Genomic DNA, 52741 nt, shown 5'->3' with positions numbered 1-52741 from the left:
TAAATTCTTCATCAAATCTGAACATAATAAGAATTATTTGTCGAATTTAGAGGTGTCCTAAAATAGGGAAGCCTACAATTTAACAATAAGAAATGCCCAAGTTAAATCTACATTAGACTTAATGAAGATTGTTTCGACTTATGGTGAATTTGTAACTTTAGACTTTTCTTAATATATAAACTATGGAAGAAACATTATTTAATGTTGATGGAACTCCGCAAGCATATATTGTCCACAATGATGATAAAACTATTTATCTTTGGAATGGAACTCCTGTTGCATACTTATCAGATAATTCCACTATTTATGGCTTCAATGGAAAACATTTAGGTTGGTATGAAGATGGTATTGTAAGAAATTTAAATGGTAAAAAAAATGGTTTTAATAAGAAGTCGTTACCAGTATATGCAAAATATGAACCTTTTAAATCTTACAAGAAATATAAACCTTACAAATCTTATAAACAATATTCCAAATATAAACCTTACTACAAAATAAGTAAAAGTGATATTAGCTTAGAATTCTTTTTAAATCAAGGTAAAAAATAATAAGCATCAGTTGACATGGTTTTTCAAAATGATTGAAGTTTAATTTTATACCTTACAAAAGCCAATTACACTGACTTCTGTCCTAAATTTCGCTTCAATCTCCATCACTAAATTCATCCCAACCTTAAAATGTTAGGTGTATTATTAACCAATTAAACACATAATATTAATGTCATTTACAAAAATTACTTTCAATCAAATTTTAGAAGCTCAGAATAAAATTCATACAAACACATTAGAGGAAAATGATTTAACTGATGTTTTAAATTTGATAAATTCAACATTATACATACAAGAAAAAATAATATTCGAGAATGAAGAATTGAAACCATTAATGAATGAAATTGTTTCAGATGTTATTTCTGTAATATCTACAGCTATGCAAGGGCATTATAGGCTTGCGGCTTCAGGTCTTCGAAATATTTTAGAAATTTCTTGTAGTACAATATTTTATAAAGATCATCCAATAGAATATAAATTATATAAAGATTTTGATTTTAAAGCTGATAAATATGTGTCTACACTTATTAACGAATATCATTTTTTTAAAACCAAGTACATTAAGACATTTTATCAAGAAATAACAACAAAAGAAAAAGAAACTGATTCATGTAGTATATATTTAAATAAAACTTATGCGAAATTATGTGATATTGTTCATGGTAGATATTTAACTTTAACAAGAATTAATGAGTTGAAAATTGAATACGACCACGCGTTATTTTCAAAATTTAAAACTATATTAGAATATACCTTAGGAGCTTTTTTTCTAATGTATGTATTAAGATTTAATGACTTTTCTAACTCGGAAATTATAAAAATTGTAAAAAAAACAAAAGCACTTAAAAATGACTGATTCATTAGGTAATTACATATTAGATAGAACTGAGAGTTTAGATGACACTTTAATTAATAAATATTTTGTAGACAGGGATAATTCAAAAATTGCAAGGCTTTTAGATACTGAACAATATTTACTTGAAGGAAGTAGAGGTGTAGGTAAAACTATGTTGATGAAAGCATCAATGATTAAATCACAAAATGATTTTGGAAAAAACTCAATTTTACCTGTATGGGTAAGTTTTGAAGAATCTATACGTATTGAAAGAATATCAATACTAACAAAGTCAATTGATCCTTTTTTACAATGGACAATGGGAAAAATATTGTATGAAACTTTAAATAAATTAATTCAAATAAAACCAAAAACAATTGATGAGTTGAATAGAAAACTCTCAGCAATTTTTGATATTCCTATTTCAGATAATTTTGATAAATATATTTCAATTCTGAACAATTATATTAATATTCTTGAAAAAGGAGATATAGAAAGTAATGTGTTATTAAGTAAGCATTCCCCATCAGAGGAACTTTCAAGAATTTTAGATAATCCACAATCATTTAAGGATTTTTTATTAGAAATAATTGATGATTATAATTTAACAAGAATCATTTTTTTATTTGATGAAGCAGCACATGTATTTTCTTATTCACAACAAGAAAAGTTTTTTACATTTTTCAAAACATTAAGAGATCCTAAAATTGCTTGTAAAGCTGCTGTTTATCCTGGTATAACTAATTATGGAAAATATTTTGAAAGAGGTCAAGATGCAAAAGAGTTAAAAGTTCAATGGTCTCCTTTAGATGACAACGATGTAAAATATATTGAGAATATTATAAAAATTCGTTTGAAAGAATATGATAATAATTACTGGAACAAATTGAATTCAAATCAAGATGTTTTAAGAACATTATGTGTTTGTAGTAATGGTAATCCTAGGTTCGCTTTTCACATTGTAGATGAATTAGAAAATAACAAGGCATTTAAAGGTAACTCTGTTTCTTCTCAAATTTTAATTAATTCTGTTCGAAGTGTTTTTAATACTAAATGGAAAGAATTTGAAACATTAAAACATAGATTAGTGAAATTCGAAAAATATATAGTAGAAGCAGAAACATTTATTAAACAAACAATATTACCAAATTTAAGATTGTGGAATGATAAACAAAGAAAAAATAAGTCTAAACTATCCATTGGATTTTATATAACAACAGATGCATTTGATAAATTAGAAAAAGTTTTTTCTGTCCTATCATATTCTAATATAATAAATATTGATTATAGCAAAAAAAGTGTTGGTCATCATAAGCATTCTTACTACGTGACAATTAATCCTAGTCTTCTGTTTACAGACCTAATTATTAAAGATATTAGTGAATTGAAAAACACCTCAATTGCAATTGAGAATAATCAATCATATTCAGAATCCACTTCTAGTATAAAAGAACTTATATCAAATATAAGTGATGTTATTTATATTGAATGCTCTAACACTAATTGCGATTTTAAAACAAAAGATGATACCTTCAAATTTTGTCCAAAATGTGGAAACAAGATAGAAATTAAAGAAGAGGAATCTTTATACAAGATTTTACGAAGTCACAGTATTGATAATCTAAAAATTTCAAAAAACATAGCTAATCGTTTAAAAACTAAATTTAAAAATATTGGTGAAATTTATGATGCTGGGTTAGATGATATAAGAATGACATATATACAAGATGTAAGAATTGTAATTATTAAAAACGCGGCTCTTGAATATATGGCGGGATAGTACTGTATAAAATATAAATTGTGTAGAAAATAAGTTTTCCTAAAAATAATTATATTAATATGCTATATAGGAAAATTATTTATTTTAAGAAGTAAAAAGTATTACCTTTAAAAAGAATCTAAAAAACGACTCCAATCATAGTATAAAACTTTCCGAATAAGGTGCTCACCCCAATTCCAAAAAGTGAACATCCCTATTTATAAAGCATACGGCATAAAAGAGGCTAACCCTCTTTCTCCCCAAAGAAAACCGATAACTTTCGTTATCGGTTTTTTTTATCTCCCCTAGTTGGAAATTGAAATCCCTAAACTACTTTGGCAAAGAAAAACTTCCTAAAGAAGTTCCCCCCATAGGGTCTTACTCCCGCTACGACAAATAGGAAATAATATTTTATTATTAATTTTTAATATGTAAATTTAGGGTTAAATAATTGATTTTTTTATTGATTTGGATGCATTTACATCCTAATTCATATCTTCTATTATATAATCGAAACGAACCTTAAAACTAGCTACACTATGCGTAAACAATTCGTTATTTTTTCGACCTTACTTTTGATTGCACTGCTTCTACTCGCTGTATTTTTAAATAAAAACTGGAGTATTTTCTTCGTCATTACACTCTTTTTTGTAGGTATGGGGTATCAAGACATGTATCAAAAGAAGCATACACTGAGACGGATATACCCTCTTTTTGGTCGACTTCGCTATGTAATGGAAGAACTTCGTCCCAAAATGTATCAATACTTTATTGAATCAGACACGGACGGTAAGCCAATCAGCCGTATTGACCGCGCCACTATATATCAACGCGCAAAAAAAGAATTGGAAACGATTCCCTTTGGCACTCAATTAGACGTTTATGCTGAAGGATATGAATGGATGTGTCATTCGATCGCCCCCAAAGCATTTGATACCTTAGACCACAATCCTCGGGTACTCTTTGGCAACAAAGATTGTAAACAGCCCTATTCTGCTAGCATCCTCAATATTTCAGCCATGAGTTTTGGTTCCTTAAGTGCACAGGCGGTGGAAGCTATGAATGGCGGTGCAAAATTGGGGAATTTTGCCCATAATACAGGAGAAGGGGGAATAAGCCCCTATCACTTAAAAAATGGAGGGGATTTAATTTGGCAAATTGGTACGGGATACTTTGGTTGTAGAGATGAACACGGCGCTTTTGATCCTCAATTATTTGCGGAGAAAGCGAAATTGCCAAGCATTAAGATGATTGAATTGAAAATTTCACAAGGCGCCAAACCTGGGCACGGTGGAATACTTCCTGCCTCAAAAAACACCGTGGAAATCGCTCAAATCAGACACGTAAAACCACATACGATTGTTGCTTCTCCTCCATATCACTCTGCTTTTAATTCACCGTTGGAATTAGTCGAGTTTATTGGAAAATTAAGAGCGCTTTCGGAAGGTAAACCTATAGGATTTAAACTGTGTATCGGCCATAAAGCTGAATTTATATCCATTTGTAAGGCAATGGTTCACTTGGATACGTATCCTGATTTTATTACCGTAGATGGTGGTGAAGGCGGAACAGGGGCTGCTCCTCAGGAGTTTTCTAACTATATGGGTGCTCCTATGTTAGATGGATTGGCCTTTGTGCACAATATATTAACTGGAATGGGAATTCGTCAACACATCAAACTAATCGCCTCTGGAAAAGTAACTTCTTCTTTTCATATTGCCCGAGCCATGGCTTTGGGTGCTGATACTTGTAATGCCGCTCGAGCGATGATGATTGCCGTGGGTTGTATTCAAGCGCTTCTGTGTAATACCAACCGATGCCCAACGGGTATCGCAACCCAAGATCCTAAGCTTACTATAGGCTTGGATATTGCAGACAAAAAAATACGAATGGCTAATTACCATAAAGGAACAATTGAGAGCTTTGTGGAACTATTAGGTGCCTCTGGATTAGATGATATGAAAAACATTACGCGCAGCCATATTTATAGACGGGTGGCTTTGAACGATATGTTGACCTATGAAGAGATATTCCCTTCTGTAGAGGTTGGTGCTTTGCTGCTAGGAAAAATTCCCGATCGATACAAACAAGACTTTGATCGCGCCAATATGAATCAATGGGGGATTACTCATGCAAAGCAAGCGTAATTTCAAGCGTAATTTATTAATAGAACTACTTGAATTGGGGAGTTATCTTTACCTCCCCCATTCGCTACTTTATCCACTTGGAGTAGACAACGGAACAAGTATTCGTACATGGGATTGGAGCGCATCAACTCCATCCTCTACTCTTAACTTGTTGTCTACTGCATCATCCAATACACTTCTTCGTCTATAGATGAAAGCTGGGGGCTACTTTTTACAGGGGCTACCCTTGTCAATCGACAGGATTATTGTTTATTTTTTTTAAAAAAAACAAGCTGTTTTATTCCTTTTTATTTATATTTGACCCAGCAGTTTTAAGAAAAATACAACGTATCTCGATTTTTCTACAAAACCTTGTTGTATAGAGGCAAACCTTGTTTGATATCGCCTTTGGGGTGACTATACAAAATCAACGGCACGCCCTTACAAAGTCTCCAAAACAAAAATAATACCGTCTCCCTTAGCAGTTTTCTATACCAGAGAAGTCAAACTCATTTGGCTTTGGTCATAAGCAATTGTAGTAGATGTCTCTCCTACTAAAATGTTGGTGTATATGCAGCCTGCGCCTTTTCCGTTGACTGTTTTATTGCAATCAGCGCGATCTTATTGATCCATATACAACCTGATCGTGGTTGTATTGTATATTTTAATTTTTGTCTCCCCAACATAAAGCTAAAAAATACAACCAAATGAAAAACAATATTCAATTTATTACCTTGCTCTTTGCAAGCTTCTTTTCTTTCCTATCGTTTAGTCCGCTTAGTTATGGACAAGAAAACTTAGTCCTCAATCCGAGTTTTGAGGATGTAATTTTAGACAGTTTATCCTGTACCTTATATTCCTCGAGTGAGCGTTTTAATGCGGCTATAAAGCATTGGAGAAACCCGACAAACTCTACATCAGACATCCACCACATGAGTTTAAATCACAACTGTTCCATGTATCCGCTTGAGTCTTTTAACCCTGCGCAATTCCTACCGAGAACTGGAGATGCAATGGTGGGACTCGTTTTATACACCGAGGAAATGCCTGATAGAGACCCTCCCCTAGAATACAAAGAGTACGTGCAGGGTGAACTAAAGGAACCTATGATTCAAGGGGCCACCTATCTCGTTCAGTTTTATGCCGCAGTGGGTAATAGATGTAAATACTTCTCAAACAATATAGGAATTGCCTTTTTAGAACAACCCTATTATCAAGCTACACAAAGCAAGGTCAACCTATCTCCAGACTTCAACTTTAACGAAGTCTTGAGGGTTAATGAAGAGGAAAAGTGGACGCTATTGGAATTTGAATATACAGCTCCAACTTCTGGTATCAAATATTTTATTCTGGGTAACTTTTTTGGCACAAAGGATACCACCTACGAAACTCGAGATATTTCAACGCTTCATACTGATGCTTACTACGTCTTCGACGATTTCTCCATCATAAACTTAACGCCCTCTTTTGATCCCCTAGGTCCTTATTGTAGCAATACCGATTTCACACTACCCGACACCTCCAAAGAAGGATACACTGGTACGTGGTCTCCCCAAGTCAACAATCAACAAACAACGACCTATACTTTTACACCTCAAGATCCTAGATTTAAACCAACAACAATGACAGTTGAAATTATCCCTCCTACCGTAGAACTTCAATTTGATATGGAAACCTCTGTTTGCAAAGGATCTGACTTTTCTTTACCATCCATGTCCACAGACGGAGTGGAAGGCACGTGGACACCTGCGATCAATACACAAGAAACAACGACCTATACGTTTCATCCAACGATAGAAAACCCTTGTTTAAAGCCTTATTCGGTAGAAATAAAGGTGCTTCCATTAGTGGATATTGCCTTAGACTACTACTGTAAGGATAACCAATTGGTCATAGAGGCGTTTTCATTTTCTGAAGACCAACAGCTGACATACACCTGGTACATCAACGACCAGCTCATAGATGATAGCGCTGCTACCCTTGGACTTTCCTCCTATGCTAATTTACTGCATCCGAAGACTACGCATATTGAAGTGGTTGCATTAGATGAAAATGGTTGTTATTCGACCGCCAGTATTGAATTCGAAGATATTCAAGACTTTTGTTTTATTCCCAAGGGGATTTCTCCTAACGGTGATGGGAAAAATGACTTTTTTGATATTCACACCTTTGGTGAGGTTGACATTCAGATTTATAATCGACATGGGCGAAAAGTATACGAGAATAACCACTATACCAATCAGTGGGCGGGACAGTCAAATAGTGGAACTATACTGCCTTCGGCAACGTATTTTTATCAATTTATCACCTCACATGGGGAACACTATAGCGGATGGGTGGAGTTGACGCACTAAGCGCGCGTTTCACTCCTTCTTTTCAGCGGAGTTAACAGCGTTTTGGTTATTCCTTTTAGCATACATATTACCACCAAAAATTGTGGCATTTGTATCTCTAGTTAGGAATAGTCATTTCCATCTATATAAGGAATATATTCATCCGAAAGACAAAGGGGAAAGGCAAGTGATACGCTTTCCATGTATTGCTTATCTCCTATCCCCTCTCTTTTTTTATGTTCAACTAGGAGGCTATCCTTATTTATTCCTAATTTTGTAGTTCTATACTTCTAAATTCACCCCTAATGAGTAGAAATACCCCAGCGAATCGCAAAATAGTCAAAGATAAAATTGCCAAAAAGAAGCAAAAAGAACAAGAGGCAGTAGCCAAACGCAAGGCGCTTCTCAAGGAAATTAAACAGCAATTTGACGCTAAGAAAGCCTAGTCTTTCATCTCTCCCTGTTCGCAAGCCTCACCAACCACTAAAGGTTTTGGTCCGAACAACAACGCCATTTCCATTAATTGCGCTGATACCTCCCCCTAAGGGTAACCAACAACATACAGCGGGAATATTTAGTTCCTTTTTTTGACTGTTTTCCTACATAACTCCTTGTAAACATGCACATACCTAACAGTTTGATGCGGAATTACATTCAATTTACCTCCCTTTATCCTTAACCTATTGATAACATTAGAGTAACCTTTACATTAAAATAAACGATGTTTTTTGTGCCAATGAAACAGCTATACATTCAGACACAAAAAAGTCTACTTATACTAACGACTTTCCTGCTATTTTCTTGTGGTGATCAAAACCATTCCATCAAGATGAAAGGGTCCGATACAGAGGTAAACCTCGCGGTAAACTTAGCAGAAAAATACACCGATGTAGATGCTAATTTTAGTATTGCTATATCAGGTGGAGGATCTGGAATTGGGATTACCTCCTTATTAAACGGTCAAGCGGATATTGCCAACTCATCTCGTCCTTTATCGGAAAAGGAGATTGAGCAATTCGAACAACACAACATCAAAGTGAGAACGGTAATCTTTGCTGAAGATGCAACGGCATTTGTGGTACACAAAGACCTTCCTATAGACACGATTGATTTGGAAACCCTTGCCAAAATAATGGAAGGAGAAATCACCAACTGGAATCAGCTTACTTCGGTTGACTTACCAATTAATATTTATGGGCGTCAGAGTAGTTCGGGAACACATTCCTTCATCAAGAAGAAACTCAAAATTGAATTTTCAAACGCGGCAAAAGAAATGACGGGAAATGCCCAAATATTAGAGGGGATAAAAACCGACAAATCAGGAATTGGCTACGTTGGTGCGGGTTATATCTCCCATGAAACAGCAACCAATCCCACGGTAAAAATTCTGAGTATCAAAGAAACCCCTACTTCTCAGGCGTATTCTCCTATAGATGCACACGCGATCAACAACAGCTTATACTATTTTCAACGTCCGCTTTATCAGTTTATCCTAGAAGATTCGTGGGAGAAAGTAAAACCGTTTATTGATTTTGAAAACAGTGAGACGGGCAAACAGCTGATTAAAGAGCACGGGTATTACATCATAGAACAACCATAAAATGAAATATAAAGTTAGAATTAGTTTAGATATTGCTTTTAAATATATCTTCAAAGCGACGGGTCTATTGGTCCTTTGTTTATTGGGTGGAATTTTAGCCTTGTTAATTTACAATTCATTTTCCTTTTTCATGGATGTGAAACCCCTTGATTTCATCACGGGTATGGAGTGGAATCCGACAGCTAAAACCCCATTATACGGGATGTTACCTTTAATTTTAAGTACTACACTTGTGACCTTTGGCGCCATGCTGATAGCCATTCCGTTGGGTATAGGCACAGCGGCTTTTATCTCTGAATATGCGGGCACGCGATTAAAAAACATCCTCAAACCCGCCATTGAAATGCTAGCGGCAGTTCCGTCTGTGGTGATTGGTTTTTTGGGAATTGTAGTGGTTAGCCCTGGTTTAGCTGATATGGCAGGTTTACCCAATGGTTTAAATGCACTGAATGGGGCTATTTTATTGGCTATTATGGCCTTGCCAACCATTATTACCATTGCAGAAGACGCCATACATGCCGTGCCAAAAACATACAAAGAAGCTAGCTATGGCGTAGGTGCTACCAAATGGCAAACCTTGCGCAAAGTTATCCTTCCCGCTGCTGCTCCTGGTATTATATCCGCTATTATGCTTGGTGTCGGCCGAGCCATCGGTGAAACCATGACCGTATTAATGGCCACAGGAAATGCAGCGCTAATTCCCAAAGGCTTCTTCGACTCTGTAAAAACCATGACGGCAACAATTGCCATTGAAATGGGAGAAGTTCCCTATCAAACCACACACTACTACGGATTATACGCACTAGCCACTGTGTTATTCTTTATGACCCTAATTGCCAACCTAGTAGGTGAATATTTTATCAACCGATTAAGAAAATACCATGCAGCTTAATAAATTGAAATTATCCTCCCTTGTTGAATGGGGTACGCTAGTAGGAACTACACTGATTGTGTGCTTTTTCCTTATCGTTATCATCCTAGAGATCGTAACCAAAGGAGCCGGAAGTCTGTCGTGGGAGTTTATTTCGAGCGTTCCTAGTGAAGGGATGACCAAAGGCGGAATTCTAACCCCCATTATTGGAACCGTATTAATTACGCTTATCACTGCTTTATTCAGTATTCCCTTTGGCGTATGTTGTGCGATTTACTTAAATGAATACGCAGAAAACAACTGGCTAACCCGTACAATTCGCGCGGCAATTCGAAATTTATCAGGTGTTCCCTCGATTATCTATGGATTATTCGGTTTGGCTTTATTCGTACAAACCCTTCAATTAGGGACATCTTTATTAGCCGCCGGTTTAACTCTAGGTTTACTCTCTTTGCCCTATATCATTACAACTACAGAAGAAGCATTAATGCAAATTCCCAATAGTACGAGAGAAGCCGCTTTAGCTGTAGGCGCAACAAAATTTGAAACCATCAAAGACGTTGTGATTCCTTCTGCTGTTCCGGGAATTCTGACAGGTGTTGTACTAACCTTATCCAGAGCTGCAGGAGAAACTGCTCCTATCCTATTTACAGGAGCTGCCTTTTATATCAGTGATACCAATGGATACATCAACCAAGAGTTTATGGCACTCCCCTATCACTTATACATGTTATCCACACAGCATCAATCCATTGATGAAGTAAGACCCATCGCCTATGGAACGGCTTTAGTACTTATCATGGTGGTGTTTGTCTTAAACTTAAGCGCCTTTTATATCCGTTATAAATTCAGAAAAAATGAAAACTAAATTAGCTGCTGACAACCTAAATATTAGCTTTGGAAGCAAACAGGTTTTAAAAAATGTAAGTGTACAATTTGAAGAAAATAAAATTACAGCCTTAATCGGCCCCTCGGGTTGTGGAAAAAGTACGTTATTGCGAAGCTTTAACCGCATGCACGACTTGGTTCCCTATGCCAAAATTCAAGGTTCTATCAAATTAGAAGATCAAGATATCTATGCCAAAAATATTCCCGTAACCGAAATTAGAAAGCGCATTGGTATGGTTTTTCAAAAGGCAAATCCCTTTCCAAAAAGCATTTACGACAATATTGCTTATGGGTTAAAAATAAACAACCTACCCCATGACAAAAGCGTCATTGAAAAAGCGTTAACGGAAGCCTTCTTGTGGGATGAGGTGAAAGATGACTTGAAGATGCCTGCACACCGCTTATCTGGAGGACAACAACAACGCCTTTGTATCGCTAGAGCGGTTGCCCTTCGTCCAGAAGTGATCCTCATGGATGAACCTTGTTCTGCTTTGGATCCTGTCAGTACCATTAAAATTGAGGAACTAATCCTTCATTTAAAAGAAAAATACACCATTGCCATTGTAACACACAATATGCAACAAGCCCAACGTATTGCTGATCACACCTACTTTATGTATTTGGGAGAAGTAAAAGAAAGTGGCTTGACACAGGATATCTTTGAAAACCCTAAACACGAAATGACTAAGAATTACATCAACGGCGTGTTTGGATAAGATTTAATTCAAAAATAAACATACAAAAAAAGCTTCTCTTCGGGTTGTAAGAGAAGCTTTTTGTTCTTATTTCTTAATAAAGCGCTTAATTACTTTTTGATTGTTCTGGTTGAGTTCGAGCAAGTACATTCCCTTGCGCAAATGATTGACCTCAATTCGTTGATCTGTCAATGTCCCCGTTTGTATTTGTTGTCCAAAGAAATCAAAAATACGATAGGAAATAGGAAGATCTGAACTAGACGTAACATTCAACACATCAGTTGTTGGATTTGGATAAAGTATAAAAGATACTCGATCGCTATCCCCTGCTCCAACATCAGGTATAAAAATGGCTTTAATCTTAAAATTAGCATGTGGAGTTACGATCAGTTTTTGTTGCGTTGACCATCGATCACCTACCCAATGTAAAAACCTATAACCTGGTAAAGCAATGGCTTCTAATGTAATGGGAACTCCTTTAAAATACTGTCCTTTCCAACTTTCGTACTCTTCGCTAATACCGACAGTACTATTGTTGATTTCAATCGTATTTACTTTGACAAATCCTCTATTCTTATCGTTTGTTTGAGCCGTAAGTTGATAATTCCCACTCAAATTAAATTGGGTGCGTAATTGTTGATACTGAAACGCAGGACGCAATTGAGCGAATTCTTTCAATTGATTAAGGCGATTATCCCATTCATTCATGGACTGTAGTAAATGCCAACGCTCAATATAGCGCGGCATTTCTTCCCGTATATTTTCTTGCATCTCATCAATCAGATCAACCATATGTTGTGTTTTATAGGACGTATTCATTAAATCTGCAAATCGATTTAAAAAATAATGCTTGTAGGTCGTATTGGCTAAAAGTCCATTCAATATCTGATCGTCACTGGCAATCGCTGATGCCAGCGTATTGTGGTTATATGAATTAGCAATCCATTCATCAATACCATTGAACCCCGCATCTAAATCTTTCAACACCCAACGGAATCTTCCATCATGTCCATAGGGTGCTTGAGGCGTATAATTGACTCTTTTTCTGAAATACACATTGTTATTATGAGGCCAATCAAAATTAGCAGCAAATATCTCAGCGATCTGATAATCCGTAAAATTCACCTCATCAATATAGGTCAGTGCTTCCTTGTATTTCGTGCTATTACTTAAATCTTCTGTTTTAAAAAATGATACAACAGCCTTATATTTCACATCATCACCTACTTCTACAACAGCATCATTTTCTAAAAAATCAAGGTCACTCTCTTTGATGTTGTACACGCGTTCAAAATACTTTTCATCATAGCGCTCTCTAAGATTCATCAAGCCGTAGTATTCCCCATTTACGAAGGTAATGACAGGCTGGTACTTTTGTGTATTGACATGCAAATGCTCATTGAGTTTTTGAATAAAGGCATCGCGAAACATCGTTCGATAGGTATCATTGCCCGAATTCCTAACGATAATTCGCTTAAAAGAATCATAGGGGTAGTTTTGAAAGAAGGAATGCGCCATTTGTTTTTCTCCATAAGCATTCTTGGCATATAAACGATACGAGCGATTTTTAAAAAAACGCGATCCATTACCGTGGTTGCGTATTCCCACAGTTTGATTAATTTTTTCTATTCCACCTTCTAAATAAATAAAATTAACGGGCACTTCTGACTCAGATCCTTTGGCCCAATAATTCGCAGGCACTGTTGTTTCATAATCATCAACCGTAGGATGCGCTAAACGCCATTCATCAAATGTCTTTCCCGCTACCCATAATCCATTTTGATAGCCAAATAGCAAATCGTCATCCACATTGATATTGACCACAGGAAATGAATACTGCTTATCAACAAAATAAACCTTAGTAACCGTTTCAGAATAGTGATCTGCATCTAAATATGCCTTTGCCCGAACCACAAAACTCTTGTCTAGTCGTGTAGTTGGAAAATACTGATCATATTCATACGTAGTTGAAATATTGGCAATTCGATTAGAATCAATCGTTCGATCGTAAATCGAGATTGGCGATTGATAGACATAGGAATACAACGTATCCTGATGCAGTTCAAAAGGCAATTGACCGCCATATTGTGGATACCTTGTTTTATAATCATACACTTTACCTTGTATATTACCTATGGACGGTTCAGAGCCATCCAAGGTATAAACCACCGTGACATTGGGATTTTCATGATGAAGTTGCAAGGAAAATCCTTGGTCATAAAAGCCACTACCGTTTGAAAACGTAGGCGGTTTTACTTGTTGTCCATATAACACAGACACCAAGCAAAAAACAAAAAACAGATACAGTTTCTTCATTTTAAATAAGGGGTTTAAAAGTTAAACTAACTTATTAAAGTTATAAATTTAACTTAAAATAAACAATATATTCAATATACCTCATTTAAAACGAATGAAAAAAACCTTTACTTATCAAATAGTAAAATAATGCTATTTTTTTAAAACAACGTATTTTAATCTCGAAAATACAAGAAACACAATAGAAGTAAGACACTTAATTACAACTAGTTAAACACAAATTAACCAACATAAAAGAGCTATTGTCATTCCACAATAGCTCTTTTATATTTTAGTGTTGATGTTAGATAAAAACATCCGCTATCTTTTTTAAATCGTCATCTGCTTTAAACTGATGATTTTGAATCTCATCTTATAAAATTTTTCAATAAAAAGTTTAATGATATACATTACTTTCAATCGATTCTCATTCTGGAGGAGTAGTTCTTGAACCAAGCAATTGCTCAATTTCAATTTTTGATGCTGATATTGATTGATCATTACAGTTGACGATGAATTGCGATGTAATTCAATCATCTGATCTACTTTATCGATTTCCTCAATAAGATCTAAGATACTATAGAATCTAACCTCATCTATATTGTCAAATTTAATACCTGATTTCTAAAAAACCTTTAGCTAATCTATTTCCCTGAATACGTCTTGTTTTTGTGAATCGATCAATCCAGTATGCTTTATCACTTAAATACCTAAACCGCTCTTTATGGTCTTCTGGATAGACTTCAACAATATAAGCATCTAACACCGTAGATCCATTCAGAATTAGGGTAAGTAAAGGCGTTCAATGTAGTCCCTAAACGCGACTAATGTCCACATCTAAAAACGTCACTAAATCAAAATCTACTGGATTTTCTTTTTTAGGGACACAAGCCCCATCCATCCACTGATGCAATTCCTTTAATTTACAAACTTTTTTAAAGTCTTCATTATATTTAACAAACGAATGAAACAAAGCTCTTCTTTTTACGGTTGAGATATTTGAAACAAATTCCTGTTCAAATTCTTGTATTGTTGAAACAATAATATGGTCAGGCACCAATAATCCTGAAGGATTGAAAATTAACATAGGCGTACTGATTATATGATATAGTACAATTTAAAAAATATCCTGAGCGCTTTTTTCACAGCGTCCTCAAAATCATTTATTTCTTCATGCATTTCCTACTCAATATGTCAATCATTACATCATTTTTACCACTCTTGTGCTTCTTTCTTCTGTTTTTTTCGTTTATTCCAATAAAAACCACCACCAAGGAACAAAAACAGCAGAACAAAACTAGCGATAGTGATTCTACTACCTATTTGAATCACTTGAGGTTCAAACTTAAATTCAACTCTATGTTTTCCTGGGGGAATTGGCAATCCGCGCAACAAATAATTCACTTCATAATGGGGAACGAGTTGATTGTCAATATAAGCATTCCACCCCTTGTTGTAAAACACCTCTGAAAACACGGCAAATCCATCTTGATTATTTTGTGTGGTATACTCTAAGTAATTAGGTTGATAGTTCTCTAGTACAATCGTTGCCATAGCATCTACGGCAAAAGAAGATTTTGCTGCTAATTCTGGGAATTTAACCGCGTTGACTATAGCTTCTTTTTTCGCTTGCAAAGAAGCCAACGCTTTCATTTCTTCATTTGGGGAATGAACCATTTGCATTGACTCCACAAACCAAGCAGGTCCGTTCGCACTGGTATTTAAAAGGGGAATATCCTGATTATCTTGGGTTTGAAGTAAAAGGTATTTGACGTTCAACATATCCAATACGGGCAGACTTTTTTCTAAGGTCATTGCTGTTTGGTTGATGTGGTCGATTAATGTATTGAGCTGAGGTTCTACCTGATAAATAAAAACTTCATCTGCTTTTTGTGGTCGAACCGCACTGTATCCTCCTACAGACTTGTGAAAATAATTGGTTTTGGCTTGTAAACGTCCTTGTGGATGATACACGCGATAATGGCTCTTATCTTGTAGGATATACTCATCTGCAGGACTTTTTTGAAAAGGCACCTCCATCATATAAGCCGCAACAAAATTATCGTTGTTGACGTACCTCTTATCAATCAGCACTAGATCTGCAACCATGAGTCCACCAACGAGTACTGTAGCCATAATGGTCGACACATACTTTTTATGCGCTAAAAACAACGCGCCAATTACGAGTCCTACAAATAGAGAAGAACGCAGTAAATCTGCAGTATACACCTCTTGTCTTTGCTTGATCAATACGCTCAAAAAGACACGTCCTTGGTCTGTTTGGGCATAAAATTGATCGCGATAAGACGTAAAACTGAAGGCATCTTTCCCCAACCAAAGTAAACCAACCATACCAAAAAAGAGAAGGCCTGTTTGAAACAGGTATTTCTTTTGATCATTTGCTTCCAGTTTAAAAAACGTTTGCAGTCCCATAATCGCCAAAATTGGCATGCACAGCTCTACAATCACTTGTATGGAGGATACCGCTCTAAATTTATCGTATAAAGGGATGTAGTGGATAAAGAAGCTCGTTAATCCAGTCAAATTTTTACCCCAAGATAACAACAACGTTAAAACTATACCCGCCAAAAAAACATACTTTATCTTTCGACGATCCGCAAAGAGGCAAAAAACGGCCAAGAAAAATACAATAGCACCGAGGTAAGCAGGAGCTTCAACAATGGGTTGATCTCCCCAATATAACGGTACATTAGATGCAAATTTCTGAGCTTCTTCCGTAGAGGCTCCTTGGTTAATTACATATTGATATACAGGAGAATCGATTCCTACATTCTCAGACATTCCTCCGCCAAACAAACGCGGAAAAATAAGATTTAAACTTTCGGCAATCCCGTAGCTATATTCTGTAATATAGTCGTAATCCATTGCCGAAGTTGTTTGCTTTGCTGATCCATCAGGTTGCATGGTTAACTCACTTTTATGGCGAATACTAAAGGTTGAAAATTCCGCAGTTGCTAGTAAACTCGTTGCATTGACCCCCAGCGCTACTATTGCAGATCCCAAGAGAATTCCCCAAGACAAGAACAAGTGGTTGTACGTTTTTGCACGTATCGCTTTTATGGAGTAATAGACCCCAAAAAAAGCAAGCAAAAACAAGAGGTAATACGTCATTTGAAAGTGGTTGGCTTGTATTTCCAAAGCCACTGCTAATGTGGTTACTAACGCCCCTATGACATAGCGCTTTCGAAACACCAAGAGCACTCCAGCCACAACCAAAGGCATATAGGCAATCGCATGGGCTTTTGCATTGTGTCCTGCGCCAAAAATAATAATCAAATACGTAGAGAATCCAAAGGCCAAAGCACCAAAAAAGGCTTTTAATGGATGAATTCTCAACGTGATCAACAAAATGTAAAAAGAGAGAAAATACAAAAATAAATAATCTGCTGGTCGCGGTAAAAAGCGTATCGCCTGATCTAACTTTTTGATGTAATTATACGGATAATGAGCGCCCAACTGATAGGTTGGCATTCCCAAAAAAGCATGATCCGTCCAGTATAGCTCCTCACCTGTTTCAGCTTTAAAATCCGTTTGAGCTTTTGCCATTCCCATATATTGGACAATGTCCGATTGATACAATTTCTTTCCTTGTAGCACTGGAGAAAAATACAGTAGGGCAATCAGAATAAAACCGAGAAATGCCAAAATATGAGGGTAATACTGGTATACTTTTTTCATAATTTTATATAAAGTAAACGTCAAATATAAAACAATCAACACGATTCCCTTTCAATCCCTTAGATTTATTATTTTCTACTCCTATCAAACTTTTCCCTATATTTATCCTAGTGTTTTTTCGGCCCTAACACGAAAGCACATAGATCCAAACAAATAGTTGAATCAAGGATGAAGACCAACGCAGCATTTAATCGAGAAGAAAAAAGAGTAAAAGCGAAGAAAATGCAGGATTCTGCTACAGAAAAAACAGATGCAACCGATGAAAAAAACGAAAACCACCTTAGTTAACCCTTATACACTATGACAAAATACGACGACGCTTCTTGGCATTACGAAGGTGATTTCCCAGCGGATTTACCTCCAGAACATGGGGCTACCCATATAGGTATGCTTCTCACTTGGTGTATTCAAAACGACTTTTTTGCACAAGAATTAAGCGAAGAGTTAGCAGATGAAGTACAAGCAGTAAAGAACCGTTCCTTAACTGGGACATCTTTTTTATTGACTCATTGTGATGGAAAATTAATGGAAGAAGACCTTAACGAAAAAGGCAATGCTTTTATTCGCGATTATTACGATGACGAGACTGTGTTTGCTACAAAATTCCAAGATTATTTTAGCGATTATGCACAGGTATTCGATATTAGTATAAACGAGGAATACTTAGATCACAACCAACTGTATCGCGTAGAAAACACTTGGTCTAATTACGATTTGCTTTTTCCCATTATACAAGAGCGTTTCGCCCAATGGCAATCCCTATACTCACAAGAGTAATACTACTTTTACATTGTCGCCTACCCTAAATTGTGTCTTTCATAGGAATGGGTATAAATTTCGATCATATTGCCAAAGGGATCTTTGACATACACCATCTTATACGGTTTATTTCCTGGATCTAATTCAATAATACTACACATGCGTTGCCCGCCATGGGCTTCTATGCGTTCTACTAAATCCTCTATATTAGGATTTTGTACACAAAAGTGAAAGATGCCCGTGCGAAACGGTGTATTGACAGATTGTGAATCGGTATTGGTTGCAAACTCAAAAAGCTCACAACCAATGCCATCGGCAGAGCTCAAATGGGCAAATCGAAATTCTTTCCATCCTTCGCCATACAACAATTTTCCGATTTCTGTTAACCTACTGTGACCGTCTTCTTTCACTACAATAGGACCTGATACGTGATACCATCCCATGACTTCCAGATAAAAAACTAGTGCTTTTTCCAAATTAGGTACGGTAATCCCCACATGCGAAAAATTGACAGGATACTGTGGTTGTTTTACTCTTTCCATTATTCCATCGTATTAACAATTAAGCCCACATGGGTAAAATAATTCAATGCTCCAAACAGCAACCAAACCCAGCCCACGAGTACAAAAAGAAAATAACCGAATTTAACCATGCTCGTTTTGTATTTTCCCTGTATTAGATGTTCTAAAATAGTTGGGGTAAGAATAGCTGCTACCCCAATACCCGCATAAACTAGGGAAACGCAAACTGCTTCAAACATAGGATAATCAGCAAACATACCCGAAATTGGTTCTTCTTTTGGTGCTGCAAACAACTGGTAAATAACCCCTGCAAATGCAATTCCAATCATCCCCAATCCAATTCCAATCATCAAGTATTTAAAATGCCTGAAATTGGCGGCAATCAATTGTACACGGTGGTCACTTTCAATAATATCTTTTTCATTTTGCCACAGGTAAAAAGCAATAGGCAATAACATGGCACCTAGTACTAAGCACGGTTCGCCAAATATAATATTGTCAAAGGGGAAATACTTTGCCAGTGGCCAAGTAACGGTCATATGCAAACCCGTAGTGATTAAAATCAACGCCAAGGCGAATAAATTCATCGCCCAACCTTTGGGGTTTACGGTAGTATTGTGAAGTAAACTCTTTCCCATCGCAGCTAAAGACAGCAAAGCAGCACCTGTTGCAACTGCCATAACGGTATTATAGGTCGGCATTTGTTGCCAATCAATAAGTAATCCTTCCATAATAACTCTAATTTATTTTTATTAAATTTAATAAAAAACAATCATTATGTCATACAATTAATTGACTTTAACTTGCATTTTCCTAAAAACACCCTATACTATTCTTTTTCTATTTGTTTATCTACAATTTTATCAAAACGACTATCCATACAGACGCTGATATCGGTTGTGATAAATTTCCCTTTGTAATACAAGCTAAAAATTGTAGCAGGGCAAGGGGCTTGTTGTGCTTGTTCTCTACTTTCTAATTTGATTATTTCCAAGGGAATATTTCGCTTTCGAGTGGTTTCAATTAATGAATGTTGAACGTGAAATTCAGAAAAAGGGCATCGGTTGGAATAGTATACAGTTATGCCCGTTTTATTCCCCTCGGGGACGTGGTGAACACTTGCATTAAACTGAGGTAATTCCCCTTGATCATCCCAGGTCAACGCAAGTAAACTAAACCCATCTTTGGTTTGCTCTACCTCTTTAAATCCTTGTTTAAGCAACCATTTCGAATCACTCATAAAGTGAAACTTCTTTGTTCCAACAATAGTAACCAATCCCTGCCGATGGTCTTTTTTTGCATCGTCAATCGCCAGTTGGAGTAACTGTTTACCATAGCCCTTTCCCTTGTACTGACCCGAAACCCAAAAACAATTAATTAACAAATAGTTAGGCGCTACGATGGGCGCCCAGCCATATTCAGCAGGTCCATATTCAATAAACACTTTTGCTCTGGCGTCTATCCTGCGAAATACATAACCATTGTCCATCTCTCGTCTCAACCAATCTTTTTTCAATTCATATCCTTCCGCACATTTCTTATCTGAAATTGCACAACAAATATGTTCATGCGCTAGATTTTCTTGATCTAAAAGGATGAAATTTTCCATAGTCCTAAATTTATGAGAGACGATACATAGGTGTAATAACTACCTAAAGTACGTCAATTTAAGTGTTTTATCCAAGTATTTAATCCCAGATTCAAAAAAAAGCGCAGTGATATTCACTGCGCTTTTACCATGATTTATATACTTAAATACTCTTTACTATCTTTTTCGCAAAGACTTTTCCTGTTTTTGCAAATCCTTCAGCAATTCGCAATTCATTGTTATAATTTGATCCAAACTGATTACCTGGCATATTTTCAAATGATTCTTGTGCTAGAACTACGGTTGGATTATCTCTGTGAACTAGTCGCAAGGTTGAAGTTACCTTAGCCCCTTGTTTCATGATTCCAGCATCCCATCCTGGGTATATCCACAGTACATCAACAAACAAAATGTAGATTGAGCTTGGTGCTTTGTCCTTAAACTTAACCTTTTTATCCGTGTACTTATTAGCCAATTGTATAAACTTAGGATTCCAAAGGTCTTCTTTGCTTCTATTCCATGATCTAACCCACACTGCTGATGATCCTTCATCTTTTTTTTCTAAATTTTGGCTGTGATTTATTACATACTGTTCTTCAGTCAAGTTGTCCTTCATCATGCGAAGATTCTCGTAATTAAACACAACCTCTACTTCTGTTTGCCCTTTTAGCAATTTAAAATCTTTGATTGTTTGAGCAAATGATGGTAAACTCCCTAGTATGACAAGAACCAAAAGCGCTATTCCTTTCTTCATTTTATTAAAATTTCGCACAAATTTAAGATACTATTTCAGCATAGCAAATCTTTTTTACCTCAACTTTTTAATAAAAAAGTAAGAAGAAAATAAAAACAGCTCAACCTAGTCAAATACCGCTATCACCCAGAACAAAAGCTTTTATAGTTGAAACAAAACTACTACATCCTACCGTTAATTTGCGGATGAGAAATGGAGCAAAAAACAGCCATGAAAATAAAAAAGAGGACGGTCCAAGGTCCTCTTTTTGTCAACAAACAGTCAAACTATACAAAGTACCTGCATAGTCATTGGTAATTAAGTAATAATATGATCGATGTACTTCCGTTCAAACCTTTGATTTTTCCTGTAAACCGAAGGAGAGAGACCTACTATCTTTTTAAATTGTTTACTCATATGGCTCACCTCTTTGTAGTGAAGTTGTTGGGCGATTTGCTCAAGGGATAACTCTCCATATGAAATCAGCTCTTTTACTTTTTCGATACGATATAAGATATAATACTTTTCAATAGTGAGTTGGGTGTGCTTGGTGAATAACCTAGCCATACGCGCATACCCTAAGGTAGTTGCTGAACTTACATAATCCGATAGATTCATCGCTTGCGCATCCTTCGCCTCTACATATTCAATAATTTTTCGCTTGATTTGCTCCACCATAATACCAGAGGCATCGTCGAGCAACTCAAATCCTAACTCCAAGAATCGTACCTTTATTTGGTTTATTTCCACATCTAACAAAGGAGTAAACAACGTCACCTCACCTAGACGCACGTCTTTAACAGCTATCCCAAAATTATCCAACTCCTTTCGAATCAAATCAATACAACGAGGACAAACCATATTTTTTATATGCAAAATACACAACTGATTCATACCTAAAAAATAGAGGGAAGTAGGTGGCTACTTCCCTACTTCTACATTAATTAATTGGTGCTTCGGCTACAAACTGTTGGTAATTTTCCTCATTTTTAAAATAAGCGACCTCACCATTGTTTCCTATGATTACAATATAAGCTTCTGCTTTATCCACCTGTTCTAAAGAAAAGGGATCTAAAGCAACGCGTACGCTTTCGTCTTCAGGAATGCGCGATTTACACATGGCACAACAGCCATAATACATTTTACCTTGGTGCATAACCTCCAATTGCTGCTTGCCCATATAGGCATCGTTTACCATACAAACCAATTCTTTGGGGACTGCATCTCCTTTTTTGTGCTGTTGTGTTGAAGCAGTAGCAGATGCCCCTGTAGCCATATGCTGTAGTTCTTGCTGCGTCTGCTCTAATGCTTCTTTAGCCTGTGTATCTGAAGTTGTCTTCTTTTCTCCACATGCGATGGCTAGTACACTTAAAGCAAGTACGCCCATTGTTTTCATCCCTTTTGTTCTCATTTTATTTTTTTATTTTTTGTTCATGCATTATTTCTTCTGTGGCCATTTTCAAGAGGGTTGATCCCATGGTTAATTCTCCAAAAACTTCAACCATCATCGGCATTACTCTTCCTTTTGCAACTGGGATATGATACGCCACTCCATCTTTTATCTCGATAACATAAACGCCTAAATTACTTTCTACTACGGCCGTTTTGGGCACGAAGAAACTCGGTTCATTGCGCTGTAATCGCAGGGTGGCATCAGCAATCATATTGGGTTTTAATTGCTGATTTTTATTGTTAATATCCGCCTGAAGCTGTTCGGTACGCAGCTTTAAATCTAAACTACCCGACTGACGGCTAATCACGCCAGAAAAAACGTGTTGAGGGATGGTTTTCACCTTAAAGGTCACCGTATCTCCTACTTGTACATAAGGCGTATGCGCTTCGGCAACAGCGATGTTTAACCTCAACCGATGAATATCTTCCACAACCAACAAAGGCAATTTATTCATCGGTCCAACATAAGCGCCTTTATCCACTTGTCTATCGGTAACTACTCCGTCAAAAGGGGCTCTAATCACCAGGTATTGGTCGATATTCTTCATTTCTTGGTAAGCAGATAATGCGGCGTTCACCTGTGCTTTATCAGCTAACATCTTTGCGGTAACTTGTTCCAGGTAATCAGGTGCAATGGCGCCAACCGTTTCGTTTGCTTTTAGGGTGCGGTCATAGGTTGCTTTTGTAGCAACATACAGTGCTTCTTGTGCTTTCCACTTGGCCTGAGCACTTGCGACCTGAGCTTGTATTTCAGGGGCATCCAAAACTAACAACACTTGTCCTTTCTTAACTATATCGCCGATGTCTACGCGTAAATCGGTGACATAACTATTGACTTTTGCTACTAATTCAGTGCGCTGATCCGCTCTCAGTTCAGCAGGTAGTTGAAGGGAAACAACCGGATTGGTCTTTTCAAGTACAAAAGTTTCCATCTTGTTCATCATTCCTTCCATACCTTCTTTTTCCATTGCTGGTTTTTCAGGAGTAGTTTCGGCTGTTTTCTTATCTGTACATGCGGTTAGTACTGCTAAACTAACCAAGGCTATATATATTCTTTTCATTGTTTTATTTATTTTCAGTCGGTAAATAGTGAATGCTCGCTGTATCTTCTGGATCTAGAGAGGGGGATTGACGGCTTACTTTGTCCATAACCCAAGCAAAGACCATCGGTAAAACAACTAGTACAGAGACAGTTGAAGCAAGTAATCCTCCAATTACGGCTCTTCCTAGTGGTGCTACTTGTTCACTACCTTCTCCATGTCCTATAGCCATAGGAAGCATTCCCGCAATCATAGCTAGGGTTGTCATGGCAATTGGTCGGATGCGGAGCTTTGTGGCTTCAATAGCAGCAGCTGTAGCGGTCCACCCTGTTTTTCGCAAAGTTTCTGCGTTGTTGATTAAGAGCACCGCATTGGCAATCGACACCCCCACAGACATAATAATCCCCATATAGGATTGTAAGTTAACCGTTGATCCCGTGATCTTTAACAGCACTAACGCACCTAACATAACAAAGGGCACAGTTGTCAAAATAACAAACGACACTTTAAACGATTGGAAATTAGCTGTTAACATCAAAAATATTACAACAATAGCCACAACTAGTCCGCCTGCTAAACTCTTCATCGTTTCATCGAGAACGGGTGCCATTCCCTTTAGTTCAACATTCACTCCTTTTGGCAATTCGCCCAAAGAGGCAATGGCTTTTTCTACATCGACTTTCGCTCGATTCAAATCCGTTTGATGCACATTGGCAACCACCGTTACATATCCCATAGTTCCTTCGTTATAGCTCTCTGCTAGTGCTTTAGATTCTACAATCGTAGCGACATCACTTAGCACAGGGCGATCTGCATTCTTACTCAGCGGAATACTCTCGAGCTCTTCTTTGCTCGTCAGTTGATTTTGTGGCATTTGAACCTGAACATCATAGGCAATGCCCATCATTCCTCCTACCCACATATTGCGGTTTGTATAACGAGAAGAAGCCGTAGTTGCCACTAAGGATTTTGCAATATCCATCGCATCTAATCCCAATTGTGCTGCGCGTACGCGGTCAATGTTAATTTCATAAGCCGGGTAATTCATTGAAATTGGCATGCTTTGATCGCGCATATAGTCGATCTCGTTCAATTTTGCCAGTAATTTAGTTGCCGTCATCATGTTCATCTTGCGCATCATCCCTGAAATGCGAATTTCAATCGGCGTATTGGTCCCCTGACTCAAGATTTTCTCGGTTAATTCAATTGGTTCAAAGGTCACTTTCAACTCAGGTAATTTTTGTTGTATGCGCTGGCGTATTTGATCCTTTAGCTCATCAGTATTGCCGCTAAAATCGCGGAAAGCAACCTGCATAGAGGCTTCGTGAGGACCTGCATTATACAAGTAAATCGGACTCACAGCAAAGGAGGATGGATGTTGCCCAACAAAAGCAGAAGAAATGGCGATTTTCTCTTTGCCAAAGAGATCCTCTAGCTCTGCGAGTACTTGTTTTATCTTTCTTTCGGTATGTTCAATACGCGTGCCCTCTGGTGCAGTAATACGCATTTGTACTTGGCTAGAATTTACCACAGGCAATACGTCTTTTCCAATATTTTGATACATAAATGCTACAGCTAGCATTGCCAAAGTAATTGATCCAACAACTAAAATTTTCTTGATCGGCATGATCTTTTCAATTCCTACAACCACGCGATTTTTAAACCTGTCAAACCCTTTTGCTTCAGTAGGCATAGCGTGTTTTTCAGGGTTATATTTCATCAACCAGTTCGCCATAATCGGCACAAAGGTTTGAGAGAGCAAAAAAGAAACAGTCATTGCAAATCCAATCGCCATAGCCAACGGCATAAACAAAGCCCCTGGAATCCCCGTCATCATAAAAGCGGGTGCAAATACAGCTAAAATGCTAAAAAGAATCAATAATTTGGGGAATGCAATCTCTTTACACGCATCCCAAATGGCTTGCACCTTGCTCTTACCTAGCGCAAAATGCTGGTGTATATTTTCAATGGTTACCGTACTCTCATCAACCAAAATACCTATAGCTAACGCCAGTCCAGACAACGTCATAATGTTAATGGTCTGACCGAATAATTTGAGGAATAGCACAGCCGAAATAATGGCTATAGGAATGGTTGTAATTACAATTAATGCTCCTCTTGGATCGCGCAAGAACAACAACACCATCAATCCCGTTAACAAAGCCCCTAATACTCCTTCCAACAACAAACTCTTTACTGCGTTAATCACATTGACTGATTGGTCAAATTCATAGGATATTTTTACATCATCAGGTAGGTTGTTCTGGATGTGAGGAATTGATTTTTTCAGCTGTTGCACCACATCATAAGTCGATGCTTTTCCCGATTTGGCAATGTTGATATAAACGGAACGCTTTCCATCTACAAGGGCGTAGCCTGTTGTGATATCTGCTCCGTCTTTTACTGTGGCAACATCGCGTAAATACACGTTGTCCACTTGTCCTTTAAACAAGGGAATATCGCCAAATTCCTCTACGGTTTTTAGGGTGTTATTCGTTGGAGTTAAGTAGTTCTTCTCTCCGACATACACATTTCCTGAAGGCATAGTAACGTTTTGTCTGCTAATCACTTCCACAATTTGCTCTGGACTCATTTGATGGGCACGGAGCTTGTTGGGATCAATGTTGATTTCGATTGTACGCGGTGAACCTCCAAAAGGCGGTGCCGTAGTCATACCTGGTATCTTAATCAAAAAGGGACGAGCCACAAAATTGGCAATATCTTGTAATTCGTTATTGGTCTTCGTCTCAGATCGGAACACCAATTGTCCAACAGGTTGAGAAGAAGCATCAAATCGAATAATAAACGGAGGTGGTGCACCAGGGGGTAAAAAGATTACCGAGCGATTCGACAAAGCCGAAATGGAAGCAATTGCCTCGCCCATATCTGTCCCTTCGTAAAACTCCACCTTCATCAAGGTTAGCCCTTGGGTATTTTTGGTATCAATACTCTTAATGCCATTGGCAAAAAGCATCATATTGACATACATTTTCGTAAAGTACCCTTCCATTTGTTGGGGGGTATAGCCATTGAATGAATGGGCGATATACACCACGGGTAAATTCATTTCAGGTAAAATATCGACCTGAATTTCTTTGGATGACTTCACACCAAAGAACAGTAATCCTATCACCAATACCATAATAGATATCGGCTTGCGCAAGGCAAATCGAATTAAATTCATACTCTATTATTTTTGGGGAATGGCGTTGATTAAAATTTGAATATCTCCTTGTGCAGCGGCTTGCATTAACAGGGCTTGCCAGATGTTGTTCTGAGCCACTTCAAAAGAAATTTCCGCTCGTTGCAAGGTGTATAGTGCTTGAGTAAAAGCAACTAAATCACTTAGTCCATTTTCATACAAGGCTTTTTGTTGATCAAAAGCTACAGTAGCGGCTTGCACTTCAATCGCGCTTTGATTCCAAATATCCGTTGCGTGTTGATACTGCGCTTTGGTCAGTTCTACTTGATTGGACAATTCGCGATCCATAGCTGCGTAATCTGCTTGCAAGCTAGTAGAGTGTTGTTCTTGTTCTTTTACTTTAGACCCAGATCTGAAAAAGTGAGAAATATTCCACGTCAATTGTAAACCAACCAAATAATTGGTGCGATCAATCCCTACTCCTTTGCTGTAATTACGGCTAAAAGCCGAGTTGTCCTGCACGTAGTTCCAATCAAAACCTGATCCGCGCCCCTGTATAACACCAAAGGCATTGAGTTGAGGTAAACGACTGCGTTGTACCACTTTTTCCATCGTCTCACTTTGTGTTATTTTTTGGGCTTGTACTTGCAAAAAAGGATGGTTTTCCCTTGGGTATTCACCATCAAAAAGCAGGGGTTTAGTCGTTACAAATACAGGATCTAACGCATAGGATTGCGTGGGTTGATCCAATGCATCAGACAATTGTTTTTCCCATTCCAATACTTTGTCTTGGGCTTTGATATAGGTTGTTTGAGCAAAAGCTACCTCTGCTTGTGCTAAGCGTTCATCTACCTGAGCGATTAACCCACTTGATGCTTTGGCCTCTGTAAGCGCATAAAAAACTTGAGCGCGGTCTACATTTCGCTGTTGAACCTCAACAATGCGCTGGGCCGCTAAAGTATTTAGATAAATAGCAGTTGCTTTTACTTGTTGTTTAAAAATCTCTTGAGCTACATCATGCTGTTGCACTGCTTGCTGCGCTTTTGCCATCGCTACACTTTGACGCGTTTTACCAAAGGAAAACACATTCCAATTGACATTGGCAAAATAGAGAGATCCAAAGGCAGCATTCCAATTTTGTTCTGCTAATGGCATGGAAGTAGCTGCTGATCCCAAGCCACCATACGCATACAACGGACCATTTTGTGCATTAATCGTACCATAGCTCTGTTGAGCGCCAAAAGTTAAATCTGGGAAATAATGTCCCTTCTGATTTTGGGTATTATACATCGAAGCTTGTAGTTTAGCTTCTTTACTTTTTATAAGGGGATAGCGTTGAGTAACCTGTTCTATAGCTTGCGCTAAAGTAAGCGTTTGAGCCGATACAGCACTGGCTGTACTCCATAGAACAACGAACGCTATTGCATTGAATTTCATTTCAAATCACGCGTTTAATTATACAATAACTTTGCATTATCCACCCATGAGGAGGATATATTCAACGTTGTGTACTAATCAAATTCGGTATACGCAATGTTTGATGTACAAAGGAATCTCCTTTGTCTGATCAAGATAATATAGGTAGGGAATTAAAATCTCTTTTGGTGCAGCGACAAACTCGTATACTGCACCAAAATAGCGGTGTAAGATAACGTCAACAAAAAATGACACCTTTAAAACCTTAAAGCTAGATTGCTGTACTTCAGACTTTACTTTTACAACTTCAACTTTGTCTTGACAGCAATTCTTTTTCGGTTCATTTACCGTATTTCCTGTTTTGCTACAAAAAGAACAGCTATCTTCCGCAAGTTGAGCATAAGCCACACTCGTTTGCTGCACCAATCCTTTACAGAGGTGCTGGTATGTACTGAAGCCTGAGGCTAAAAACAAGTACAAAAAGCTAAAAAGTATGACTAATATTCTCTTCATATGTAGGGCGAAGGTATCAACTCTCCCTTAAAAGAATATTATATAACTTTTGGAATATATTGTATAATTTTACTACAAACGCCCAAGTCTACTAGTGATTGGTAGGAAAGGGTTCTCCTTCTTTTACTTCAGCTAAATTGCCTACTAAAACGCGGTTCCACGTTGCATTACCCTTGTGTACAAAGACTTTTCCTCCTTCTTTTTTCACCGGAACAACTGGAGTAGCTACGACGGTATTTGCTTCGTTTAGCGTCCAGATATAGGCGGTAGTTTCCCGCATGAAAATAGCTTTTTCATCGAGTACTTTTACGGGAATATTGGGAATGCGAAACGTCAATTGACGGATTGCTTCTCTATTGGCTATGGAAGAGGCATTTAATGTCATGATTATTTTTCCTTCTTCACTGATGGACTTTTGAGTCAAAGTAGACAAAACAGTATGGGGCAGCTCATAGGTAGATTGATCTTGAAACACTAGCGTCGCTTTAGTTTGCGCTAAGTGATCGCGCACCAATAAATAATCTTCACTTGTCGCTTCGATTTGAATCAATTGTGATTGTCCATTCAGGATGCTTAACAACGGTTGATTGTTTTCAATCTTGCGTCCTGCACCAACTAACACTTGTCTGACTACACCGGCTTCAGTTGCCTTAATAGCCGTTTCAACATAGGTTACATGGGAAGATGACGTAAGTTTTGCTACCTGTCCTTCGCAATGGGCTAAGGTATTTTTTGCCTCCGTATAGTGTGCATATTGCACTTCGTACTTTTCTTTTGCCTCTGTGCCATCTTCTCCACGATCAATGGCCAAGAGGAGATCAAGTTGTTGTTTGACGTGAATTTTTGCGTCTTTTACTTTTCGCATGGCTTTACCTAATCCGAGGGTATCCCCTTGGGCAACGCGCAACATAGCAATTTCTTGCCCGACTTCAATTCGATCATTAACATCCACTTTTAACAAGATTAACTCGCCGCTTTGGTTTGATCGAAGCAAGCGTAATGGCGTTGGAGCTAAAGCCGTAGTATAGGTTTGATTTACTTCGATAGTTTTTTCTACAATTTCTTGTATACGAACTTCGTCCTCAGCTGGAGGCAACAGTTTGGTCGTTGTTTCTTCCTTTATGATCATGCCTTGACGCTCATTCATCCCGCGAAATCCAACCCATACCAAGAAACCAATACAACCAACGGTCATAATAATCTGTTGCGCTCTAACTTTTTTATTCTTCATAACCTTGTACTAATTCGTACAAATATAACGAACAATCACGCCATTTTAAAGTTCTTTTGTATAGGAATCAAATTTTATTTCCAATCGATTAGCCATGACCTATAAACAAAAAACTGACGCCCTTGAACCAAGAGCGTCAGCTATTATTAACTTAACACAACACCTTTTTAATGTCCGCCTAAAGCGCGATACAAGTCGATTTTCGAAACCAAATAATCGCGTTTTAACGTTGCATAATTCAAATTCCCTTGCAACGCAAGTGCCTGTGCATTAACCACTTCCAAATAGGAGGCTTTATCCCATTCAAACATCAGTTGAGTGCTTTCTAAGGAGGTGTTTAAAAGCTCAACTCTTTGTTGTACCACGCGTTCGCGTTCTTGTGTTTTATCGATTTTCACCAAGGCATCATGAACATCTGCATAACCGACAATTACAGCATTTTTAAAGCTAATAGCTGCTTTTTCGCGTTCGATTACCGCAACGTCATAAGCCGCTTTTAATCTTTTCTTTTGGAAGATGGGTTGTACCAATCCGCCAACTACAGTTCCAAATAGGGATGCAGGGGTTTGAAACCACTGTGAGGTTTCCATTGCGTTCAATCCTCCTTGAGCCGAAATGGTCAAGCTAGGATAGAGTTCACCTTGTGCAGCACCTACTTTGGCATTGGCCTTTCTCAACTCTAATTCAGCTATTTGAATATCTGGACGCTGGCTCAGAAATGTTGCAGGCACTCCAGCCTGTAATGCAGTGGAAAACTGCAATGCGCTAATCGTAGAGGTGCGTTGGATTTTTTGTGGAAAGTGATTCAACAAAATTCCCATTGCACTTTCTTGTAATGCGATTTCCTGTTCGATTTGAGGCAGTAATTCTTGGGCTTCTAACCACTGTGCTTCTGCTTGTTGAACAGCTACAAAGGACTCATTGCCTATTTCATACATTTTTTGGGTTAACGCAAATGTTTTCTCGCGCAAGATCAACCCTTCATCTGCGATGCGCAATTGCTCGTCTAACATTAACAAGTTGACGTATGCGGTAGCTACTTCAGCAACGAGTCGATTCTCAACCGCACGTTTTACTTCTTGTGTTTGTAAATACGCAGCTAAAGAGGCTTCTTTTTCTCGTCTAATTTTACCCCAAATATCCAACTCCCAAGATAAGTCTAAACGAGCGTTATAGTCTTCACTGCTACGCGGCGCTCCACTGAGTACGGTCTGACTATTTTTAGATAAATCGGTATGTGAGCCGGTTACCTCAAGGGTTAAACTAGGCAACAAACCCATCTTGGACTGCTTGTACAAAACGTTGGCCTGGTCGATATTCTTAATCGCCAATTGCAAATCTGTATTTTGTTCCAATGCAATTTGTATATACGATGCCAATTCACCATGTGCAAAAAAATCTTGCCATGACACTTCTGCTAGCGTATTTACAGTAGAATCTACCTGCATACCCGAATAAAACTGACTTGGGTTTTCTAAGGCTGGACGCTCGTAGTCTTTGCCAACTTTACAACTGGCAAAAGCCAAAGCAAGCGGTAGTATATATAAATATCTTTTCATTTCTAATATAGTTTAAACTTCTGCAGTAGGTTCTTCAGCCTGAGGAGCTCCTGAAATTTTTTCTTGTAGGTATTGGAAAAACACATACAACACTGGAATAACAAATACCCCTAATACAACTCCAAAGAACATTCCCCCTGCCGTACCAATACTAATAGAGTGGTTTCCTTGTGCTGATGAACCTTGAACGAACATTAGCGGAATTAACCCTGCCACAAAGGCAAAGGACGTCATCAAGATAGGACGCAAGCGCAAGCGCGAAGCTTCTAAAGCGGCGTCGACTATAGACAATCCTGCAGTTCTGCGCTGTACTGCAAATTCTACAATCAAAATAGCATTCTTCGCCAAGAGTCCGACCAGCATGATGAGCCCCACCTGAACGTAAATATTATTGGCGATTCCAACGGCACCAATGGCTACAAACACACCAATAATCCCTACTGGCAGAGAGAACAACACCACTAAGGGCAAGATGTAACTTTCGTATTGTGCAGCCAAAATGAAGTAAACAAACAAGATGGACAAACCGAAAATAAATATCATTTGATTCCCCGATTGTTTTTCCTCTTTACTTAATCCCAACCATTCAATTCCGTAGCCGGTAGGTAATTTTTCTGCGGCAATTTGCTCAACTTTGGCCATGGCATCTCCCGTACTCACTCCTGGGCTTATGATTCCGTTTACGGTAATAGCGTTGAATAAGTTATGGCGACTAATCGCTTGTGGGCCATACACCTTTTCCAATTTAGCAAGTGAACTGATCGGAATCATCTCTCCTGTTTGGGTGTGAACGTAAAGGGTTTTAAATGAATCTTCATTGGCTCTAAATGGCGCATCTCCTTGCACAAACACCTTGAATTGTTTTCCAAATCGATTGAAGTCATTCACCTGTGCACTTCCGTAAAACAATTGAACAGCAGCCATCATATCACTCACTTCTACCCCGTGCATTTTTGCTTTTACGGGATCAACGATAATCTTGTACATCGGGAAGTCAGATTTAAACATTGTAAAGGCTTGTACCACTTCATCTGAAGCACTTAAATCTGCATTGAATTGAGTGACCACCTCGGCAAACTCATTAATTGTTCCCCCTTTTCGGTCTTGTACGACCATTTCCAATCCGTCAAAATCACCAAATCCTGGTACAGTTGGGTTGGCAAATACGAAGAAATCTCCCTCTTTAATGGTGGACAATTGACCGTTGATATCGGTTAAAATATCGTTGATATCTGATACTTCACCGCGTTCTGTTCGATCTTTAAAGGCAATGAATCCCATTCCGTAAGCTGGGCTGGCAGCATTTCCTAAAATATTAAATCCAGAAATCGTTGTTACGGATTTGATTGCAGGATGGTTGCGCATAATCTCATCCCCTTCTTTTAATACCTTCGTTGTACGGTCAATTGACGAACCCGGAGGCAAAGACAAAGCAAACATGGCAAAGCCTTGATCTTCATTCGGAATAAATCCTTTCGGCGTGCTATTCATCAGTAAAATCATGACAGCAAATGACCCTAAAATAAGAGAAGCTCCTATAATTTTGCGCTTCAACAAAAATCGAATTCCCCCAACATAGCGGTTGGTCAACGCGTTGAATCCGCTGTTAAAGCTAGAGAAAAAGCGCGCCAAAAATCCTTTTTTACTCGTTTCTCCGTGTTCATCAGTATAGTGATTTTTTAATAACAAGGCACATAAAGCTGGACTCAAAGTCAAGGCGTTTACGGCAGAAATTAAGATCGCAATAGCTAAGGTAAAGGCAAACTGTTGGTAAAATACCCCCACAGGTCCAGTCATGAATCCGACAGGTAAAAATACGGCAGACATCACTAAGGTAATGGAGATAATCGCCCCAGTAATTTCGCTCATTGCTTTACTCGTTGCTTCTTTGGCATTTAAACCATCAATCATCATGGTAGCGTGAACCGCTTCCACTACGACAATGGCGTCATCCACCACAATTCCAATAGCGAGAACTAAAGCAAATAGTGTCAACATATTAATAGAGAACCCCAGCATATTGAGGAAAAAGAAGGTTCCAATTAGAGAAACCGGTACCGCAATGGCGGGGATTAACGTAGATCTAAAATCCTGCAAGAACAAATAAACGATCAAGAACACCAATAAAAACGCTTCAATAAGCGTTGTTTTCACTTGGTTAATGGACTCGTCGAGTTGGGTTTTACTCGCAAAGGTTACGTTGTAATTCAACCCTTTAGGCAATTGAGGTTTCAACTCCTCTAAAACTCCGTAAATTTGGGTTTGAATTTCATTGGCATTGGATCCATTAGTTTGGAAAACAGCCATAGAAACAGCTTCTTTTCCATTGACTTTATTTTCTTCGTCATAAGCAACAGCGCCAAACTCAATACGTGCAATGTCTTTCAGATACAAAATATTTCCATTGCTATCTGCTTGAACGACAATTTGTTCAAATTGTTCAGGCGTATTGTATTTTCCAGGATACGTTAAGGTGTATTGAACAGCACCACCAGCATTTTGTCCTAAATTTCCTGCAGCAACTTCCAAACTTTGACTTTGGATTGCGCGTTCCACATCCGAAGGAGTTAAACCGCGATTGGCTAATTTGTGTGGATCTAACCACACGCGCATAGCGTAATCTTTTTCTCCAAAAAGCTGTACGTTTCCAACCCCTTTGATGCGCTTTAATGCACGTACTACATTAATTCTCGCGTAGTTTTGAACAAAGGTTTCATCGTATAACGCAGCATCGTCACTGATTAAATCAATAACCATAATCATTCCGCGTTGTTCTTTTTGTGTGGTAATACCGGCGCGAATTACTTCTTCAGGTAGAATTCCCTGAACTTGAGCCACTCTATTTTGTACGTTTACAGCGGCTTGATCAGGATCTGTTCCCAATTCAAAAAAGATGGTAATTGTAGCCGTACCGTCATTACTCGCCGTTGATTCGATGTGCGTCATGCGCTCCACCCCATTGATCACTTCCTCTAAAGGAGTCACCACCGATTTTAATACGGTTTCGGCATTTCCTCCAGGGTAAGAAGCGTGAACCGCAACACTAGGCGGTGCAATATCGGGAAACTGTTGGATTGGTAATTCTTTTAGTCCTACAAAACCAAGAATAACCAATATGACAGATATCACGGTAGCCAATACAGGCCTGTGAATTATTTTTTTTAGCATGGATGTAGCTTATTAAATTGAATCGTTTGTTGTTGTTTTAGTTTTATAGGACGCTTTCTTCTCTTTTGTCCTTCTGCTCCTTTTCAGCAGCGCTAATTTGTGCGTTTGGCGTAGCTTGTATAGGTGCTACCACATCTCCATCAGCAATTTTATCCAATCCCGTGGTAACGATGGTCTCGCCGTTTTCAATGCCACTTTGGACGAAATACGTATGCAAGTTTTTACCTACGATTTTCAATTGGCGTTGTTCCACCTGATTGTCTTTTCCAAGAACATAAGCAAACACCTTATCTTGTAAATCCAAGGTAGCGGCAATTGGTACTTGCAGTACACCTTCTTTCTTAGCGATCAAGCTTACAATACCCGTTCCACCATTTCTCAACAATTTATCAGGATTATCAAAAACCGCACGTACACTCAAGGCATTTGTAGCTTTGTCAAACTCCCCGTTAATCATATCTACTTTTCCTTTTAGCGGATAGATATCACCATTGCTCAACTGCAGTTCGAGGTCCATGGGTAAAACATCTGCTTGCCCGTTATTTCCTTTTACCAGGTCAAAATAGTCTGCCTCGGTAAGGGAAAAATAGGCGTAAATTTGAGAGATATCCGACATAGTCGTTAGGGGTTCAGGTTCACCTGCGGTTACTAAATTCCCTACTAGCTTAGGAATTCGACCTAAAAATCCATCAACTGGTGCAGTTACGGTACAATAGCTCAAGTTCAACTGCGCTTCTGCAACTGCTGCTTTGGCTTGTGCCACCATTGCTTTTGCGCTATCTAAGGCTGCATTTGCCGTTTGCAATTGGATTGGAGATACAAACTTATTATCCACCAGCGATTTTACCTTATCCAACTCTAGTTGTGCATCTACTAATGCCGATGAAGCTGCTTTTAATGTCGCTTCTGCATGTTGCAACTTAATTTGGTAAGGTTGACGATCAATCAGGAAAAGTGCCTGTCCTTTTTTGACATAGCTTCCTTCTTTCACCAATATTTTGTCGATATATCCTGTGGCTTGTGCTCTAACTTCTACGTTAACCTTCCCCTGTAAAGCAGCGGTATACTGACGGGTAATTTCAGCATCACCAAGCGCTATACGTTCGGTTTTCACTTCCACATGCCCTCCCATCTGTGCGGCATCATTGGTGTTTTGTTTACATCCTACTGCAAGAAGTAAGAGTAAAACTGCTCCTCCAACATAAGCAAATACGCTTAGGTTTCTATAAACTCTACTCATAAAATTTTATATTACGCAACAAAAATGAAAAAAAGGAAATTTCAAACTAGTATTATTGTTTTGAAGCGTAAAAAAAGGGGGCTGAAGCGTAAAATAAAACACCTAATCTGGGAATTAAACAGAAAAAGCTACCGAAGTAGCTTAAGAGTTCAACCAATTTTTAAACAAAGGAGCTTTGTCTCTACTGATAATTATTTCCCGCTGTGGATCGCGAATCAAGGTTACCTTTAATTTTCCGTTGTAGTAGTTTTGTATGTTGTGAATACTGTCTATCTCTAAAATGTGCTGTCTATTCGCTCTAAAAAAAGAGGCAGGATTCAACTCTTCTTCTACTTCTTCCATCGTTTGACTGAGAATCATTTCGCTTTTGTCTTTCAGGACCAAATGGGTGATTTTTAACTCCGAATAGAGATAATCGATTTCCTCTACTTTGACAGTTCGAAATCCATCTTTATACGGAATCAGAAAACGCGAGCGGTAAACAATTTCCTTTTTATTTAAACTGCCTAAAATATTTTGAATGGAATCAGTTAATCCTATAGTAGTGGTTAAACCTTTAAACTTGGTCAAGGCTTGTTGTAAATCCTCTTCCTGTACAGGTTTCATGATATAATCAATGCTGTTTACTTTAAATGCTTTCAAGGCATACTCATCGTAAGACGTTGTAAATATAACGGGGATTGTGATGTGTATTTGTTCAAATATTTCAAAACACAAGCCGTCCTCTAGGCGAATATCCATGAAAATCAAATCCGGTGATGCATGAGTTTGCAACCAACGAACACAAGACTGCACGCTTTCCACCACAGCTTGTATCTCCATATCGGGTTCTATCTGATGCAAGAGACGGGTTAGCCTATTTGCATTTCTTTCTTCATCTTCGACAATCAATACCTTCATACTCCGTGTTTATTTAATTTGTAATACTTTTTTCTCTCACTGCTAACAAAGGTAATTTCACTAGAAACTCCGCTTCATTGCGCACGATTTGAACCTCTAACTTACTCAATAAGCGATAGCGATCAACGACATTTTTTAATCCTACTTTGGATGAAGGTAGCTCGACCACCAACTTTTGTAGGTTATTGCGTACAACAACATACTGATTGACGACCTCGATATGAATAATTAAGGGGTGTTCTTTGGATGCACTATTGTGTTTTACTGCATTTTCCACCAATAACTGCAAGGCAATTGGTGCTACAGCATAGGTATTTTGACTTGCCTCGTCTATGCTAATTACAAGATCCACTTTGCGTCCCATGCGCTCCTTAATCAGATAAAAATAAGACTCGACAAAGCTTATTTCTTCTTTTAAGCTGATGGTGTTTTTTCTGACGTTGGAAAGCATATAGCGATAAACCAATGCCAAATGGTCGATAAACTTCACCGCAATTTGCTGATCTTCAATAACCAATTCCGACAAAGTACTAAAATTATTAAATAGAAAATGAGGATCCAATTGCATTTTCAGGGTTTCTAATTCTGCCTGACTCGCAATGCGTTCCAACTGTTCTGCTTTAAGTTTTAATTCTGCTGCATCCATCATTGAGTTCTTCCAATTTTTGATTAAAAAATATCCGGTGTGAATGACACTAATAAAAATACCTGTATTAATACTGATTAACAAGGATTGCCAAACATCTATTTTTGCTTCTAAGTCAAAGACTTCTCCAGACTCAAAAGGGATCAAAACCAAATATGCAATATTGAGTATACAATAAACAGTAAAGATGCAAAAAATTAAGAGCAACAGCTGTACGATCACCCGCCAAGCTGCGTATTTAGTCCAAGGCAAAACCTTATTTAAGGCATGACTCAATTGCAAACTAATTTCGCCAATAAGCGTACAATACACCAAAATCATAATACCTGATTGCCAAAGTCCATCATCATCAATGGTTGTATACCATTCAGGGTCATAGGGATTCAGCAAAAAATGCGAAAAAAGGTATAATACAAAAACAGCTGGAATTACAACTAGCCGATAATGTTTTGTAAAAAGCGATTGGTCTGCTTTATTTTTTGTCAACTTTCTTTCCATTATTTTATCAAAAGTAAACAGCTTTTTGCTGAACTGTTAAGATTCCTTACCCAATAGGAGTAATTATATGATGAATCGTACAAATGTACTACCGTATCTTGAAACCCACAACTTGGGGTTAACACCAATACAAAAATGCGTAAAAAAAGCCAGCTTTAGAAGCTAGCTTTTTTTGTATGTGGTTAAAAACCATAATTTTTGCGTCCTATTTCTCGTACTACTAGTGTTTTAGCAACACTATCGTGCAAGGTCTGTTTTTTTGCACTTCCAAAGTATAAAAAGTATCCAATAAAGAAGATAAATCCAGAGACAAGGGACATAAAAAATCGCCCTGTTGCTTGACCGAAATCAATTGGATTTCCCTCTTCACTAATACACTTAATATTCATCGCTCGTTGGCCTACGGTTGCTTGATCACTGCTCGAGTGCAGTAGTGCATAGTACAGCCATGGTCCCACAAGAGGAAGAATACTCAAAAGCAAACAGATCAACCGATCAAGTATAAAAGCAACCAGCCGATCTCCAAATGCTGCGTATCTATAATATAGTTCTCCCTGAGGGGTAAATAAGGTTATATGCATATTATCAGCATGATAAACCACATTTCCCACGCGTTGTTCTTGCGTATTTAATTGATATCCACCTTGTGGATTGGGGAAATTATATTGAAATACCGCTTGTAAGTCTTCAATTTGCCTAGCTTCTACCCAGTTTTCAAGGCCTTCAAACCACACTAAAGTAGAGGGTGAAATCCTCATTTCGATTAGCTCTTCTTTTGAATAGGGCCCCTGCTTTTGGCTGTCAATTACAATAAAATACATCTTTTCCATGTCCATGTTTTTACTGTAAAAATACGAAAGCATTCGGTATCTCCCTATTTTTTTTACCGCTCTAAGGTGTAAAAGTAACTAACTCAATCGCCGTTATATCATCATGTCCAATGACATCTACATATAATGAATTATTTTTTAGCTCTTTAATTTTAAATGTAAACGATTGCCCAAATTCTTCACTATCTACAACTATTACATCATTATCCAATAGCCAAGTCCCGCGATCTTCTTTCAAACTGTACTTGTCGACAGCTTTGAAATTCTTTCCTTTTAAGGAAATATGCACAGCGGAAACTTGGTAAGCGAAACGCGCAGCTCCTTTACATGATTCCGTGAATTCAAAGTGTGCAGCGATCCAATCTTTTTCTAAATGATTCTCTTTTACGGATTTAATCGATCGCTGTTCGATCTCATTTCCGCCTTCATCATTACTACAACTTACCACTGACATACCAAGACTAACTGATACTACAACAGCCAAGGTCCATTTTAAAACTTTTTTCATAACATAGTCTATTAAGGGGTTAAACAATAGTTACTTTTAATTTTATGTTCTAAACTACTTTTCTTTGATGTATCTAATTTACTAAAAAATACTTAACAAATAATTATTTTACTAATTTTTGCAATATAAATCATATTTTAACCAAAATAGGTAAAAATTCAAAAAATCCACAGTTAAAACAATAAACTAAATTTTAAAAAGACGTCTTTATTACTTATTAACTTGTCACAAAAGTATTTTAATATCTACTAGGCAAAAATGACAAATATCATCAGTATTTACGATACTTTACCGATATTTAGAGTAGAAAAACTTACCTAAACACAGCAGACTTAAAATCAAACCCTTACCGTCCGATTATCTAAAATCGTTCTAAAAATTAACTATATATTAACAAATTGTATCTTTTTTTACTGCTTTTAAAGTTGGAGCACAATAGCTTAAAGATTTAGTTACACAACGGACTTAGTGATAAAATAACGCCAAGTAAATTGGTTTATCGTTTATTTATTTTTAATAAAATTTCACAAATGACGAATCCATAAAAAAAATACAATGCGAAAAATGCATTGTATTTTTTTTTGAAAAACATAGGGTATACCATTTACTACTATTTTTTTTCATTTAAAATCATGGGACTAAGCCCTAATTTTTGAAATAAGCGTTGATCTTGATCCAAAGCAGGGTTTGGTGTAACGAGTAAAGTTTGGTCTTCCCCGGAGAAGATTGAGTTTGCGCCGGCAAAAAAGCACCAACCTTGCTCCGCTTCGCTCATTTCTAAACGGCCTGCGCTTAATCGGACCATGGTTTTAGGCATTAGAATACGAGCTGTAGCAATCATGCGCACCATTTCCCAACTATCTGTTTTGGGCAAATCTTCTAAAGGTGTTCCTTTGACGCGAGCCAATGCGTTAATAGGGACAGATTCGGGGTGTTTTTCCATTGTACTCAAAGTCAAAAGCATAGCAATCCGATCCTGATCGGTTTCTCCTAAACCGATGATTCCACCCGAACAAACGGTAATTCCCGCTTTTCGCACCGATTCAATGGTGTTCAATCGCTGGTCATAGGTTCGCGTTGAAATGATATCTTTATAATGGGATTCAGACGTATCTAAATTGTGGTTATACGCATAAAGTCCAGCTTCTTGTAGGCGTTTTGCCTGATTTTCAGTCAACATACCCAACGTACAGCAAACCTCCATATTGAGTGCATTTACGCCTTTTACCATCTCAATCACTTGATCGAAGTCGCGGTTATCGCGTACCTCACGCCAAGCTGCAGCCATACAAAATCGAGAAGAACCATTGGCTTTTGCCTTTTTTGCGTGCTCTAAAACAGTTTCTACTGACAATAATCGCTGTACTTTTATGTCCGTATGATAACGCGCTGCTTGCCCACAATAGGAACAATCTTCTGGGCATCCTCCTGTTTTTATCGACAACAATGTACTTACTTGTACTTCACTGGGGTTGTGAAATTGTCGGTGGATACTTGCTGCTTGATAGACCAATTCCATGAGAGGTAAATCGTATATCGCTTGAATCTCCTCTTTGGTCCAATTGTTGCGAACAATCGCTTTTGGCGGTGTCGATGTTGTAGTCATAATCTAGTTTAATTTTGAGTAAAGCGCCAAAAATATTGAGCAGAACATCAGAAGTAGGCATCCGGTATAAAAAAACAACCTAGACCGGTTGACAAAGACCATAAAAAAAAGAAGCCCTAAAAAGGACTTCTTTTTTTAATCTAACCACACTCTTTTTATTTTCAGACGAGGGTCTGAAAACCAACACAAAGTTATCGGTATACGAGGTATACCACAACACGATATTTTATACGTTAAAAACAGAATCTTTTAATCACTTACACACAATTCTTCTGTTTTTATCTAACTTGTATTTTAGCTATCTTGTTTTTTTGCGTTCCATTTGTTTAAATCTATCTTAACGCAACACAACGCTAAGATTATATTCTTTACATTTGAACAAAGCAAAATTCCATATTAATTTCAACCTTTACTAGGACATTTGTCCCTTTAATGATAAATATATGTTAAGAATAAACGTTGATTTTTTATCCTATATCGAATCCATCGCCCACAAAGACATCATTGCCGATAAAATTCAATTGGTACAGTATAACCCCAAAGATATCTTATTGACTCAAGGGGAGCAAATCACCAAGATCATTGTAATCCGCGAGGGAATAACCAAATGTTATATAACAGAAGAAAACGGCAAGGAGTACATTCCTGAATTTTTGAGTCGTGGAGAAATTATGGGTGAAATCGAATATCTTGGCAAAATGCCGTGTTTGTGTTCAGTCGAAGCCATTTCTTATGTCAATGCCTATGTAATACCGTTGTCTATTTTTGACCATTTGCTCAAAACCGACCTCACCTTCAACAACGTACTGTTATCGGTTGAGGCCTTGCGCGTTTATCACACTAGCGAACGGGCTTCATTTCAACAATTGTATACGGTTGAACACGCTTTAGAAAAATTATTGGCTCTACAGGAGAAAAACCAAGTAGATATCTCTAAGGAGGATATGGCCTCGTATTTGGGTATTACCACGAGAACCTTAAATCGCGCCTTAAAAAAGATACAAGAGGAAGAATAAGTCAATTCTTCCCCTATTTTACTGGATTAAAAATTAAATCCAACAGATAGTTGAATATAATTGGCGCGTTCAAAATAATTCTTATACTCTTTAGGGGTATGCACATTATATTTGTTCCAGTGATAGTGCAACCCTACAACGCCTCGAAAATTTTTCGATACGTTGTATTGATATTCTGTTCCTACCAACATTCCTGTTCCTGACATGGATTTGATATCGATATATTCTCCTTTAGAAGTAAAAGAGAGGTCATAGATTCCAAACTCGGGTTTAAACGTACTGCTAGGTGTAATATCTAATTGATAAAAAAGGGTTGCTCCTCCTTTGATTTGTTGGGAAGAAGTAACTAATCCGATCATCTGAGTATCCACTACTTTGAGCTTAGTGAATCCAGCAAATAAAGCTACCCCCACATTCTTATAGCGAACAATTCCCAACTTTACGTCTGCTCCCATGTTGTGGACCCTGTGGGCATCAGCCATCATATTATCACCGAAGTAAAAAGAATTGGTGAAGTAAAAACTCGTATTGCGCAGCCATATGACTTTGTCTTTAGAATCTTGTGCTTGTGTTTGAATTGAACTAAGCCCCATACACATAACTAATCCAACTAGCTGTATTGCTTTCTTTATTTCCATCTTATTCCTTTTTAGCGATATCAGTAGTACCTAAATCAATAACCCTAGTTGCTCTGACAAATTTACCATTCAAGATGAATTTACTGTATTTATCAAGCTTTATCACATATTTATAATAGCCTCCAGGGAAGCTGACTTTAAAAGCTCCATGCTCATCTGTATAAGTTTCATTCACTACGGTATAGCGATAAGTAGGATCGTTGAGATTATTGTCCAAAGGCTTTTCACTTGTATCGACATTTGAATTAATGTCATAAGCATCAATTACCACTAATTCATGCTGCAGTGGTTTCCCATCCTTGACAAAAGTTCCTTGTACGACATAACGTTCATCACCTTCATACTGGCGTTCTATACACGAAAACAATCCGAATACGCAAAAGAGAAATACAATGGTTCTTTTCATAATTACATTAACTTAATATTAAGCTAATATATTAATTATAGAACATAAAAAAAGGAAATTATCAAAAATTATTCACCCATAAAACATAAAAACCTAGTTAAGACATAAATTTACTCCCTTCCGATGGTGCGAATTTGCAATCCGCGCCTTTAGCTAATGCGATAGCGCAGATTACTTTTTTTACAATCGTTTTTTGCTATTCACAAGCTACATGAATACGATACAAACCTACATCAGTCGAAATTAACCTGAAATATCTCCTTCCGTGTTTTTCTACTATTTGGAAAACAAAAGCACAAATGGGTTTGTTTTTCCATCAAAAAAAAGCACACACAACTGTTATTCAGTCGTTTATTTGGTTTTATTTTACTCTTGTTCGGGTCTTCTTCGACAATCCTTTGTATTTACGGGGGTTTATCGCCCATTTACCGAAGCTGACTCGAACATGACTCGAACAAGACCCGAACAAAACCCTATCCGATGACGCGGATTTGCAATCCGCGCCTTCATCTATCTATCCCCCTGTTGTTAGTTTATGAAATAAGAACTATGAATATCTGTTGTTTGTATTTTGTTGAGATTGTTCTATAGATTGAAACAACTATTTTCACTGCACAATTAAAAATCCGCACGATCAGGACACCCCATGAAAAAACCCCGCCTTTTTTAGACGGGGTTTTGTTTTATAGGCTTTTTAGACAGCCTCTTTTATTGTTCTAGTTTACAATCTATTGCATGAATTTGCTCACATCAACTTGCAATCCTTTGGCAATTCGCATACCTAAGTCCGCATCCGCTCTAAACCAGTGACATAACTGACGCATGATAATTTCCTCTCGTTTAGGTCCGTCGATTCCCGACATAGCGCTTACGATATTCGCCACTGTATTTGCTTTGGCTTCGTCCGTCATAATACGATATAGGTTTCCTGGTTGTGTAAAGTGATCATCCTCCCCAACACCATTTCTATCATAGTGGTCAGCTACTACTTGTTGCCCTAGATCTAAAGCCGGTTCTTTATAGCTTTCGTCTATCAGCATCGAATCAAAACTATTTGGGTAATAGTTTGGTTCACTTCCCCCATTGCCATCTATGCGCATGCTTCCATCTCTGTGGTAGTTGTTTGTAGCAAATGGGCAGCGGTTAACTGGAATTTGCTGGTAGTTTGCTCCCAAGCGATAGCGTTGTGCATCAGGATAAGACAAGATACGTCCTTGTAGCATACGGTCAGGAGAAAATCCGATACCATCGACAATATGTGTTGGTGCAAAAGCAGCTTGTTCTACGTCTTGGAAGTAGTTATGTGGGTTTTTATTTAGTTCAAGCACTCCAACATCAATCAATGGATAGTCTTTATGTGGCCAAACTTTGGTTACGTCAAATGGATTTACTTTTGCCACGCGACTTTCTGCTTCGGTCATTACTTGAATTTTAAGGTTCCATTTTGGGAATTCTCCTTTTTCAATGTGTTCAAAAAGATCGCGTTGTGCGTAATCCATATCCGTTGCACGCATAGCATCGGCTTCAGGCCCTGTTAAGTTTTTAATACCTTGAGCAGTTTTGAAGTGAAACTTCACATATACGCGTTCATTGTCCTTGTTGATCATTGAGAAGGTATGGCTACCATATCCATTCATGTGTCTATAACCAAATGGGGTACCGCGATCTGACATCAAAATCAACACTTGGTGTAAACTCTCAGGATTCAAGGACCAGAAGTCCCACATCATCGTTGCCGATTTTAAGTTTGTCTGTGGATGACGCTTTTGGGTGTGAATAAAATCACTAAACTTTTTCGCATCTTTAATAAAGAAAACAGGCGTATTGTTTCCAACGAGATCCCAATTTCCATCTTCTGTGTAGAATTTCACAGCGAACCCACGTGGATCGCGCTCAGAATCAGCTGATCCTTTCTCCCCACCTACCGTAGAGAAACGCAAGAATACATCTGTTTTTTTCCCTACTTCACTAAATAATTTTGCTTTGGTGTATTGAGTGATATCATTCGTTACAGTAAAGGTACCAAAAGCACCCGAGCCTTTGGCGTGTACCACGCGCTCTGGAATGCGTTCTCGGTTAAAGTGTGCCATCTTTTCATGCAAGATGTAATCTTGCAACAATACTGGTCCACGCTCACCCGCTGTCATCGAATTTTCATGTTCTACATAAGGTCTCCCTGCTGCTGTTGTTAGTTTTTTGTTTTCCATAGTGCTATACTTTATTTCGTTATTTTCTAATTCAAAGATACTAATTATCAACCCTTTGCCAGAAGTATTCTCATACCAATAGGTTATAATTGAATAAATAAAATCTATGGATGCGAAAATAACAATAAATAAAATCAATTAGATAGATACACTTTAAGCGGAGAAATCGAATCAAAGAACGGATGCAATAGGCTCAAAACACGGATAAACATTGCATAAATTGGCGGTTTACTCAAATAAAAAAAGCACCTTTAACTAGTAAAGGTGCTTATAGTATCATTCAAGTAGATGATTTAGTTGTTTGGGAAAATTTTCAACACTTTAGAGCAATTTTCTCTAACTTCATCAACTAATTCGGGGTGTTCGTTTAATTTAAGTCCATAAGAAGGAATCATTTCTTTGAACTTTGCTTGCCAAGCTGGCGAATTAAATTCAGTTGGGAAACAGTTTGCAAGTAATTTTAGCATAATAGCTGTTGCGGTCGATGCTCCAGGAGAAGCTCCTAATAGAGCGGCAATTGAGCCATCTGCAGCGTTTACTACTTCTGTTCCGAACTGTAGAATACCTTTACCGTCTTTATCTCTTTTAATTACTTGTACGCGTTGTCCAGCGTGTTCCACTTTCCAATCCTCGTCTTTTGCATTAGGAAAATACTCTTTTAGGGATTCATATCGCGATTTATCGGATTGTAGCACTTGCCCAATTAAGTATTTAGTTAAGTCTAGGTTGCGTATTCCCGCACCTAACATAGGACCGATATTGTTTAGTTCCAATGACTTAAACAAGTCCATATTCGATCCGCGTTTCAAGAATTTCGTAGAGAATCCCGCATAAGGTCCGAATAACAAAGAGTGTTTTCCGTCGATAAAACGTGTATCCAAGTGTGGCACAGACATAGGAGGTGCACCTACCGATGCTTTTCCATATACTTTTGCCATGTGTTTTTTCACGATTTCAGGGTTATTACACACCAGCCATTCTCCACCAACTGGAAATCCTCCATACCCTTTACTTTCAGGGATATCTGCCTTTTGCAACAACAAGATTGCTCCTCCACCTGCACCGACAAACACAAATTTTGCTTTGACTTTTTTGTGTTCCCCTGTTTTTTCATCTTTTGAAGAAACGCTCCATTTATCACCTTTGCGCTTAATATCCGTCACTTGATGATTAAAGTGTACGTTTACGCCGTCTTCTTGGGTGAGGTGATCAAAGATTTCTCGGGTCAATTCACCGAAGTTCACATCCGTACCTATAGGCATATAGGTTGCGGCATAAACGTCGTCTAACTTTCTTTCTTCCATTAGAAGTGGTGCCCAAGCTTTGATTTGGTTCACGTCTTTTGAGAACTCCATCCCGTGGAACAAAGGGTATTTTTGAAGCTCATTGTATCGTTTTTCCAAGAAATTCACATTATCTTTCCCCCATACAAAACTCATATGTGGTACAGAATTGATAAATTTTCTAGGATCTTTTAAAACATTTTTATTTACCAAGTATGACCAGAACTGCCTAGAAAGTTCGAATTGCTCAACAATGCTAATAGCTTTAGTTGCGTCAATACTACCATCGGGTTTTTCTGGTGTATAGTTTAATTCACAAAATGCAGAGTGTCCTGTACCTGCATTATTCATTGCGTCTGAGCTCTCAGCCGCAGCGCGATCTAAACGCTCTAAGATTTCTATTTTTAGGTTCGGATTCAATTCTTTTAGTAAGATTCCAAGAGTAGCACTCATGATTCCGGCTCCTACCAAAACAACATCAACCTCAGATTTTTGTATACTTGACATTATATCGAATATTTATTTATGTGCAAAATTAATTTTTATCTACAGGAAAAACAGTTTTTTACGACTAAAATTTTAAAAAAGAACGAATTAAAACGCATTACGTCCCATATAATCTTGTAGAATTATAGTGGCAGCGATTTCGTCTATCAAAGCTTTATTCTGCCTTTGTTTTTTCTTCAAGCCACTATCTATCATGGTTTGGAAAGCCATTTTAGACGTAAAACGCTCGTCAATCCGCTCAACAGCCATGGTAGGAAATGTATTTTTAAATGCAGTGATAAACGCATTTAAAACGGGTGTTATTTCCGATGGCTCATTGTTTAAGCGTTTGGGTTCACCAATGATTACTTTTTCTACATTTTCTTTCTGAAAATAATCTTTTAAAAAAGACATTAATTCACTTGTATTCACAGTTGTTAAGCCCGATGCGATAATTTGAAACTCATCGGTTACTGCGATACCTGTTCTTTTTTGACCAAAATCAATAGCTAATAAACGTCCCATTTTAGTATGTAAATGTCCCGTATGATGATTGAATCGTTAATTTTTTATCTGCTGCATCTTCTACACGCCCTACGATTTGTGCTCTTACATTAAATGTTTTTGCGATAGCGATAATATCTTCTGCAATAGCAGGGTTTACGTACAATTCCATGCGATGTCCACAGTTGAATACCTGATACATTTCTCTCCAATCGGTTTTTGATTGTTCTTGTATCAATTGAAACAAAGGAGGAACGTCAAATAAATTGTCTTTGATAATATGAAGATTATCTACGAAGTGTAAGATTTTCGTTTGTGCACCACCACTACAGTGAATCATTCCATGAACATCATTTGCCTTGTATTTATCCAAAATGGCTTTGATGATAGGCGCATATGTTCTGGTTGGTGAAAGCACTAATTTTCCTGCGTCTATAGGTGCATTTGCAACTGTATCTGTTAAGTGAACCTTTCCTGAATAGACTAGTTCTTCTGGTACAGATGCATCATAGCTCTCAGGATATTTTGCAGCTAAAGAATGATCAAACACATCATGACGAGCCGAAGTAAGTCCGTTACTTCCCATACCGCCATTGTAGTCTTTTTCGTAAGTTGCTTGTCCGAAGGACTCTAATCCTACGATCACATCTCCTGCTTTAATATTGGCATTATCAATAACGTCACTGCGTTTCATACGTGCAGTAACTGTTGAATCTACGATGATTGTGCGCACTAAGTCGCCCACATCAGCTGTTTCTCCTCCAGTGGAGTGAATCGTAACACCAAAAGATTTTAGTTCTTCGATAAGTTCTTCTGTTCCGTTGATGATAGCCGAAATCACTTCGCCAGGAACCAAGTTTTTATTTCGTCCAATTGTGCTAGACAACAAAATATTATCTGTTGCACCCACACACAATAAATCGTCAATATTCATGATTAAGGCATCTTGAGCAATCCCTTTCCAAACAGAAATATCTCCTGTTTCTTTCCAATACATATAAGCTAATGACGATTTTGTTCCTGCTCCATCTGCATGCATAATCAAACAATATTCTTCATCACCTGTTAGATGATCGGGAATAATTTTACAGAATGCTTTAGGAAACAATCCCTTATCTATGTTCTTAATTGCATTGTGAACATCTTCTTTCTCAGCAGAAACTCCGCGAAGCGCGTATCTATTACTTGAACTCATAAATAGTGTGTTGTTTGTGCAAATTTAATGCGAATGTTATTGTAAAACAAAGCTTTTTACATTAACATTTTTTTACCTCTTTTTTGTTTATTTTTTGACTAATTGAAAAACAAAAAAATCTACTAATTCAACTTAGTAGATTTTTTTTCTTAAATTTCTTGAAGAAGTTCAATCAAACGATCGATATCTTCTTTTGTATTTTCATGGCTAAAAGACAATCTTAAGCTTGGTTTCTTCAAATCTTCTTCGTCCAGGAATTGCGCTAACACGTGTGATGGCTTTTGGCTACCAGATTGGCAAGCACTTCCTCTTGACACAGCAATTCCTTTCATATCTAATTGAAACAACATCATGGCTGCCTTTTCTTGCGTCATGGGCAACAATACATTTAAGATATTGTAAAAACCATCTTTGTTTCCGTTGAACTTAACATCAGGATAAACTTCTAACAAACGCTGTTGGCAGTATGCTTTTATACCAGCGATATAAGCGCTTTCTTCTTCTAACAAGTCATAGGCCATTTCCAATGCTTTGGCCATTCCTACTACTTGGTGTACTCCTTCGGTTCCTGCGCGTAATCCTTTTTCTTGTTCTCCCCCAAAAATTACGGGTTTCAAAACATTTTTCTTGCGGATAAAAGCGAATCCAATGCCTTTAGGTCCGTGGAATTTATGTGCACTTGCCACAATAAAATCGATCGGTAAGGCGCTTAAATCCAAGCGTTTCTTTCCTATTGATTGAACCGTATCACAGTGAAAAAGTGCTTGATGCGTTTCGCACAAATGCGCTACCTTCTCTAAATCTAATTCCGTGCCTACTTCGTTGTTTACGTGCATTAAACTGACCAAGGTCTTTTTGTCCTCTTGCAATAGGCGCTCTAGTGTTGCATAGTCAATTTCACTTGTAGGATTAACGGGTAAAAATACCACCTCAATCCCATACGTTTGCTCTAAATGCTTTACTGTATTTAAAACAGCGTGGTGTTCTAATTTGGTTGTGATAATGCGCTCTACGCCTAAATCGCGTACGGCAGAAAGCAAAATCCAGTTGTTTCCTTCCGTACCACATGAAGTAAAAATAATCTCTGAAGAATTGACATTAAATTGTTTGGCAATTGTTTTTCTTGCCCCTTCAATTAATGCTTTCGCATGCCGTCCGATTGAATAGGTCGATGAGGGATTACCAAAATCATTTCTCAATACTTTCACCATTTCGTCAATTACTTCTGGTCGAACAGAAGTCGTTGCGGCATTATCCAGATAAATTTGTTTCATTACTTAATTAATTATAGCAAGCTTGGTTACATCCCATTTGGAACGTAATTATGTTTTATAAGTCGTTTTTTTATTCGTCGTACAAATGTAATAAAAACAAAAAAGATATTGCTAAAATCACTTCTATATTATCACATTATATCTTTTTCCCTAGTCGTACTGGAGGAAACTACAAACAATACCTGCTGTGGTGTTGGGAAGTCAATAGATGCAACAGCGAGTTTAAAAATCTTGACTTGCATCAATTTTTAGGTTAAAAATTAAGGGGAATTTTGTCAAAAACAATCAAAATGGATAGTACTGCACTTCTTTCAAACCTATTAACACTCACGCATCAAATCAAAAAAGAGGCAGAAGAACTTCAACTACTCCCGGACCTTTCTTTGCAGATGAGACCGCGTTCAGCGAGTTGGAGTATTGTAGAATGTATTGAGCACCTCAATTACTATGGTTATTTCTACCTTCCAGAAATTACCATCAAAATGAGCACAGCCCCCTCTTATCCTCCCTCTTCTATTTTCAAAAGTGGTTATTTTGGCAACTACTTAGCTAAAAGAATATTGCCCAAAGCCAAACTCAATAAGATCAAAGCTGCAAAAGCAATGAATCCCAGTAATAACAAGTTAGATCGCAATGTTTTAACGGTTTTCATTCAGCAGCAAAACAGCCTTATTGCTCTTTTAGAACAAGCGAAGACAGTGAATCTAAATCGAATCAAAACCTCAACTTCCATTCACCAATGGATCAAACTTCGTTTAGGAGATACCTTAAAACTTGTTGTTTTTCACAACTTGCGGCATATGGTACAAATACAAAACATCTTGGTCCATCAGAAACTTGAAAAACAAAACTATTTATCGTAAACAAGCCTCAAAAATAAGCCGTCAATCGGATGCCTACGGTCATATAGTTAAACGGGCTCCGATCTGTAAAGGCTTGGGGATCTCCAGGATCTAAAAAGTCTGGATGAATGCTGTAGTTGTATTTCAATTGGCTATGATTAAAATCGGCATAGAAAGTTGCCCCCAAATTAGAGGCAAAAGTATAGGTCAAGGCCGTACCTGCTGTAAACTGAATGGCATTCTTTGGCTTATACGAAGCCATGATAAGTGCTTGACTTTCTTCTAGGGATTGATTCGGGCTGTCGTATTTCAATTTAAGGTGTCCCTGTGCTGCAATACTATACCCCACTAATCCTTTAAACATCAAGTTCCAACGATCTGAAAAATGAACCGCATAGTAAGGCCCTACACCAATATTCAAAAAGCCTAAAGATTCCGTTATAATATCTGCATTGTTGGCATATTCGGGTGTATCGGGATTTACAGGAATAGAAACTCTACTTTTATTAAAAGGGAAACCTGCAACTGCAAATTGCCCTCCTACTCCCCAATTTTTAGTAAAGAAATAAGCCCCTTCGAGTCCAGCTTCCCAGCCCAAACGCGCTAAGGTTTCGTCCTCTTCATCTTCAACAATACTTTCTAGAGCTACAGCAGACCCTAATTTTATGGCTAAAAACGACGGATTTTCATTGCTTTCAAGTTGAGAGAGTAGGCTCAAGTTATCCCCTTTATTCCCATAGATTTTATCGACAAAGAAATAGGCTAACTGAGAGGATAAAATCCCAATCCCTGCACCAGCAAATACGTCAGACACCCAATGCCTGTTGTTTAATCCTCTACCTACGGCTGTCATAGTAGCCACTCCGTATCCTCCAATGGAATAAGCAGGATTGACTAATCCGTATTCGCGATCTAAAAACGCAGCATTAGTAAATGCATTGGCCGTATGCCCTGAAGGAAAAGAGTTACGCGATGAACCGTCTGGGCGTTCTACTTTGGCCGTATATTTAATTCCATTCACTAAAATTGCCATAATCGCTACACTCGTTGCGTAGGTAATGGCGGAACGCTTGAATTCATTACGCCCTTTTACACCGGAGGCTTTTAATCCAAAAGTAACTGCAGCTGGAGCATATTGCATATAATCATCGAAGTGATACTTGAAGGTCGGAATATATCGATTTCGCTGTTCTCTAATATCTTCTCTACTATTCCAGGTCGCTGCAGTAGCACCAAAAAATAACGTAGGTAGGAAACTAATTTTTACCGCCTCTTTATCCCAAAAACTGGTCGTAGTAGGTTGAACCATCTGTTGTAAAGCCAACGTATCTGTAAAATGAGAGGGAAAAACCTCTAGCTGTTGCCCATAACTAAATAAAGGAGCGAATACTACAATTGCTAATACAGCTACTTTTGTTTTCATCTAAAAAAAATCCTTTGTTATATTTCTATTATTTTAGAGAACAAAAGTACTATTTTCACAACTACACCCTACATCATTTATTTAAATGGTTTTAAAATTATTTGAAGTAGTTTTATGTTTTTAAGTAAATAACAAATTAAACCGTAAATAAAATATAATAATACAGAATTATATGCAATTCGCGATTTTTAATTGAGTATAGGATGAAGGAATCAAAGGTAATTGTCCTTTTGGTAGAAGAGAATTGTATTGATTATTCATTTATTCAACGAAATAAAATAGTTGACTCATATCCTTTTTATGCCTTTAACTTTGACAGGGTTATTTTGTAATCTATTGACAATAAAACAATATATAACAAACCGCATTGACGATATAAGACTCGTGAATACCTATCATATCGGCAATTTTGCCTTGAAAAAAATTCTTTTTTTTATGTGTTTTTTTAGTCAATCTCGTCAATCGCAA

General features: G+C 37.7%; 44 protein-coding genes. 13 read left to right on the top strand and 31 right to left on the bottom strand.

Annotated elements, in window-relative coordinates:
* Positions 1-182: 182 nt before the first annotated feature.
* The 10 genes from HX062_RS08135 (at position 183) to pstB (ending at position 11676) form a co-directional block, all read left to right on the top strand.
* On the top strand, positions 183-548 hold the full coding sequence (locus HX062_RS08135; protein ID WP_286467071.1) for a 4-fold beta flower protein: 366 nt from the start codon (positions 183-185) through the stop codon (positions 546-548).
* Between the two features lie 169 nt (positions 549-717).
* The gene (locus tag HX062_RS08130) at positions 718-1404 is read left to right on the top strand and encodes a hypothetical protein (RefSeq protein WP_286428073.1); all 687 of its coding nucleotides are present in this window, start codon (positions 718-720) and stop codon (positions 1402-1404) included.
* Complete coding sequence (locus tag HX062_RS08125; protein ID WP_286467070.1) at positions 1397-3163, top strand: ORC-CDC6 family AAA ATPase; 1767 nt, start codon at positions 1397-1399, stop codon at positions 3161-3163. Before HX062_RS08130 ends, HX062_RS08125 begins: the two co-directional genes overlap by 8 nt.
* Positions 3164-3681: 518 nt before the next feature.
* Positions 3682-5289: an FMN-binding glutamate synthase family protein gene (locus HX062_RS08120; protein ID WP_286467069.1), complete on the top strand. Its 1608-nt coding sequence runs from the start codon at positions 3682-3684 to the stop codon at positions 5287-5289.
* A 686-nt stretch (positions 5290-5975) separates the two neighbouring features.
* Positions 5976-7622, top strand: a complete 1647-nt coding sequence (locus HX062_RS08115) for a T9SS type B sorting domain-containing protein (RefSeq protein WP_182628174.1) — start codon at positions 5976-5978, stop codon at positions 7620-7622.
* A 284-nt stretch (positions 7623-7906) separates the two neighbouring features.
* Positions 7907-8047, top strand: a complete 141-nt coding sequence (locus HX062_RS08110; RefSeq protein ID WP_182628173.1) for a hypothetical protein — start codon at positions 7907-7909, stop codon at positions 8045-8047.
* A 383-nt stretch (positions 8048-8430) separates the two neighbouring features.
* The gene (locus tag HX062_RS08105) at positions 8431-9201 is read left to right on the top strand and encodes a substrate-binding domain-containing protein (RefSeq protein WP_255492452.1); all 771 of its coding nucleotides are present in this window, start codon (positions 8431-8433) and stop codon (positions 9199-9201) included.
* Between the two features lies 1 nt (position 9202).
* Positions 9203-10093, top strand: coding sequence for a phosphate ABC transporter permease subunit PstC (gene pstC / locus HX062_RS08100; RefSeq protein ID WP_182628171.1), 891 nt, complete (start codon positions 9203-9205; stop codon positions 10091-10093).
* Complete coding sequence (gene pstA, locus HX062_RS08095) at positions 10083-10940, top strand: phosphate ABC transporter permease PstA (RefSeq protein ID WP_182628170.1); 858 nt, start codon at positions 10083-10085, stop codon at positions 10938-10940. Before pstC ends, pstA begins: the two co-directional genes overlap by 11 nt.
* Positions 10930-11676 (top strand): phosphate ABC transporter ATP-binding protein PstB, encoded by a 747-nt coding sequence (gene pstB / locus HX062_RS08090; RefSeq protein ID WP_182628169.1) that lies wholly within the window; start codon positions 10930-10932, stop codon positions 11674-11676. The genes pstA and pstB overlap by 11 nt, the downstream gene beginning before the upstream one ends.
* 66 nt (positions 11677-11742) lie before the next feature.
* Here the strand turns inward: pstB and HX062_RS08085 are convergent, their stop codons facing one another.
* The 4 genes from HX062_RS08085 to HX062_RS08070 all read right to left on the bottom strand — a co-directional run bounded on the left by HX062_RS08085 (position 11743) and on the right by HX062_RS08070 (position 17649).
* Complete coding sequence (locus HX062_RS08085; RefSeq protein ID WP_286467066.1) at positions 11743-13971, bottom strand: CotH kinase family protein; 2229 nt, start codon at positions 13969-13971, stop codon at positions 11743-11745.
* Positions 13972-14280: 309 nt separating this feature from the next.
* Positions 14281-14487: a hypothetical protein gene (locus HX062_RS08080; protein WP_286467065.1), complete on the bottom strand. Its 207-nt coding sequence runs from the start codon at positions 14485-14487 to the stop codon at positions 14281-14283.
* A gap of 277 nt (positions 14488-14764) precedes the next feature.
* Positions 14765-15037, bottom strand: a complete 273-nt coding sequence (locus HX062_RS08075; RefSeq protein ID WP_286467064.1) for a DUF6932 family protein — start codon at positions 15035-15037, stop codon at positions 14765-14767.
* Between the two features lie 125 nt (positions 15038-15162).
* Complete coding sequence (locus HX062_RS08070) at positions 15163-17649, bottom strand: YfhO family protein (protein ID WP_286467063.1); 2487 nt, start codon at positions 17647-17649, stop codon at positions 15163-15165.
* A 300-nt stretch (positions 17650-17949) separates the two neighbouring features.
* Between HX062_RS08070 and HX062_RS08065 the strand changes: the two genes are divergently transcribed.
* Positions 17950-18426, top strand: a complete 477-nt coding sequence (locus HX062_RS08065; RefSeq protein WP_286467061.1) for a DUF7832 domain-containing protein — start codon at positions 17950-17952, stop codon at positions 18424-18426.
* 20 nt (positions 18427-18446) lie between these two features.
* On the opposite strand, the gene HX062_RS08060 is transcribed toward HX062_RS08065, so the two are convergent.
* The 19 genes from HX062_RS08060 to bioB form a co-directional block, all read right to left on the bottom strand.
* Positions 18447-18950, bottom strand: a complete 504-nt coding sequence (locus HX062_RS08060; RefSeq protein ID WP_286467060.1) for a VOC family protein — start codon at positions 18948-18950, stop codon at positions 18447-18449.
* Positions 18950-19660, bottom strand: a complete 711-nt coding sequence (locus tag HX062_RS08055; protein ID WP_286467058.1) for a DUF981 family protein — start codon at positions 19658-19660, stop codon at positions 18950-18952. The genes HX062_RS08060 and HX062_RS08055 overlap by 1 nt, the downstream gene beginning before the upstream one ends.
* A 98-nt stretch (positions 19661-19758) precedes the next feature.
* Positions 19759-20538 carry an N-acetyltransferase gene (locus HX062_RS08050; RefSeq protein WP_286467057.1) on the bottom strand — a complete coding sequence of 260 codons (780 nt, stop codon included), beginning with the start codon at positions 20536-20538 and terminating at the stop codon, positions 19759-19761.
* A 142-nt stretch (positions 20539-20680) separates the two neighbouring features.
* The gene (locus HX062_RS08045; RefSeq protein WP_286467056.1) at positions 20681-21271 is read right to left on the bottom strand and encodes a hypothetical protein; all 591 of its coding nucleotides are present in this window, start codon (positions 21269-21271) and stop codon (positions 20681-20683) included.
* A 297-nt stretch (positions 21272-21568) separates the two neighbouring features.
* Positions 21569-22111, bottom strand: a complete 543-nt coding sequence (locus HX062_RS08040; protein ID WP_255492450.1) for a helix-turn-helix domain-containing protein — start codon at positions 22109-22111, stop codon at positions 21569-21571.
* Positions 22112-22190: 79 nt separating this feature from the next.
* Complete coding sequence (locus HX062_RS08035) at positions 22191-22661, bottom strand: hypothetical protein (RefSeq protein WP_286467054.1); 471 nt, start codon at positions 22659-22661, stop codon at positions 22191-22193.
* Position 22662: 1 nt separating this feature from the next.
* Entirely contained in the window at positions 22663-23763 is a 1101-nt protein-coding gene (locus HX062_RS08030) for an efflux RND transporter periplasmic adaptor subunit (RefSeq protein WP_286467053.1), read from the bottom strand.
* A 4-nt stretch (positions 23764-23767) separates the two neighbouring features.
* On the bottom strand, positions 23768-26926 hold the full coding sequence (locus HX062_RS08025) for an efflux RND transporter permease subunit (RefSeq protein ID WP_286467052.1): 3159 nt from the start codon (positions 26924-26926) through the stop codon (positions 23768-23770).
* Positions 26927-26932: 6 nt separating this feature from the next.
* Positions 26933-28321 carry a TolC family protein gene (locus tag HX062_RS08020; RefSeq protein WP_286467051.1) on the bottom strand — a complete coding sequence of 463 codons (1389 nt, stop codon included), beginning with the start codon at positions 28319-28321 and terminating at the stop codon, positions 26933-26935.
* Positions 28322-28399: 78 nt separating this feature from the next.
* Positions 28400-28813 carry an HYC_CC_PP family protein gene (locus HX062_RS08015; RefSeq protein ID WP_182628154.1) on the bottom strand — a complete coding sequence of 138 codons (414 nt, stop codon included), beginning with the start codon at positions 28811-28813 and terminating at the stop codon, positions 28400-28402.
* Positions 28814-28904: 91 nt separating this feature from the next.
* On the bottom strand, positions 28905-30044 hold the full coding sequence (locus HX062_RS08010; protein WP_286467050.1) for an efflux RND transporter periplasmic adaptor subunit: 1140 nt from the start codon (positions 30042-30044) through the stop codon (positions 28905-28907).
* A 167-nt stretch (positions 30045-30211) separates the two neighbouring features.
* Entirely contained in the window at positions 30212-31603 is a 1392-nt protein-coding gene (locus HX062_RS08005) for an efflux transporter outer membrane subunit (RefSeq protein ID WP_286467049.1), read from the bottom strand.
* A gap of 12 nt (positions 31604-31615) precedes the next feature.
* Positions 31616-34771: an efflux RND transporter permease subunit gene (locus tag HX062_RS08000; protein WP_286467048.1), complete on the bottom strand. Its 3156-nt coding sequence runs from the start codon at positions 34769-34771 to the stop codon at positions 31616-31618.
* A gap of 43 nt (positions 34772-34814) precedes the next feature.
* The gene (locus tag HX062_RS07995; protein ID WP_286467046.1) at positions 34815-36011 is read right to left on the bottom strand and encodes an efflux RND transporter periplasmic adaptor subunit; all 1197 of its coding nucleotides are present in this window, start codon (positions 36009-36011) and stop codon (positions 34815-34817) included.
* 141 nt (positions 36012-36152) lie between these two features.
* Entirely contained in the window at positions 36153-36911 is a 759-nt protein-coding gene (locus tag HX062_RS07990; RefSeq protein ID WP_182628149.1) for a LytR/AlgR family response regulator transcription factor, read from the bottom strand.
* A gap of 13 nt (positions 36912-36924) precedes the next feature.
* Complete coding sequence (locus HX062_RS07985; protein WP_182628148.1) at positions 36925-38055, bottom strand: sensor histidine kinase; 1131 nt, start codon at positions 38053-38055, stop codon at positions 36925-36927.
* 182 nt (positions 38056-38237) lie between these two features.
* Positions 38238-38885: an RDD family protein gene (locus HX062_RS07980; RefSeq protein ID WP_182628147.1), complete on the bottom strand. Its 648-nt coding sequence runs from the start codon at positions 38883-38885 to the stop codon at positions 38238-38240.
* Positions 38886-38946: 61 nt separating this feature from the next.
* Complete coding sequence (locus tag HX062_RS07975; RefSeq protein WP_182628146.1) at positions 38947-39393, bottom strand: hypothetical protein; 447 nt, start codon at positions 39391-39393, stop codon at positions 38947-38949.
* Positions 39394-40003: 610 nt separating this feature from the next.
* The gene (gene bioB / locus HX062_RS07970; protein WP_182628145.1) at positions 40004-40999 is read right to left on the bottom strand and encodes a biotin synthase BioB; all 996 of its coding nucleotides are present in this window, start codon (positions 40997-40999) and stop codon (positions 40004-40006) included.
* A 443-nt stretch (positions 41000-41442) separates the two neighbouring features.
* Between bioB and HX062_RS07965 the strand changes: the two genes are divergently transcribed.
* Positions 41443-42015, top strand: a complete 573-nt coding sequence (locus HX062_RS07965) for a Crp/Fnr family transcriptional regulator (protein WP_182628144.1) — start codon at positions 41443-41445, stop codon at positions 42013-42015.
* Positions 42016-42041: 26 nt separating this feature from the next.
* On the opposite strand, the gene HX062_RS07960 is transcribed toward HX062_RS07965, so the two are convergent.
* The 7 genes from HX062_RS07960 to HX062_RS07930 form a co-directional block, all read right to left on the bottom strand.
* Positions 42042-42653 carry a hypothetical protein gene (locus HX062_RS07960; RefSeq protein WP_182628143.1) on the bottom strand — a complete coding sequence of 204 codons (612 nt, stop codon included), beginning with the start codon at positions 42651-42653 and terminating at the stop codon, positions 42042-42044.
* A 1-nt stretch (position 42654) separates the two neighbouring features.
* Positions 42655-43059, bottom strand: a complete 405-nt coding sequence (locus HX062_RS07955; RefSeq protein ID WP_182628142.1) for a hypothetical protein — start codon at positions 43057-43059, stop codon at positions 42655-42657.
* A 728-nt stretch (positions 43060-43787) separates the two neighbouring features.
* Positions 43788-45266 (bottom strand): catalase, encoded by a 1479-nt coding sequence (locus tag HX062_RS07950; protein ID WP_182628141.1) that lies wholly within the window; start codon positions 45264-45266, stop codon positions 43788-43790.
* A gap of 293 nt (positions 45267-45559) precedes the next feature.
* Complete coding sequence (locus tag HX062_RS07945; protein WP_182628140.1) at positions 45560-47056, bottom strand: malate:quinone oxidoreductase; 1497 nt, start codon at positions 47054-47056, stop codon at positions 45560-45562.
* Positions 47057-47143: 87 nt separating this feature from the next.
* A complete protein-coding gene (ruvX, locus tag HX062_RS07940; RefSeq protein WP_182628139.1) occupies positions 47144-47560 on the bottom strand; it encodes a Holliday junction resolvase RuvX in 417 nt (138 codons plus the stop codon).
* A 1-nt stretch (position 47561) separates the two neighbouring features.
* Entirely contained in the window at positions 47562-48734 is a 1173-nt protein-coding gene (locus HX062_RS07935) for an AIR synthase related protein (protein ID WP_182628138.1), read from the bottom strand.
* A gap of 149 nt (positions 48735-48883) precedes the next feature.
* On the bottom strand, positions 48884-50008 hold the full coding sequence (locus tag HX062_RS07930; RefSeq protein ID WP_182628137.1) for a cysteine desulfurase family protein: 1125 nt from the start codon (positions 50006-50008) through the stop codon (positions 48884-48886).
* Between the two features lie 290 nt (positions 50009-50298).
* Between HX062_RS07930 and HX062_RS07925 the strand changes: the two genes are divergently transcribed.
* On the top strand, positions 50299-50871 hold the full coding sequence (locus HX062_RS07925) for a DinB family protein (protein WP_286467043.1): 573 nt from the start codon (positions 50299-50301) through the stop codon (positions 50869-50871).
* Positions 50872-50878: 7 nt separating this feature from the next.
* Here the strand turns inward: HX062_RS07925 and HX062_RS07920 are convergent, their stop codons facing one another.
* The gene (locus HX062_RS07920) at positions 50879-52273 is read right to left on the bottom strand and encodes a phosphatase PAP2 family protein (RefSeq protein WP_286467042.1); all 1395 of its coding nucleotides are present in this window, start codon (positions 52271-52273) and stop codon (positions 50879-50881) included.
* Positions 52274-52741: the final 468 nt, after the last annotated feature.

Source organism: Myroides sp. DF42-4-2 (genome assembly GCF_030326445.1).
Lineage (GTDB): Bacteria > Bacteroidota > Bacteroidia > Flavobacteriales > Flavobacteriaceae > Flavobacterium.
The sequence above is the reverse complement of the archived record's forward strand: the minus strand, read 5'-3'. Positions and strand labels throughout refer to the sequence as shown.

What these genes read in the sequence shown, in the direction of transcription:
- HX062_RS08050 (WP_286467057.1), bottom strand. Translation starts at nt 20,538, where the DNA reads ATGGAAAATTTCATCCTTTTAGATCAAGAAAATCTAGCGCATGAACAT.
- HX062_RS08030 (WP_286467053.1), bottom strand. Translation starts at nt 23,763, where the DNA reads ATGAAAAGAATATATATAGCCTTGGTTAGTTTAGCAGTACTAACCGCA.
- HX062_RS08130 (WP_286428073.1), top strand. Translation starts at nt 718, where the DNA reads ATGTCATTTACAAAAATTACTTTCAATCAAATTTTAGAAGCTCAGAAT.
- HX062_RS07945 (WP_182628140.1), bottom strand. Translation starts at nt 47,056, where the DNA reads ATGTCAAGTATACAAAAATCTGAGGTTGATGTTGTTTTGGTAGGAGCC.
- HX062_RS08135 (WP_286467071.1), top strand. Translation starts at nt 183, where the DNA reads ATGGAAGAAACATTATTTAATGTTGATGGAACTCCGCAAGCATATATT.
- HX062_RS07920 (WP_286467042.1), bottom strand. Translation starts at nt 52,273, where the DNA reads ATGAAAACAAAAGTAGCTGTATTAGCAATTGTAGTATTCGCTCCTTTA.
- HX062_RS08065 (WP_286467061.1), top strand. Translation starts at nt 17,950, where the DNA reads ATGACAAAATACGACGACGCTTCTTGGCATTACGAAGGTGATTTCCCA.
- HX062_RS08035 (WP_286467054.1), bottom strand. Translation starts at nt 22,661, where the DNA reads ATGAGAACAAAAGGGATGAAAACAATGGGCGTACTTGCTTTAAGTGTA.
- HX062_RS08060 (WP_286467060.1), bottom strand. Translation starts at nt 18,950, where the DNA reads ATGGAAAGAGTAAAACAACCACAGTATCCTGTCAATTTTTCGCATGTG.
- pstB (WP_182628169.1), top strand. Translation starts at nt 10,930, where the DNA reads ATGAAAACTAAATTAGCTGCTGACAACCTAAATATTAGCTTTGGAAGC.
- HX062_RS07975 (WP_182628146.1), bottom strand. Translation starts at nt 39,393, where the DNA reads ATGAAAAAAGTTTTAAAATGGACCTTGGCTGTTGTAGTATCAGTTAGT.
- HX062_RS07960 (WP_182628143.1), bottom strand. Translation starts at nt 42,653, where the DNA reads ATGGAAATAAAGAAAGCAATACAGCTAGTTGGATTAGTTATGTGTATG.
- HX062_RS07990 (WP_182628149.1), bottom strand. Translation starts at nt 36,911, where the DNA reads ATGAAGGTATTGATTGTCGAAGATGAAGAAAGAAATGCAAATAGGCTA.
- HX062_RS08000 (WP_286467048.1), bottom strand. Translation starts at nt 34,771, where the DNA reads ATGCTAAAAAAAATAATTCACAGGCCTGTATTGGCTACCGTGATATCT.
- pstC (WP_182628171.1), top strand. Translation starts at nt 9,203, where the DNA reads ATGAAATATAAAGTTAGAATTAGTTTAGATATTGCTTTTAAATATATC.
- HX062_RS08115 (WP_182628174.1), top strand. Translation starts at nt 5,976, where the DNA reads ATGAAAAACAATATTCAATTTATTACCTTGCTCTTTGCAAGCTTCTTT.
- HX062_RS07930 (WP_182628137.1), bottom strand. Translation starts at nt 50,008, where the DNA reads ATGAAACAAATTTATCTGGATAATGCCGCAACGACTTCTGTTCGACCA.
- HX062_RS08005 (WP_286467049.1), bottom strand. Translation starts at nt 31,603, where the DNA reads ATGAAAAGATATTTATATATACTACCGCTTGCTTTGGCTTTTGCCAGT.
- HX062_RS08105 (WP_255492452.1), top strand. Translation starts at nt 8,431, where the DNA reads ATGAAAGGGTCCGATACAGAGGTAAACCTCGCGGTAAACTTAGCAGAA.
- HX062_RS07995 (WP_286467046.1), bottom strand. Translation starts at nt 36,011, where the DNA reads ATGAGTAGAGTTTATAGAAACCTAAGCGTATTTGCTTATGTTGGAGGA.
- bioB (WP_182628145.1), bottom strand. Translation starts at nt 40,999, where the DNA reads ATGACTACAACATCGACACCGCCAAAAGCGATTGTTCGCAACAATTGG.
- pstA (WP_182628170.1), top strand. Translation starts at nt 10,083, where the DNA reads ATGCAGCTTAATAAATTGAAATTATCCTCCCTTGTTGAATGGGGTACG.
- HX062_RS07985 (WP_182628148.1), bottom strand. Translation starts at nt 38,055, where the DNA reads ATGGAAAGAAAGTTGACAAAAAATAAAGCAGACCAATCGCTTTTTACA.
- HX062_RS08070 (WP_286467063.1), bottom strand. Translation starts at nt 17,649, where the DNA reads ATGAAAAAAGTATACCAGTATTACCCTCATATTTTGGCATTTCTCGGT.
- HX062_RS08040 (WP_255492450.1), bottom strand. Translation starts at nt 22,111, where the DNA reads ATGGTTTGTCCTCGTTGTATTGATTTGATTCGAAAGGAGTTGGATAAT.
- HX062_RS07980 (WP_182628147.1), bottom strand. Translation starts at nt 38,885, where the DNA reads ATGGAAAAGATGTATTTTATTGTAATTGACAGCCAAAAGCAGGGGCCC.
- HX062_RS07925 (WP_286467043.1), top strand. Translation starts at nt 50,299, where the DNA reads ATGGATAGTACTGCACTTCTTTCAAACCTATTAACACTCACGCATCAA.
- ruvX (WP_182628139.1), bottom strand. Translation starts at nt 47,560, where the DNA reads ATGGGACGTTTATTAGCTATTGATTTTGGTCAAAAAAGAACAGGTATC.
- HX062_RS08080 (WP_286467065.1), bottom strand. Translation starts at nt 14,487, where the DNA reads ATGATTGAATTACATCGCAATTCATCGTCAACTGTAATGATCAATCAA.
- HX062_RS08125 (WP_286467070.1), top strand. Translation starts at nt 1,397, where the DNA reads ATGACTGATTCATTAGGTAATTACATATTAGATAGAACTGAGAGTTTA.
- HX062_RS07935 (WP_182628138.1), bottom strand. Translation starts at nt 48,734, where the DNA reads ATGAGTTCAAGTAATAGATACGCGCTTCGCGGAGTTTCTGCTGAGAAA.
- HX062_RS08025 (WP_286467052.1), bottom strand. Translation starts at nt 26,926, where the DNA reads ATGAATTTAATTCGATTTGCCTTGCGCAAGCCGATATCTATTATGGTA.
- HX062_RS08055 (WP_286467058.1), bottom strand. Translation starts at nt 19,660, where the DNA reads ATGGAAGGATTACTTATTGATTGGCAACAAATGCCGACCTATAATACC.
- HX062_RS08120 (WP_286467069.1), top strand. Translation starts at nt 3,682, where the DNA reads ATGCGTAAACAATTCGTTATTTTTTCGACCTTACTTTTGATTGCACTG.
- HX062_RS08110 (WP_182628173.1), top strand. Translation starts at nt 7,907, where the DNA reads ATGAGTAGAAATACCCCAGCGAATCGCAAAATAGTCAAAGATAAAATT.
- HX062_RS07955 (WP_182628142.1), bottom strand. Translation starts at nt 43,059, where the DNA reads ATGAAAAGAACCATTGTATTTCTCTTTTGCGTATTCGGATTGTTTTCG.
- HX062_RS08075 (WP_286467064.1), bottom strand. Translation starts at nt 15,037, where the DNA reads ATGTTAATTTTCAATCCTTCAGGATTATTGGTGCCTGACCATATTATT.
- HX062_RS08045 (WP_286467056.1), bottom strand. Translation starts at nt 21,271, where the DNA reads ATGAAGAAAGGAATAGCGCTTTTGGTTCTTGTCATACTAGGGAGTTTA.
- HX062_RS07965 (WP_182628144.1), top strand. Translation starts at nt 41,443, where the DNA reads ATGTTAAGAATAAACGTTGATTTTTTATCCTATATCGAATCCATCGCC.
- HX062_RS08020 (WP_286467051.1), bottom strand. Translation starts at nt 28,321, where the DNA reads ATGAAATTCAATGCAATAGCGTTCGTTGTTCTATGGAGTACAGCCAGT.
- HX062_RS08010 (WP_286467050.1), bottom strand. Translation starts at nt 30,044, where the DNA reads ATGAAGAATAAAAAAGTTAGAGCGCAACAGATTATTATGACCGTTGGT.
- HX062_RS07950 (WP_182628141.1), bottom strand. Translation starts at nt 45,266, where the DNA reads ATGGAAAACAAAAAACTAACAACAGCAGCAGGGAGACCTTATGTAGAA.
- HX062_RS08015 (WP_182628154.1), bottom strand. Translation starts at nt 28,813, where the DNA reads ATGAAGAGAATATTAGTCATACTTTTTAGCTTTTTGTACTTGTTTTTA.
- HX062_RS08085 (WP_286467066.1), bottom strand. Translation starts at nt 13,971, where the DNA reads ATGAAGAAACTGTATCTGTTTTTTGTTTTTTGCTTGGTGTCTGTGTTA.